50 protein-coding genes are annotated in these 57,671 nt (G+C 35.4%); 36 read left to right on the top strand and 14 right to left on the bottom strand.

Annotated features, from left to right (window positions below; genetic code table 11):
- Positions 1 to 516: 516 nt before the first annotated feature.
- The gene (locus SP041_RS15775; protein WP_137297924.1) at positions 517 to 3,876 is read left to right on the top strand and encodes a mechanosensitive ion channel domain-containing protein; all 3,360 of its coding nucleotides are present in this window, start codon (positions 517 to 519) and stop codon (positions 3,874 to 3,876) included.
- A 544-nt stretch (positions 3,877 to 4,420) separates the two neighbouring features.
- Here the strand turns inward: SP041_RS15775 and SP041_RS15770 are convergent.
- Positions 4,421 to 5,158: an NYN domain-containing protein gene (locus tag SP041_RS15770; RefSeq protein ID WP_137297923.1), complete on the bottom strand. Its 738-nt coding sequence runs from the start codon at positions 5,156 to 5,158 to the stop codon at positions 4,421 to 4,423.
- Between the two features lie 250 nt (positions 5,159 to 5,408).
- On the opposite strand from SP041_RS15770, the gene SP041_RS15765 reads away from it, so the two are divergent.
- From SP041_RS15765 to SP041_RS15750, 4 genes are all read left to right on the top strand, one after another.
- On the top strand, positions 5,409 to 7,238 hold the full coding sequence (locus tag SP041_RS15765; protein WP_137297922.1) for an AAA family ATPase: 1,830 nt from the start codon (positions 5,409 to 5,411) through the stop codon (positions 7,236 to 7,238).
- Complete coding sequence (locus SP041_RS15760; protein WP_170968564.1) at positions 7,225 to 9,300, top strand: UvrD-helicase domain-containing protein; 2,076 nt, start codon at positions 7,225 to 7,227, stop codon at positions 9,298 to 9,300. Before SP041_RS15765 ends, SP041_RS15760 begins: the two co-directional genes overlap by 14 nt.
- A 180-nt stretch (positions 9,301 to 9,480) precedes the next feature.
- Positions 9,481 to 9,750 (top strand): DUF1778 domain-containing protein, encoded by a 270-nt coding sequence (locus SP041_RS15755; RefSeq protein ID WP_137297920.1) that lies wholly within the window; start codon positions 9,481 to 9,483, stop codon positions 9,748 to 9,750.
- Positions 9,747 to 10,280, top strand: coding sequence for a GNAT family N-acetyltransferase (locus SP041_RS15750; RefSeq protein WP_137297919.1), 534 nt, complete (start codon positions 9,747 to 9,749; stop codon positions 10,278 to 10,280). Before SP041_RS15755 ends, SP041_RS15750 begins: the two co-directional genes overlap by 4 nt.
- A gap of 198 nt (positions 10,281 to 10,478) precedes the next feature.
- Here the strand turns inward: SP041_RS15750 and purU are convergent, their stop codons facing one another.
- The 3 genes from purU to gcvH form a co-directional block, all read right to left on the bottom strand.
- On the bottom strand, positions 10,479 to 11,357 hold the full coding sequence (gene purU / locus SP041_RS15745) for a formyltetrahydrofolate deformylase (RefSeq protein WP_137297918.1): 879 nt from the start codon (positions 11,355 to 11,357) through the stop codon (positions 10,479 to 10,481).
- 379 nt (positions 11,358 to 11,736) lie between these two features.
- Positions 11,737 to 14,649, bottom strand: a complete 2,913-nt coding sequence (gcvP, locus tag SP041_RS15740; RefSeq protein ID WP_025563430.1) for an aminomethyl-transferring glycine dehydrogenase — start codon at positions 14,647 to 14,649, stop codon at positions 11,737 to 11,739.
- A gap of 187 nt (positions 14,650 to 14,836) precedes the next feature.
- Positions 14,837 to 15,214, bottom strand: a complete 378-nt coding sequence (gene gcvH, locus SP041_RS15735) for a glycine cleavage system protein GcvH (protein WP_025563429.1) — start codon at positions 15,212 to 15,214, stop codon at positions 14,837 to 14,839.
- 386 nt (positions 15,215 to 15,600) lie between these two features.
- Between gcvH and SP041_RS15730 the strand changes: the two genes are divergently transcribed.
- From SP041_RS15730 to SP041_RS15720, 3 genes are all read left to right on the top strand, one after another.
- A complete protein-coding gene (locus tag SP041_RS15730; RefSeq protein WP_025563428.1) occupies positions 15,601 to 16,227 on the top strand; it encodes an XRE family transcriptional regulator in 627 nt (208 codons plus the stop codon).
- A gap of 128 nt (positions 16,228 to 16,355) precedes the next feature.
- Positions 16,356 to 17,474 (top strand): glycine cleavage system aminomethyltransferase GcvT, encoded by a 1,119-nt coding sequence (gcvT, locus tag SP041_RS15725; RefSeq protein WP_025563427.1) that lies wholly within the window; start codon positions 16,356 to 16,358, stop codon positions 17,472 to 17,474.
- A 556-nt stretch (positions 17,475 to 18,030) separates the two neighbouring features.
- The gene (locus SP041_RS15720) at positions 18,031 to 18,882 is read left to right on the top strand and encodes a PhzF family phenazine biosynthesis protein (RefSeq protein ID WP_025563426.1); all 852 of its coding nucleotides are present in this window, start codon (positions 18,031 to 18,033) and stop codon (positions 18,880 to 18,882) included.
- Positions 18,883 to 19,011: 129 nt separating this feature from the next.
- On the opposite strand, the gene SP041_RS20895 is transcribed toward SP041_RS15720, so the two are convergent.
- Positions 19,012 to 19,176, bottom strand: coding sequence for a hypothetical protein (locus SP041_RS20895; protein WP_170968563.1), 165 nt, complete (start codon positions 19,174 to 19,176; stop codon positions 19,012 to 19,014).
- A gap of 27 nt (positions 19,177 to 19,203) precedes the next feature.
- Between SP041_RS20895 and SP041_RS15715 the strand changes: the two genes are divergently transcribed.
- The gene (locus tag SP041_RS15715) at positions 19,204 to 19,989 is read left to right on the top strand and encodes a pseudouridine synthase (protein ID WP_025563425.1); all 786 of its coding nucleotides are present in this window, start codon (positions 19,204 to 19,206) and stop codon (positions 19,987 to 19,989) included.
- Positions 19,990 to 20,070: 81 nt separating this feature from the next.
- Here the strand turns inward: SP041_RS15715 and SP041_RS15710 are convergent, their stop codons facing one another.
- Complete coding sequence (locus tag SP041_RS15710) at positions 20,071 to 21,012, bottom strand: M14 family metallocarboxypeptidase (protein WP_025563424.1); 942 nt, start codon at positions 21,010 to 21,012, stop codon at positions 20,071 to 20,073.
- A gap of 99 nt (positions 21,013 to 21,111) precedes the next feature.
- Between SP041_RS15710 and SP041_RS15705 the strand changes: the two genes are divergently transcribed.
- Positions 21,112 to 21,738 carry a hemolysin III family protein gene (locus tag SP041_RS15705; RefSeq protein WP_025563423.1) on the top strand — a complete coding sequence of 209 codons (627 nt, stop codon included), beginning with the start codon at positions 21,112 to 21,114 and terminating at the stop codon, positions 21,736 to 21,738.
- 282 nt (positions 21,739 to 22,020) lie between these two features.
- Here SP041_RS15705 and SP041_RS15700 read toward each other — a convergent pair whose 3' ends face one another.
- The 4 genes from SP041_RS15700 to SP041_RS15685 all read right to left on the bottom strand — a co-directional run bounded on the left by SP041_RS15700 (position 22,021) and on the right by SP041_RS15685 (position 26,437).
- A complete protein-coding gene (locus tag SP041_RS15700; RefSeq protein ID WP_025563422.1) occupies positions 22,021 to 22,857 on the bottom strand; it encodes an ABC transporter ATP-binding protein in 837 nt (278 codons plus the stop codon).
- Positions 22,858 to 22,969: 112 nt separating this feature from the next.
- Positions 22,970 to 23,965, bottom strand: coding sequence for an ABC transporter permease (locus SP041_RS15695; RefSeq protein WP_025563421.1), 996 nt, complete (start codon positions 23,963 to 23,965; stop codon positions 22,970 to 22,972).
- Positions 23,966 to 24,091: 126 nt separating this feature from the next.
- A complete protein-coding gene (locus SP041_RS15690) occupies positions 24,092 to 25,477 on the bottom strand; it encodes a CmpA/NrtA family ABC transporter substrate-binding protein (protein WP_025563420.1) in 1,386 nt (461 codons plus the stop codon).
- A gap of 267 nt (positions 25,478 to 25,744) precedes the next feature.
- Entirely contained in the window at positions 25,745 to 26,437 is a 693-nt protein-coding gene (locus SP041_RS15685; protein ID WP_025563419.1) for an ANTAR domain-containing protein, read from the bottom strand.
- Positions 26,438 to 26,801: 364 nt separating this feature from the next.
- Between SP041_RS15685 and SP041_RS15680 the strand changes: the two genes are divergently transcribed.
- The 5 genes from SP041_RS15680 (at position 26,802) to SP041_RS15660 (ending at position 32,762) form a co-directional block, all read left to right on the top strand.
- Positions 26,802 to 28,115, top strand: coding sequence for an Hsp70 family protein (locus tag SP041_RS15680; protein ID WP_025563418.1), 1,314 nt, complete (start codon positions 26,802 to 26,804; stop codon positions 28,113 to 28,115).
- 203 nt (positions 28,116 to 28,318) lie between these two features.
- A complete protein-coding gene (locus tag SP041_RS15675; protein WP_025563417.1) occupies positions 28,319 to 29,035 on the top strand; it encodes a PEP-CTERM sorting domain-containing protein in 717 nt (238 codons plus the stop codon).
- A gap of 511 nt (positions 29,036 to 29,546) precedes the next feature.
- Positions 29,547 to 30,545: a TRAP transporter substrate-binding protein gene (locus SP041_RS15670; protein WP_025563416.1), complete on the top strand. Its 999-nt coding sequence runs from the start codon at positions 29,547 to 29,549 to the stop codon at positions 30,543 to 30,545.
- Between the two features lie 100 nt (positions 30,546 to 30,645).
- Positions 30,646 to 31,389 carry a TRAP transporter small permease gene (locus SP041_RS15665; RefSeq protein ID WP_025563415.1) on the top strand — a complete coding sequence of 248 codons (744 nt, stop codon included), beginning with the start codon at positions 30,646 to 30,648 and terminating at the stop codon, positions 31,387 to 31,389.
- On the top strand, positions 31,389 to 32,762 hold the full coding sequence (locus SP041_RS15660; RefSeq protein ID WP_025563414.1) for a TRAP transporter large permease: 1,374 nt from the start codon (positions 31,389 to 31,391) through the stop codon (positions 32,760 to 32,762). Before SP041_RS15665 ends, SP041_RS15660 begins: the two co-directional genes overlap by 1 nt.
- A 159-nt stretch (positions 32,763 to 32,921) precedes the next feature.
- Here the strand turns inward: SP041_RS15660 and SP041_RS15655 are convergent, their stop codons facing one another.
- Positions 32,922 to 34,271, bottom strand: a complete 1,350-nt coding sequence (locus tag SP041_RS15655) for a sigma-54 dependent transcriptional regulator (RefSeq protein ID WP_025563413.1) — start codon at positions 34,269 to 34,271, stop codon at positions 32,922 to 32,924.
- Positions 34,272 to 34,344: 73 nt separating this feature from the next.
- Positions 34,345 to 36,225, bottom strand: coding sequence for an ATP-binding protein (locus SP041_RS15650; RefSeq protein WP_240791483.1), 1,881 nt, complete (start codon positions 36,223 to 36,225; stop codon positions 34,345 to 34,347).
- 276 nt (positions 36,226 to 36,501) lie between these two features.
- Here SP041_RS15650 and SP041_RS15645 point away from each other — a divergent pair, with 276 nt between their 5' ends.
- The 8 genes from SP041_RS15645 (at position 36,502) to SP041_RS15610 (ending at position 43,820) form a co-directional block, all read left to right on the top strand.
- Complete coding sequence (locus tag SP041_RS15645) at positions 36,502 to 37,770, top strand: DUF711 family protein (protein ID WP_025563411.1); 1,269 nt, start codon at positions 36,502 to 36,504, stop codon at positions 37,768 to 37,770.
- Between the two features lie 14 nt (positions 37,771 to 37,784).
- A complete protein-coding gene (locus tag SP041_RS15640) occupies positions 37,785 to 38,381 on the top strand; it encodes a glutathione S-transferase family protein (RefSeq protein ID WP_025563410.1) in 597 nt (198 codons plus the stop codon).
- Between the two features lie 475 nt (positions 38,382 to 38,856).
- Positions 38,857 to 39,615, top strand: coding sequence for an amino acid ABC transporter substrate-binding protein (locus SP041_RS15635; protein ID WP_025563409.1), 759 nt, complete (start codon positions 38,857 to 38,859; stop codon positions 39,613 to 39,615).
- Positions 39,616 to 39,640: 25 nt separating this feature from the next.
- A complete protein-coding gene (locus SP041_RS15630) occupies positions 39,641 to 40,312 on the top strand; it encodes an amino acid ABC transporter permease (RefSeq protein ID WP_025563408.1) in 672 nt (223 codons plus the stop codon).
- Positions 40,313 to 40,314: 2 nt separating this feature from the next.
- On the top strand, positions 40,315 to 41,055 hold the full coding sequence (locus SP041_RS15625) for an amino acid ABC transporter ATP-binding protein (protein WP_025563407.1): 741 nt from the start codon (positions 40,315 to 40,317) through the stop codon (positions 41,053 to 41,055).
- 144 nt (positions 41,056 to 41,199) lie between these two features.
- Entirely contained in the window at positions 41,200 to 41,811 is a 612-nt protein-coding gene (locus tag SP041_RS15620; protein WP_025563406.1) for a hypothetical protein, read from the top strand.
- Positions 41,812 to 42,043: 232 nt separating this feature from the next.
- A complete protein-coding gene (locus SP041_RS15615) occupies positions 42,044 to 42,604 on the top strand; it encodes a heme-binding beta-barrel domain-containing protein (protein WP_025563405.1) in 561 nt (186 codons plus the stop codon).
- Positions 42,605 to 42,842: 238 nt separating this feature from the next.
- Positions 42,843 to 43,820: a collagen-binding domain-containing protein gene (locus SP041_RS15610; RefSeq protein WP_025563404.1), complete on the top strand. Its 978-nt coding sequence runs from the start codon at positions 42,843 to 42,845 to the stop codon at positions 43,818 to 43,820.
- 681 nt (positions 43,821 to 44,501) lie between these two features.
- On the opposite strand, the gene hisIE is transcribed toward SP041_RS15610, so the two are convergent.
- Positions 44,502 to 45,140 (bottom strand): bifunctional phosphoribosyl-AMP cyclohydrolase/phosphoribosyl-ATP diphosphatase HisIE, encoded by a 639-nt coding sequence (gene hisIE / locus SP041_RS15605; RefSeq protein WP_025565566.1) that lies wholly within the window; start codon positions 45,138 to 45,140, stop codon positions 44,502 to 44,504.
- Positions 45,137 to 45,910 (bottom strand): imidazole glycerol phosphate synthase subunit HisF, encoded by a 774-nt coding sequence (hisF, locus tag SP041_RS15600; RefSeq protein ID WP_025565565.1) that lies wholly within the window; start codon positions 45,908 to 45,910, stop codon positions 45,137 to 45,139. Before hisF ends, hisIE begins: the two co-directional genes overlap by 4 nt.
- A gap of 412 nt (positions 45,911 to 46,322) precedes the next feature.
- Between hisF and SP041_RS15595 the strand changes: the two genes are divergently transcribed.
- The 13 genes from SP041_RS15595 to SP041_RS15535 all read left to right on the top strand — a co-directional run bounded on the left by SP041_RS15595 (position 46,323) and on the right by SP041_RS15535 (position 57,408).
- Positions 46,323 to 46,817 carry a DUF2878 domain-containing protein gene (locus tag SP041_RS15595; RefSeq protein WP_025565564.1) on the top strand — a complete coding sequence of 165 codons (495 nt, stop codon included), beginning with the start codon at positions 46,323 to 46,325 and terminating at the stop codon, positions 46,815 to 46,817.
- On the top strand, positions 46,810 to 47,427 hold the full coding sequence (locus tag SP041_RS15590; RefSeq protein ID WP_025565563.1) for a chalcone isomerase family protein: 618 nt from the start codon (positions 46,810 to 46,812) through the stop codon (positions 47,425 to 47,427). Before SP041_RS15595 ends, SP041_RS15590 begins: the two co-directional genes overlap by 8 nt.
- Positions 47,428 to 47,516: 89 nt before the next feature.
- Positions 47,517 to 48,077, top strand: a complete 561-nt coding sequence (locus tag SP041_RS15585) for a DUF3833 domain-containing protein (protein WP_025565562.1) — start codon at positions 47,517 to 47,519, stop codon at positions 48,075 to 48,077.
- A gap of 236 nt (positions 48,078 to 48,313) precedes the next feature.
- Positions 48,314 to 48,886 (top strand): LON peptidase substrate-binding domain-containing protein, encoded by a 573-nt coding sequence (locus SP041_RS15580; RefSeq protein ID WP_025565561.1) that lies wholly within the window; start codon positions 48,314 to 48,316, stop codon positions 48,884 to 48,886.
- 96 nt (positions 48,887 to 48,982) lie between these two features.
- Positions 48,983 to 49,609, top strand: coding sequence for a sigma-70 family RNA polymerase sigma factor (locus SP041_RS15575; RefSeq protein ID WP_240791482.1), 627 nt, complete (start codon positions 48,983 to 48,985; stop codon positions 49,607 to 49,609).
- Entirely contained in the window at positions 49,602 to 50,303 is a 702-nt protein-coding gene (locus tag SP041_RS15570) for a ChrR family anti-sigma-E factor (RefSeq protein WP_025565558.1), read from the top strand. Before SP041_RS15575 ends, SP041_RS15570 begins: the two co-directional genes overlap by 8 nt.
- Before the next feature lie 57 nt (positions 50,304 to 50,360).
- Positions 50,361 to 51,320 carry a DUF523 and DUF1722 domain-containing protein gene (locus tag SP041_RS15565; RefSeq protein ID WP_025565557.1) on the top strand — a complete coding sequence of 320 codons (960 nt, stop codon included), beginning with the start codon at positions 50,361 to 50,363 and terminating at the stop codon, positions 51,318 to 51,320.
- An 88-nt stretch (positions 51,321 to 51,408) separates the two neighbouring features.
- Complete coding sequence (gene phrB, locus SP041_RS15560; protein ID WP_025565556.1) at positions 51,409 to 52,797, top strand: deoxyribodipyrimidine photo-lyase; 1,389 nt, start codon at positions 51,409 to 51,411, stop codon at positions 52,795 to 52,797.
- 90 nt (positions 52,798 to 52,887) lie between these two features.
- Positions 52,888 to 53,340, top strand: a complete 453-nt coding sequence (locus tag SP041_RS15555) for a nuclear transport factor 2 family protein (RefSeq protein ID WP_025565555.1) — start codon at positions 52,888 to 52,890, stop codon at positions 53,338 to 53,340.
- Positions 53,340 to 54,056, top strand: a complete 717-nt coding sequence (locus tag SP041_RS15550; protein ID WP_037049942.1) for an SDR family NAD(P)-dependent oxidoreductase — start codon at positions 53,340 to 53,342, stop codon at positions 54,054 to 54,056. The genes SP041_RS15555 and SP041_RS15550 overlap by 1 nt, the downstream gene beginning before the upstream one ends.
- 5 nt (positions 54,057 to 54,061) lie before the next feature.
- Positions 54,062 to 55,336, top strand: a complete 1,275-nt coding sequence (locus SP041_RS15545; RefSeq protein WP_025565552.1) for an FAD-dependent oxidoreductase — start codon at positions 54,062 to 54,064, stop codon at positions 55,334 to 55,336.
- 5 nt (positions 55,337 to 55,341) lie between these two features.
- The gene (locus tag SP041_RS15540; protein ID WP_025565550.1) at positions 55,342 to 56,136 is read left to right on the top strand and encodes a DUF1365 domain-containing protein; all 795 of its coding nucleotides are present in this window, start codon (positions 55,342 to 55,344) and stop codon (positions 56,134 to 56,136) included.
- Positions 56,137 to 56,169: 33 nt separating this feature from the next.
- Positions 56,170 to 57,408, top strand: a complete 1,239-nt coding sequence (locus tag SP041_RS15535) for a cyclopropane-fatty-acyl-phospholipid synthase family protein (RefSeq protein ID WP_025565549.1) — start codon at positions 56,170 to 56,172, stop codon at positions 57,406 to 57,408.
- Positions 57,409 to 57,671 lie beyond the last annotated feature (263 nt).

Here is a 57,671-nt window from a genome sequence, read left to right as displayed (position 1 = left end):
CGAACAGGTTTTCCAATATTTGAAGCTAAGGTAAAAAAATGTTGGAGATCCAGTGACTTTAGATCCTAATAGATTGATTTTTTACGATCAACTATTGGCTGTCCACAACTTTATTTCTAAATGGAACAGAAATATAAGATTGTTTATTTGTTCAAGTAGATAAAGGAAGTGACGGGTATATTAGTTAACGGTTACTTCAATTTTAATTGGATTGCTTAGATATCGCTCTGTTAGATGTTATCGAGTTAACAGCCCATTACAACTTAGAACCCTGTAAGTTATTGGACGATATGATTCATCCATTACAAAAAAATGATGTGGTGAGTATGGTTTGATAGGTTTGTGATGATCAATTTTTGAAATACAAGGTAGGATAGGGGGGGGGTTACTATCTTCGAATCGTCTATAGATTTAACAAAAACGTTTTTAAATATCCATTGCGATAGTAATACGTAAATTATAGTCTTTAAACCTAATCAAATGAATGCATTGAAAACATAAAACAGGTTGTGAATAATGAAGTTTTTTATACTCGTACTCGTACTCGTTACACTTAACTTATTAATTTCACTTGCATTCGCGCAAGAAAATACCCTAGAAAAACAAGTAGTGGATGCAATAGATAGTGTTGAGCAAAACACAGAATTAGTTGAGGAACAAAAACAACAAGTTCTCATAACTCTTAAAGATGCACAAAAATCACTTATTAATGCAAATGAGCAAGTCAAACTAGCTGAAAATTTTGATGAAATAGCCACTTCCACACCACAACAAATATTAACTATTCAAAATGAAAATGAGCGTTTAAAAAATAGAACAATTGAAATTGATTCATCGTTGCCTGTTAATCAATTACAAAATCAGCTTTTACTAGAGCTTGCAGATCAAGAAAACCGTTTGAACAGTTTAAAAGATAAGCAAAAAGAACAAAGTGATTTAAGTGTCCGTGGGAGTGCAGTTGCCAATGAGCTGAGCGAAGCATTAGCAAATAAAAAAATAATTAGTGAGGCGGTTAGTAAACAATCAAGTCAAAATACCAACCCCATTGAATTAGCAAATTTCTTAAAACAAAGTGCAAATGTAGATAAATATACTGCAACAATAAATAAACTAGAGCGCGAACTCGATACTATATCGACAAGGCAAACTTTAGTGAATGCACAACTTATCCAGTTGCGAATGCAAAGCGAATTTTATGAAAAAAAAATTACGGCACTTAGTGATTATTTATCGCAGACTCGTAATATGGAAGTACAAGAGACGGTTAACAAAAACAAAGAAACGCGTGCCGAATTTGAGCCACAATCTCCACTTTATACTATTGCCAGTGAAAATATTTCACTGGCCGAATTGCTCATAAAAATGCAAGCCGACTCAACCAAAAACAAAGAAAATATTAGTACGCTAAGGAGCCAAAAGCTTGAAGTGCAACAATCATCAGAAACAGTTGAGCGTGTACTGGCAACTGGAAGAGTAACAGATGAATTAGGTGAATTATTACGTAAGTTGAGAACGTCTTTACCCAATGATAGTTTGATTGAGCAACGCAAATATACCATTGAGGAAGATGCAATTCGAAATCAACTTGATGTGATATTGTGGCAGGAAAGAGTACGTAATATCTCTGACGTTTCGGTTACTGCTAGACAGTTTCTGGAAGATGCAATGAAAAATAATCAGGAGAGTTTAGTCAAGCAACAAAGTGATAATAGCACGTTGTTTACCTACTCTGATATCGAATCTGCGCAAAAACTGGTTGAAACACGCCGTGAGTTATTAAGTTTATTAATTGAAGCATCAAATGAAAAGTCTGATGGTATCAATGAAGAAAAGTTACTTATTAATCAGCTTTTATTATCAAGCGCAGAATTAAGAGAACTCTTAGATCGTAGACTTATTTGGTTACCTTCAAACTCAGGAAATATGAGTAATCTTGTCAATAATTTTATTAACAATATTAAATGGTATGTTTCGCCAGATTCATGGTTAAACTCATTTAATCTTTTATATTCAGGCATGTTAAAAACGCCGACTTTGTTTTTAATCTCACTTATCATCCCAATTACTATTTTAGCCTTAAAATCTAAAATTATTCATGTTTTACAATCATTAGTTAATCAAGTTGGTAAAGTAGGAAAGGATACCTATTTTACAACGCCACTTGCTCTATTGTTAACGTTTGTTTTAGCGTTGCCTGTTCCCCTTGCTTTATGCGCTCTAGCAGGTTTTATTTTAAATAATGCTGAATCTAGCAGCTTTTCAGCTGCGATTGCTACAGGCTTAGCATTAGCTTCTTCAGTCAGTTTGATTTTACTTTTCTTTCGGTCAATGAGTCGCCAAGATGGTATATTTGATAAACATTTTGGATGGAGTGATATTGCACGAAATAAACTCAGAAAGATGTTAACGTGGTTTGTGCCGACACAATCCTTAGTCACTTTTGTATTTGCAAGTGCAATTGCGAGTGGTGAGCCTGAATTGCGTTATGGCATAGCTATTATTGCTTTTATTACTGGGTCGCTCTTTATTACCATATTTACCTACCAATTTTTTCAACCTAATAATGGTGTAGCAAATAGTGTCGAAGGCGATTCATCTGCCAGTACATTTATGTATTTATCATTTCCTTTTATTGTTATTTCTCCATTTATTATAGGTTTACTTCCGTTATTTGGTTTTTTTGATACTGCAGTCGAATTACAATCAAAGATCTTCCTATCAGGTATATTATTGGTATTAGTAGCAGTTGTTTATGGCATTATGTTACGTATCTTTTTAGTTACTTTTCGTCGCCACATAATGAAAAAGAAACGCTTAGAAGCGAAGCTTCAACAAGAGGAACTTTTAGCACAAAGTCATGATGAATCAAATCCACCTCAAACTATAAACAATGAGATAAATAATGAGGTAAACAATGATGAAGTAATAAGACAAAGTCGATCAATCATACTTTGGATCTCTCGATTATTATTTATAGCTTGTCTTTGGTTTGTCTGGAAACCTTTATTACCTGCACTAGGTATTGTTGATGATATTGTTCTTTGGCAAGAAGTGACTGTAGTAGGTGGTGTAGAGTTAGCTAGCGATGTGACATTGTTGCAAATTATTCTAGGCATCAGTTTTATAACAGGTGGGGTGGTTGCGGCTAAAAATATTCGTGGTGTTATTGAAATTGGATTTTTTGAACGATTCAAAATGGATAACGGGGCTCGTTATGCTTTAATTACTATTTTAGGTTACATCTTAGTAGGCACCGGTTGTGTTGTTGGTCTATCTCTATTGGGTATAGATTGGTCAAAATTACAGTGGATTGTTGCGGCTTTAGGTGTCGGATTAGGATTTGGCTTACAAGAAATTGTTGCTAACTTTGTGTCGGGTATTATTATCTTGTTTGAAAGGCCAATTCGGGTAGGGGATTTAGTCACTATTGGCGACCAATCGGGTACCGTGACTAATATTTCAATTCGAGCGACTACGGTTACAGATTTTGACAATCGAGAGGTTCTGCTTCCAAATAAATCGATTATTACTGAAAATGTAACGAACTGGACTTTAAACGATGCAGTGACTAGGGTTGTTATTAAAATTGGAGTCGCTTATGGCTCTGATGTGGAACAAGTTCGTGATTTATTAATACAAGAGCTTAAAAATAAAACAGATATATTAACTCAACCAGGACCACAAGTTTTCTTTTTAGAGCACGGTGATAGCTCACTTAACTTTGAAGCCCGTGTCTATGTAGAAAAAACTGAATATCGTCTTCCTGTTACACATGCGATTAATAGTAGTTTTAACCGGACTCTTGCAGAACATAATATCTCGATACCTTTTCCGCAAAGAGACTTGCATATTGTTTCTAATCAACTGGTCCCGTAATTGTGGTTACCTAGTGTTAAGAATATCAAACGTTGGTTACATATTGCTTCTAAGGCTTGCAACGTTAGATTCTATGCATTATAAATTTATCAAAGTGAGTTGGGTTAATGAGAAATATGGATTATAAAAATATTAAAAAGTGCTGGACAGCCAGTGACTTTAGATCGTAATAGATTGAATTTGTTGCGATCAACTAATGGCTTTCCACAATTTTCTGCTTTGACGTGTTCTTGTTGTCTTTTAAAGTCAAAAAACTATTTAACCACGAAGGCACGAAGGGTGAAGAAGGTTAATTCAAAATATTTATTGTAAAGGTTTTCTTCGTGTCCTTCGTGCAGCGAAGCGGCTTCGTGGTTGCTTGTTGACTTTTAAAATCAAAAACCGATTGAACCACGAAGGTTTGAAGGATGGAGAAGGTTAGGTCAAAAACAGTATTATCAAAGAATATTGCGATTCTTATTCGTATGATAACATCATGATTTTATTGAAGTCTAAGTTCATCGGAAACAAGGTTAAAGTAGCAATATCGCACCATATCAACAAATCAATTTTTTTTAGCTTTCTTTTTGTCTCTTATCCAAAGTACTGAACCATGCGTTTTCTTTATTTCAAAAAGATCTATTGCACCAAATAAATCACCTAATTTGGCAAAACCATAATTTCGCTGATCAAAGGATGTGTGATTAGATATATGTGTACCTATATGGCCGAGCATTGCCCAACCATCGTCATCCTCAACAGCCTCTATAGCTTGCCTAAGCAAATTAATTAACTTTGTATCTCGATTTAAAGTCTTTACTAGCTTCGTTGAAGTAATAGATATTTCTTTAATATCAGAATCGACTTTCTTTTTGTCATTATCAAAATATAGGAACTTAGAGCAACTATTTACAAAAGCGATCGGTGCTTTACGTTCGCCAAAACCAATCACTAATTTACCATCAGCTAGAGTACGGGTAACAAGGGGGGTAAAATCACAATCGGAAGAAACTAAACAGATTACATCAATATCTTTTGTATAAAGAATATCCATTGCATCTATGATGAGAGCCATATCACTGGCATTTTTTCCTTTTGTTAAATCAAATTGTTGAATAGGCTGAATTGCATATTCGTGTAAAACATCTTCCCATCTTTTTAAGCGAGAGGATTTCCAGTTTCCATATGCTTTTCTGATCGTAACTACACCAAATTTGGCTAGCTCAGATAATACAACGTCAATTTTTACAGCTGGGGCGTTATCAGCATCTATAAATAACGCAATCTTCTCTTTATCTTTCAATATTAAACTCCATTTCTACAAACAATAAAGTATTTTTCTGACCAAAAGAAGTAGAAAGGAATCTTATTGTCAACGTACTTTTATGATAGATATTTATCTATAATTAACTTTAAAATCAGTATTGTAGTATGTATTTTTATTAGATCAAACAACATGAGCCTCTTCAAAATAAAAATACTTACTTTGACTTATAATCCAAAGGTAATATCTGTCTCAACAGGTTCTAAAGTTTCACAAGGAAGAAACTATTATGTTTTTAGCAAATATTAAAATATGGAATTTTAGAAAGTATGGCTCTTCAAGTAAAATAGACTTAAGCAATCCTAATTTAGATTTGAACTTTACAAAAGGTCTAAATGTTCTTATCGGTGAGAATGACTCCGGTAAAACTGCGATAGTTGATGCTATTAAATTAGTTTTGAAGACCCACAGTTATGAATGGATTAAATTAGATGACAATGATTTTTTTGACTCATCTAATAGATTTAGAATTGAGCTTCGTTTTGAGGATATGGAAAAAGAAGCTTTTCACTTTACAGAGTGGCTTGGATTTGAGGGGCAAGGCGACGAAGCAAAGCCATATTTAAGAATAATTTATGATGTGTCGAGAACTGATCACCGCATATTACCTACCGATATATGTGCCGGAGTTGACATTCAAGGTACACCACTAAAAGCTGCTGCTCGTGAATATCTAAAAGCTACGTACTTAAAGCCACTTCGCGATGCTAATCTCGACTTAACCCCTAAGAAAAATTCCAGGCTATCAAATATCCTTCAAACACATGAAGCTTTTGAAAATAAAGATGAACATAGATTAGTTTTTCTTTTTCAGGAGTTTAATGAAAATGTCGCTGCATATTTTAAGGGCTTAGATGCCGATGGTGCCTCTCTAAAAGATGATATAAAAGGCAAAGAATTAAAGGATAAAATTGATACGTTCGTTAAATTATTTATTGATGAAAATCATGCGACTAATTTTGATGTAACTAACGCGAATTTAAAATCGATTTTAGAAAAGTTAGAATTACAAATTCTAGATCAGATAAACCCTGGCCTTGGCACGATGAATAAGCTTTTTATGGCGACGGAATTACTACATCTAGAGAAAGATAATTGGACAGGTTTAAGATTAGGCTTGATAGAAGAGTTAGAGGCACATTTGCACCCTCAAGCTCAGATGAAGGTAATTGAAGCATTACAAAATAAGCAAAATATACAGCTAATATTAACTACACATAGCCCAAACTTAGTATCGAAAGTTAAACTAGAAAACATTATTATTTGCCATAATAAAAATGCTTATCCCTTGAACAATAAGCACACATTATTAGATCCTGATGATTATAAACATTTAGAGCGATTTTTAGACACAACTAAAGCAAACTTGTTTTTTGCGAAAGGTGTGATTATGGTAGAAGGTTGGTCTGAAGAAATACTCATTCCCGCCCTTGCTAGAAAAATGAAAAAAGATGGTTTAATTACCAAAGATTTAACAGAAGCAGGCGTTTCTATTGTAAATGTTGCTAGTGCTGAGTTTATAAAATTTGCCAAAATATTTTTAAGACAAAGAAAACCTTGTCTAAATTTACCTGTAGCTATCATCACCGATGTTGATGTACCTGCTTATGAAAAAGAGTTAGCTATAGACAGCGAAGGCAAAGCCATTAAAAAAGGTAAAAACAATACATATAACTACCTCAAGTGTTGTGAAATTGAAGTTACTAAACAATCGTTACTAGAAAAAGAAAAAATAAAAGAAGAGTTTGATAAGCAATCTACTCGTGTATTTGTAACAGAAAGCTGGACTCTGGAATATAGTTTACTTATTTCTAGTACTTTAGGGGAACATGTAGAATCTGTTCTATTAGATATGTTTCCTAAAATAGATACCTCAAATTACGGAAGCGAATTAGCCAAAAAACTGTTAGGGAAAGACATTAAAAAAACTGAATTTTCTTACCAACTTGCAAATTTAATAGACCCAAATTCAGATGGTTATGATGATTCAATAAAACTAGATGAAACAGATCAGCCAATTGCTTCTCTTATGGGAGCAATTAAATATGTCTGTAATTAGTATTACTGATGAGGATATTGAATATGCTGAATCTATTTTATTAAAAGCTGAGCAAAAATTCGATGATGAACGAATTGAGTTCTTAAAAGACTTAAACACGCTTGATTTACAGGCCGTCCCTGGCAGTGGAAAAACAACTGTACTATTAGCAAAGTTATTGATTTTAGAGCGCTATATGCCTTTCAAAAATGGCTCGGGGATATTAGTAATATCTCATACAAATGCGGCAATTGATGAGATAAAAAGCCGTATTGGTGCTTATTGCCCAAAACTATTCTCTCATCCAAATTTTGTTGGAACAATACAGGGCTTTGTTAATGAATTTTTGGCTAAACCTTATTTTAAGCAAAGCTTTGGAAATGACATTACTAGAATATGTGACCAAGCATATGCTCAGCAAATAAAAAATAAATTAACTTTCGATTTACTTAGTCAAAGAGAGACTTTCAGAAAAGTTAAGTATATTTTTTCCTGTAATGAATCAAAAATATTTAATTATCGTTTTTCACAGGAACCCAATAGTACAAACTTAGTCAGTACAATAAATGGTTCTGATTTAGAAATAAGTAAACCAAAGCCGAAATCGAAAAACTATCAAGATTATTCAGATGAAGAAAAATCAGATATTTTAGATTATTTATTCAAATTAAAGAGGAAAGTTCTTGAGGAAGGCTATTTACACTTTGATGATGCTTATGCTTTAGCTTATAAATATTTATTCGCTAAGCCACAGATAATCAATATTATTCAACGCCGTTTTTCTTATGTGTTTGTTGATGAAATGCAAGATATGGATAAGCATCAATATCAAATTTTGGAAATGTTATTTTTTGATGGTGGTCGTTCTAAATCTGTATATCAACGTATTGGAGATAAAAATCAAGCAATTTTTAATGGAGAGGTTAAATTAGATGAAATTTGGATAGACAGAGAAACAGTAAAAGAAATCACAGGTAGTCATCGTCTATCTCCTCTAAATGCTAGCCTTACAAATATATTTAGTTTAACAAAATCAAATATCGTAGGTTTAAATTCTGATAGTCAAATCAAGCCTATCTTATTTGTTTATACCCTTGCTAATAAAGAACGGTTAATAGAGTGCTACACATTAATAATTAATAAGTTAACAGAAGGTGGTTTACTTCCAAATACCTCTTCAGAAGTGCTCTCCGTTGTAGCATGGGTTACAACAAAAAAAGACGACGCAACAAAAGTCACGCTACCTAGTTACTATCCAAATTATAGCCGTGAGCAAACAAAGCCCAAAAACGAATATGACTGTTTGGCTCAATATTTAATTTGCTTTGAACAGACGAATGACAGTTTAAAGCCAATTGCTTCCAATATTAAAAATGCAATTCTTAAATCGCTTAGAGTGACAAATGTTAAAGATGATGACGAAAAATTTTTCAAAGAATCTACGTTTAAAAAACTACTGCTAGAAAAATCAACTTTAGATGAAAAAGTAGTTTTTTTTGAAAAGAATATTTATTTATGGTCAATCAATGTAATGAGAGGTAACCACAAGCATGTATTAGGTGAATTACAAGCTTATATAATTTCAATCTTTAGGGCGTTTTTTCCAGGGTGTACAGCTAATAGAGCTTTTATCTATGATGTTTATGCGATAAATGATGTTTCAGCTCATCCTGAAAAAGAAGACTGTAATTTAATGTTTAGCACTGTACATGGTGTAAAAGGTCAAACACATTTAGCGACACTATATTTAGAATCCTTTTATTATAGCGAGTATGAATCTACCCAAATGAGTGAAGTATTTAATGGTTCAAGTAGTTTGGAGTTAATTAAAAATATAGGGAATAAAATTAACCAGCTAAGACTAGAAATAATGACATTAAATGAAAAAGGAAAACAAGGAGCTATTACGCGAGAAAAAGAAATTAAAAAGTTAAATACAAAAATAGATAACATAAAAAAATATTCTAAAATGCTTTACGTCGGCTTTTCTAGGCCAACTCATTTATTAGCCTTTGCTGTAGAAGAAAATAGATTTAATGAATTAACTATCAATACAGACCTTTGGGATGTGGTTTATATCTAAAGGAGACTAGATTTTGGTTTTTTTAACTATTAATCAGAAGTAATGGGTGAGCCTATTCATATAAAAACCCACGAAAATAAATAAAAATCCGTCATATATCCGTACAGTTGCCATTAGTTTTTTTTAGGCTTATACTTTATTAATTACGGAAATGTTCCGTACAATAAATGGGAGCAAGTTATGGCTACTGCACGCTTAGATATTCGATTGGATAAAGACATAAAAGTAAAAGCTGAAAAAGCTTCTGCTCTTTTAGGCTTAAAAAGTTTAACTGAGTATGTAGTTCGTTTAATGGATGAAGATGCATCGAATGTTATTGCTGAACATGAAATGATGGTTGTGGAGGGTAATGTTTTTGATCAGTTCGTCGAAGCTTGTGACAAAGCTAATAACCCTAATGCCGCATTATTAGCCGCTGCTGCATTTACGAAAGAAAGTCACGTTGAATGAGTTGGTCTAAAACCTTTGAAGAATTAGATAAGTCAGTTCATGATCGTAACTCATTCGATTGTGGTGAACTTGAGTTAAATGTGTTTATAAAAACACAAGCCGCTAAACACATGCAAGCAGGTATTAGTAGAACAATGGTATTACCCTCTAACATACCATTGTTAAATAATAAGTTTTCAATCTGCGCGTTTTACAGCGTTGCACCAAGTTCAATTTCTAGGGAAACATTACCCGCCAAACTTGCCAAAAAGTTACCTCAGTATCCAATCCCTGTTTTTTTACTGGCTCAATTAGCCGTTCATAATGAATTCCATGGACATGGATTAGGAAAAATCAGTCTCATTAAAGCGTTGAAGTATTTGTGGGAAGTTAATCATCACATGCGCGCTTATGCGATTATTGTCGATTGCTTGACTGACTCAGCCCAACAATTTTACGTTAAATATGGTTTTGAAGTATTGTGCGAATATCGTGGACGTACACGTTTATTTTTACCAATGAAAACGGTTGAGCAATTATTTAATCAATAATGAATGTATATCAAAAAGCGGGTCATTTCGACCCTGTAAATAATTCTGAAAAGGAACCGATCCGCTTTATATTTTCCAACACTTAGCCATTTAGCTGACTTAGCTAAGCTTTATTTACCGCTTCAACATCGATTCAAATCCAGATAACTTACTAATAGGGCTCTTCCATCGCATCGATGTTTAATAGGAACACTTGTACTACTTACCAAACACAACAGTTTTATTGCCATGAAGAAATATTCTATTTTCAATATGGTAACGCACAGCACGAGATAGGGTTAAGCATTCTATATGTCGTCCTTTGGCTGCTAGGTCTTCTGGGTAATAACTGTGATCAACCGTGTCTACGCTTTGCGTGATAATGGGACCTTCATCTAAATCGTCACTGACATAATGCGCCGTTGCGCCGACTAACTTTATACCGCGATCGTATGCCTGATAATAAGGTTTTGCACCTTTAAAGCCCGGTAATAAGGAATGATGTATATTAATTGCTCGACCAGATAATTTTTTAGACATGTCACTTGAAAGTACTTGCATGTAACGTGCTAGTACGACTAAATCAGATTTACTTTCTTCGATTATTTTATAAACTTCTGCTTCCTGTTCTGGTTTAGTTTCTTTTGTGATCGGGAGGTGGTAATAAGGGATGCCATGCCACTTTGCTAATTCCTCTAAATCAGGATGATTTGAAATGATCGCCGGTATCTCGATATTAAGATCACCCGTACGGTAACGATATAAAAGGTCATTTAAACAATGGTCATGTTTTGACACCATAATAACGACTTTTGATTTATAAGGTCTTGGCGCTAGTTGCCATTTCATTTCAAACTGACTCGCACGTTGCTCAAACTGCTCTGTGAAGCCATCTTGGTTAAATATTGCATCTGAATCGAGTCTGAATTCCACACGAATAAAAAATCTATTTTCCGTGGTGTCTACAAAAGAATGAATTTCGTTAATGTAACATTGCTGTTCAAATAAAAAGCGAGTCACCACATCAACGGTACCCGTTCGACTTGGGCAATCTGCAGTGATGATGTAGGTTTGTGCTGCTGATTCAATATCCTTCATTTTAAATCCTTTTGGTATTTCAACAAAATTTGATGATTAAAGAGTGTCTTTCTATGTATTTAAATTGTGTGTGGAGACTGTTTCTTGTCGTAAATGATGGTTAATAGTAATTTTTGAACGAATGAATCCCTTACCCTTAAAAAGGGGGAATTTTTTAAGATACTTGATGATATTTAAACGAACTGTTTATAAAGTGGTTTTTCAAAAAATAACTTTTAAAATAGTAACTTTTTAGAAAGTAAAAGCAGAGCTACATTATATTCAATGAATAAGATGTAGCTCTTTGGTATGTATGTTGATCATGGAAAGTATCAAAATAACGAATTTAAAGGCTAAAAATATTGATGATTAGCGACATAAACTCGTTTTTAATACCATCCTAATCTTCCATATAGCTTTCAATACTTGGGCATGAACAAATCAAGTTGCGATCCCCAAAAACATTATCTACACGGTTTACGGTTGGCCAGTATTTAGCGCCTTTACTGAATTCAGTTGGGAAACAAGCGAGTTCGCGAGAGTAAGCGTGTGTCCATTGTGCATCCATTAGGTCGACTTGAGTATGTGGTGCGTTTACTAATGGGTTATCTTCTAGTGTCCATTCACCTGATTCAACTTTGCTTGCTTCATGACGAATAGCAATCATTGCATCACAGAATCTATCTAACTCAGTTAAGTTTTCAGATTCAGTTGGTTCAATCATGAGTGTGCCCGCTACTGGGAATGACATGGTTGGTGCATGGAAACCGTAATCCATTAAACGTTTAGCAATATCTTCGCCTGAAATGCCAGAAGCAGCTTCAATAGGGCGGATATCGATAATACATTCATGCGCTACTCGGCCACCTTTACCACGGAATAAAATAGGGTAGTGTGGACGTAAACGTTCCATTACGTAGTTGGCATTTAAGATAGCCAGTTTAGTCGCTTCAGTTAACCCTTGCTCACCCATCATCGCAATGTACGCGTATGAAATAGGAAGAATTGACGCTGAACCTAACTCGGCTGCTGATACTGCGTAATGTTTGTTGTCTGCAGATTCAGTGACTTCGATGTGTCCTGGTAGGAACGGAATTAAATGTGCTTTAACACCGATTGGTCCCATACCTGGGCCGCCGCCGCCATGTGGAATACAGAATGTTTTGTGTAAGTTAAGATGTGATACATCAGAGCCGATAAAGCCCGGTGTAGTTAAACCAACTTGTGCATTCATGTTTGCGCCATCTAGGTAAACTTGACCACCAGCTTCATGTACCCATTCACACACTTCTTGAATTGACTCTTCATATACGCCGTGTGTAGACGGGTAGGTGATCATGATACAAGATAGGTTTTCACGGTGTTTTTCGATTTTAGCTTTAAGATCAGCGTGGTCGATATTACCTTCAGCATCACAACCGACAACAACTACTTTCATTGAAACCATGGCAGCAGAGGCTGGGTTAGTACCGTGTGCTGAGCTTGGAATTAAACACACATTACGGTGCGCATCGCCATTGTGTTGATGGTAGCGTTGAATCGCGATTAAACCTGCGTATTCACCTTGTGCACCTGAGTTAGGCTGTAGTGACATTCCGTCGTAACCCGTGATCTCACATAACATAGTAGATAGTTTTTCAGCGAGTTCTTGATAACCAAAGCTTTGCTCTGTTGGTGCAAACGGGTGCATTTGACCAAATTCAGGCCATGTCACAGGTAACATTTCAGCGGCTGCGTTTAACTTCATGGTACAGCTGCCTAATGGGATCATACCGTGTGTTAATGAGTAATCTTTGTTTTCTAGTTTTTTCATGTAACGCATCATTTGTGTTTCACTGTGATGCGCTGAAAATACTGGGTGTGTTAGGTATTGACTCGTACGACGACATGCTTCTGGAATCGCTGCAAATTCATCTTTTGCAATGGTGTCACTGAATTCACTAACTTGAAGTGCTTTGCCTGTGATCGCTAGTAATAGATCTTCAACATCTTTTGCAGTGGTTGTTTCATCTAAGCTGATGCCTAATTGCACGGGTGCATTGTCTGTTGTTGCATCTAATGATGGGAACTTACGTAGGTTCATACCTTCTGCTAATGCACGGTGGTAAATTGCTTTACTCTGTTCATTGGTATTAATGGTGATGGTATCAAAGAAAGCTGTATTTTCTAATTCAATACCTTCACTTTGCAAACCCGCCGCTAAAATAGCCGTGTAATGATGTACACGACGACCAATTTTCAATAGACCTTCAGGTCCGTGGTATAACGCGTAGAATGCAGCCATATTGGCGAGTAATGCTTGAGCAGTACAAATGTTTGACGTGGCTTTTTCACGGCGAATATGTTGCTCACGCGTTTGCATTGCCATACGTAATGCTTGCTTGCCTTTACTGTCTTTTGACACACCAATAACACGACCTGGCATAGTACGTTTAAACTTATCACGTGTTGCCATGAAGCCGGCATGTGGACCACCAAAGCCCATTGGTACACCAAAACGCTGTGCGCTACCAATCACTACGTCTGCGCCCATTTCGCCGGGTGCTTTTATTACGGTTAATGCTAATAGGTCTGATGCAACGGTGACTAATGTCTTTTTAGCATGTGCTTGTGCAATCACGTCTGTTAGGTCTGTGACATTACCGGTTGTGCTTGGGTATTGTAGAATTGCACCAAATACGTCGTGGTTATCTAGCTCTTCACTTGAACCAGTAATTATTTCATAACCAATGTATTCAGCACGCGTGCGGATAACGTCTACAGTTTGTGGATGTAGTTCATTACTGACGAAGAAAGCGTTACTTTTGCTTTTACTTGCGCGCTTACATAATGTCATTGATTCTGCGGCTGCTGTTGCTTCATCTAATAAAGAAGCATTCGCTAAGTCCATTGCCGTTAGATCCATTACTGCTTGTTGGTAGTTTAATAATGACTCTAAACGACCTTGTGAAATTTCTGGTTGGTAAGGCGTGTAAGCCGTGTACCAGCCTGGATTTTCTAAAACGTTACGTAGGATAACGTTAGGCGTTAGGGTGTTGTAATAACCTTGACCTATAAAACTACGATTAACGACATTTTTTTGTGCAATGGTTTTTAATGATGCCAACATAGCCGATTCACTTTGTGGCTCTGCTAGGTTCATTTTCTCTGGTAGACGGATTGCCGCAGGTACGGTTTGGTCTATCAGTTGATCTAAACTAGTTGCACCAATCGTCTCTAACATTACTTGCTGTTGAGCTGAGTCGGGGCCATTGTGGCGAGTTGCAAATTCTTGTTGGTCACTTAATAAATCGAGTAATGTTTTGGCAGTCATATTAATCCTAAACAGTTGCAGTTATAGAAAGGTTGTTTTCTTCTTTATATAAGCAATTACTAAGCATGCACGAAGCAAATAGTAATTAAATGCTTTATAAAAAAAAGGCGAATTCAAATGAAGTCGCCTTAATAAAGTTAATGGTTCTTTTTACTGTTGATGCAATGTGTTGAGAAAAGCAAAATGCTTATTCCTCGTTCGCTGCATGGTAGTCTTCGCTTGATAGCAAGTTATCTAACTCGCCAGCGTCTGCTAGTTTGATTTTAACAATCCAACCTGCAGAATATGGTGATTCGTTGATTAGCTCTGGGCTACCTTCAAGTTCTTCATTAATCTCAATGATTTCACCTGTTACTGGTGCATAAAGATCTGATGCTGCTTTAACTGATTCTACTAACGAGAATGCTTCACCTGCTTCTGCTTCATCACCTACGTCTGGTAAGTCTACAAATACTACATCACCTAGTAATTTTTGAGCTTGGTTCGAAATGCCCATAGTGATGGTACCGTCGCCGTTGTCTAGTACCCACTCATGTGATTCTGTGAACTTTAATGCACTTTCCATAGTTAAATCCTTAGCTAGTAAATGGTGTTTAGAATAAATGTTGTGCAATGAAGCATAACACTCACTTAATAAATTTAATGAGTCATTAAGATACCGTTAAATAAACTTGTTTCCAATAGTGGAATTAGTTTTCTTGCATAATTAAATTGAGAAATTAATGTTTAACATCTCACTAACAAGCTTAAATAATAGGCTTAATGCACGTTTGTCTACAATATATAACAAAGCAATAACAATTGGCGAGCATTATATGGTCTAATTTTAGTTAAATTAAGCAAAAGTTTCCAAAAGGAAACTTTATTTCTCGAATGTGATCTAGATCGTTATTTTAAGGTGCGCTTTTATTTTTGCAGGTTAATATAGAGAACATTAACAGGAGAGCAGTAATGACTGATCAGCAACACCAAGATATTTATCCATCAATGACCATTTCTACCGATCAGCAAACACAAAAGATTGCGCCTATTAAGCTAGGTGAGCGTTTAAAAGAGATACGTACTTCGTTAGGGTTAACCTTAGAAGAAGCAAGCCAGAAGACAGGCTTAGCGCGATCTACTTTGTCTAAAATAGAAAACGAGCAAATATCTCCTACGTTTCAAGCAATGCAAAAACTGACCAATGGATTGCAGATTAATATTCCACAATTATTTGCTGCACCTAAGCAAGTGAATACAACTGGTCGTCGTGACATTACGCGTAAAGAGGAGGGCAAAGCTCACCCTACATCAACTTATGAACATGAATTATTGGCTACTCAGCTCACTAATAAAAAGATGATGCCGTTTAAATCATTAATTCGAGCTCGTGATTTTGATGCTTATGCGGATTGGATACGTCATGATGGTGAAGAGTTTTTATTAGTGCTCAGTGGCGAGCTTACTTTTTTCTCTGAATATTATGAACCAGTGAATTTAAAGGAAGGTGATTCTGTTTATTACGATGCCAATATGGGACACATGCTTGTTTCAGTGAGTGAGGAAGATGCCTCAATTATATGGGTAACGGCTTCTTAGTTGCTTCACGTTTCACTTTTAACAGTAAATATTTTAACCATTAACACTTTATGAAAAACAATATAAACCTTATTAATGACTAAACGTTAGATGACGTTTAAACCTTACAGCCTTTGGAGTACAACCTGATGTCAGAACAATTATTAGTTACACCTCTTCATGCTTTACACATTGAAATGGGCGCGAAAATGGTGCCTTTTGCTGGTTATGATATGCCAGTTCAATATGCATTAGGTGTAAAAAAAGAACATTTACATTGTCGCCAATCGGCAGGGTTATTTGATGTGTCGCACATGGGGCAACTTCGTTTAAAAGGCGAAGGTGCAGCCAAAGCATTAGAAAAATTAGTGCCTGTTGATATTATTGATTTACCAGCGGGTAAACAACGTTATGCCTTTTTTACTAACGAACAAGGTGGCATTAGTGACGATTTGATGGTGACTAATTTTGGCAACCATTTATTTGTGGTGGTTAATGCGGCTTGCAAAACACAAGATATCGCACACTTAAAAACTAACTTACCAGCAGATGTTGAAATAGAGGTTATTGAAGATCGTGCTTTGTTAGCGCTTCAAGGTCCTAAAGCGGTTGATATGTTAGCGAAGCTAAACCCAAGTGTTAGCAATATGGTGTTCATGGATGCCGAGAAAGTAGAGCTTGTTGGTGTTGAATGTTACGTCAGTCGTTCTGGTTATACCGGTGAAGATGGTTTTGAAATATCAGTACCTGCTGAACAAGCTGAGCAATTAGCTCGTGAGCTATTAGCTAACGATGAAGTTGAATGGATTGGCTTAGGTGCACGTGATTCTTTACGTTTAGAGTGTGGTTTATGTTTATACGGCCATGACTTAGATGAAACAACCACACCTGTTGAAGCGAGCCTTTTATGGGGTATCAGCAAAGTACGCCGTGAAGATGGTTTACGTGCTGGTGGTTTTATTGGTAGTGAGTTAATCCTAGAGCAAATTAAAACTAAAAATATTTCACGTAAACGTGTTGGTTTAATTGGTAAAACTAAAGCGCCTGTTCGTGAAGGTGCAGTATTATTTGATGCCAACGACAATCAAATTGGCGTGGTTACAAGCGGTACATTTGGTCCGTCAAAAGGTATGCCGGTTGCAATGGGTTATATCTATACGGCATTCACTGCTATCGGTACTGAAATTTTTGCTGAAGTACGTGGCAAAAAACTAGCCATGACAGTAGAAAAAATGCCTTTTGTTGCGCAAAGTTACTACCGAGGCTAAACCTTTTATTAAAAACCTTAATGAAAGTTAATATTTTATGGAGCAGGCTATTGCCTGCTTTTTTTATGCTTATTTGTGGTGATAATGTCACATTTAAAATTTAACTGTATAAATAACCAGTATATTGTTATTCGCAGACTGAACCAAAAACCAGACATATATGCTTGTATTGCTCGATTAATAACCATCCCTCCTTATTTTAAACGTATTCATGGTAATTTCTTTTTAATATTCAATGACTACTGTATGTAAATACAGCTATGATTTTTAAGTGTGAATTTTTAAGTATGAGTTTTTAAGCATTGTTAATTTGTAAGGTCTGAGATTTTGTAAAATAAGCATTTCAATTGAAAAGAATTAAATATCCCAACAATTTAAGCTTGAATAAAAATGGAACGCTTACTGTTCATGATGAGGTTAATTTGGTTTTATGCCAATGACATTAAACGACATTAGAAAATATTAACATAAGATTACCCCAACTCTATCTTGTATCTTTGTCACTCACCCCTGATACTAACCATTCAATATTGGTAAAGTTAACGGAGCAAAAATAATGGAACTCGCAATATATGTGGTAGATGCGTTCACCGAGCAGCAATTTAAAGGCAATTCTGCTGCTGTTGTACCGTTGACTGAATGGATCGCTGATGAGTTAATGCAAAATATTGCCATTGAAAATAACTTATCTGAAACCGCTTTTATTAAAAAGATTACGCCTAATCGTTACGAAATACGTTGGTTTTCTCCGTTAACTGAAATTGATTTTTGCGGACATGCTACGTTAGCGTCTTCATTTATCTTGTTTAATCAGTTTGATGTTCAAGGTGAAATTGATTTTGTGACGCTGGAAGTAGGGACTTTATCGGTTCAGCAGTTAGATAATGGACGTATTCAAATGAGTTTTCCTAATCAAATGCCTGAGATCGTGAAAGATATTCCACCAGCGGTACTCGATGGCTTATCTATAAAACCGTTAGTAGTAATGAAGAATAGACAAGCTTATTTTGCTGTTCTAGCCTCGGCAAACGATGTATTAAACGTTGAATATAACGCAGAGTTGCTTAAGTTGTTAGCGCCGTATGACTTAGTGGTGACATCAAGTTGCAACGTTGATTCTAATTTAAGTATCAATGAAGGTAATGTTAGCAAAAGTAAGGGTGCAGGTATAAACCCTGATTTTATTTCTCGATACTTTTGGCCTGCTAGCGGAGGAGATGAAGACCCAGTTACTGGCTCTATCCATGCAGGGTTAGCTCCGTACTGGTCAACGCGACTGAATAAAAATAGGTTAACCGCTTACCAAGCTTCAAAACGTGGTGGCATTCTCTATTGTGAAATGGAAAACGATCGAGTGTTAGTGTCTGGTTCTGCGGTTTTATATCTTCAAGGTAAAATACTTGTGTAAACAGTTGAACTTGATTCAAATGGTTAGTTAACATGCTTCACTGAAGTAGTTAGTTGGAATGGTTAGCTTAAATGGGTCGTTAAAATGGCTAGTTAAAGTCGTTAATGGAATGGTTTACCACGTTATTGGTTAGGTGACGTTACTCATGGTTATTAACACCAGAACTATGCTAACAATATTATTAACGGCAACATAACTAATAGCAGTATTAGCATTCACTACAATCACTATTTTACTATCAGCGATAACAACGATAAAAATAACTAGCAGAGTAATATCGATTGTTAATTGCATCACCGTTTACAAGGTACGTTTTATATTATGCGTCTAGATAAATTCATTTGTAAGAGTACTGCCTTAACTAAAGCGCAAGCCGTTGAAAGGCTTCTTAACAACCAAGTGGCGGTTAATAAGGCGATTGTTAGCGATGCAGCTTTTCAAGTACATGAAAATAATCACGTAACACTCGATGGTCAATTGTTAGTTTGTCGTCCATTCCGCTATTTGTTAATGAATAAACCTGCTAATACCATTTGTTCTAATGTCGATGAAGTTTACCCTTCTGTATTAAATCGTTTAACTGATTTAGATAATGAAGCGGGTAGCTGTGATGTGAATGAATCTGGCATCGATACACCCGATATAGATATAACCGAAATAGATACAACCGATACACCAAAAATATTCGAAACTACTGAGTTACACATAGCAGGGCGCTTAGATGCGGATACGACTGGGCTCATTTTAATTACTGACGACGGCCGTTGGACATTTAACATTACTTTACCGACGAACGATTGTAAGAAAGTATATCGAGTGGGTTTATCAAAGCCTTTACAAGCGCATCTTATTGAACAATTTAATCAAGGTATTCAATTACAAGGAGAAGCTAAGTTAACTTTACCTGCAACGCTTGTTCAACTAGCTGAAAAAGAAGTGTTATTAACCATTACTGAAGGTAAATTCCATCAAGTTAAGCGTATGTTTGCGGCTGTTGGTAACCGGGTGATTAAATTGCATCGAGAACAAATTGGAGACGTGAAACTCGATGTTGAATTAGGAAAGTGGCGTTATTTAACACCACTTGAAGTTGCTTCTTTTGTCTAATCTTTCATCTTTAACTTTTAATCTAGTTTTTATCTTTTATAAAGAAGCAACTAACATGTGGCTAAACGCTTAGCTATTTAGCTATTTAGCTATTTCAGGCAAATGGATTTGTATTAGGTAATCTAAGGCAGATTCAATCGCGGCAACTTGTGCATTATTGCAGTCTTCAGGTGTCGCACTGTCACTATCGGGATAAACTTCCGTCGTTGTTGTGAACTTAGCATCCGTCATACCCGCACATAAGCCTAATGCTTTTACTGGATAATATATAACGCCTTCATATTCCGCTGTAGAGCCAATGATTTTACCATTGTTATCAGCAGGCGCTATATGAGTCACTTGCTTAACCGCTTTAATGATAGTGTTCTGGAAATCAACGCACTTATTCTCTGAGTCGCCGACTAAGTAGAAACCATCTGGAATAGTATCTGCCATATACTGTTCGCCGTCTCTGGCTGCTAATGCGGGTCTAAATTCACTTTCATCGGTATCGGTAGTTTCATGTAAATCGATGTGTAAAAGCAGTTCTCCCTCTAAATCATTAACGAAATTGATTGCGTGTACGGCTTCTTGGCTTTGACTATCGGTAGTAAATGAACGGTTAGGATCAACTGCATAAGGATTCCAACGTGCTATATGTTCATATCCCCAAGGACTAATGCAAGGTAAAACAACAAGGTTAAACTGAGAGAGGTAATCTTGAGCTGAAGTATGTAAAAACTGAATTGCGCCCTGTACACCACTTGTTTCATAACCGTGGACACCGCCAGTGACTAATATTACTGGTTTATTTATATCCCAATTTCTACTTTGTAGTGCGAACAATGGGTAACTATTCGTGTCAATACTTAGCGTACCGTATTGTAATAGGTTAAAACCATGGGATGAAAGTGATTTAAGTTTCGTTATCACTTCATCCGGGTAAGATCGAGATTTAACAGCTGCATCATGCCATTGCTTTTTTTGGTCATCAGACCAAGGAGTGCCTGGCGTACCAATAGGGTAAAATGTATTCTCTGACATAATGTTTTCCTTAATAATTATTTATTTTAAGTGTGAGATACGCCATTTAAGTCATACTATGGATGAGCTTAATATCCTACCATTAATAGAAAGGTTTTTATGTATTACGGCGAAAAACTCAATAGTATTACCCATCTTATTGGTGCCATCTTAGCTTTAATTGGCTTTGGCACATTATTAACGATTGCTTTTCAAGAATATAATTGGCGAATTATCGTTAGTTTTATTGTGTTTGGAACTACCTTGATCATGCTTTATACGATGTCGACTTTATATCATAGTTTCCATCCACCTAAACTTAAAAAAATTTTTCAACAGTTAGATCATGTTTCAATTTATCTATTGATTGCAGGCACTTATACACCTTACATGCTGCTTACACTACAAGGTGATGATGGACTGTTGATGCTTGGCTTAGTGTGGGGATTAGCGGTGATTGGCTTAGTGATTGATTTACTTGTGGTTAAACGTATCGAGTGGTTACAAATCATTATTTATTTAGCGATGGGTTGGATATGTGTTTTTAAATATTCTGCGTTACAACTAGCAATTCCGGGCCCTGGTATTAGTTGGTTAACTATTGGCGGCATTACTTATACCGTTGGTATTATCTTTTATGTGTTAGATGATCTAACTAAAATGAAGCATGCACATGGTATTTGGCATCTGTTTGTTTTAATGGGGTCAATAAGTCACTTTATCTCAATTGCATTTTATGTGCGGTAGGATTTTTTCTTTCGATTGTTTTATTTTGCTTGTTTTCTTTTGATTACTTTCATTTACTAATTTTTTTACTTATTAAAATATTTTTAATTGTGGCTTAAAGGTGATTTTTGAGATTCTTAAAAAAATGCTTTGATTTCACGATTGACGATAAGTTAAAGAGGGGATTTACATCCCCGTATTATTGTCAATTCTCGCCTTTTTATTAGTGTTAGGGTTAGTTTTTGTGTTAACCCTTGTTCTCTTAGTATCTCTTTATTTATTAACGCTATAGTCGACATAAGCCTAGGCCGTTTTTATAGAAGCGTTGGTTGAAATCGTTTTACCCTTAATATTTTCAACTTTACGTTGTTTTTCATATAAGAAGGTTAACACATCAGATCTTAAGCGATTGTAATGTGCATCCTTAGATAAACTTAATCGGTCACGTGGACGTTCTAAATCGACATCTAGAATTTCACCGACTGTCGCACTTGGACCATTCGTCATCATGACAATTCGGTCTGATAACAATACAGCTTCATCAACATCATGGGTGATCATGATAACGGTATTATTCAACTCATTTTGAATCTCCATTAATGAATCCTGCATGTGTGCTCTTGTTAACGCATCTAGTGCTCCAAAAGGCTCATCCATTAATAAAACTTCTGGTTGCATTGCTAATGCACGCGCAATGCCTACACGTTGTTTCATTCCGCCCGATATTTCATTAGGACGTTTGTACATTGCATGGTCCATGTGAACCAATTTTAGATTATGTTCAATCCAATCTTTCTTAGCGGGTTTACTCATTGTTTTACCAAAGACTTGTTCAACCGCCAACTCTACATTTTGATAAGCTGTTAACCAAGGTAACAACGAATGATTTTGAAAAACAACGGCGCGTTCAGGACCCGGTTCAGTGACTTCTTTACCGCTTAGAATCACGCCGCCTTTGGTTGCTTGATATAAACCAGCAACCACATTCAATACCGTTGATTTACCACAACCTGAATGGCCAATCAGTGAAACAAACTCGCCTTTTTTTATTTTTAAATCAACATCTTTAAGTGCTGTAAAACTACCCGTAGGGGTTGGGAATTCCATATCTATATGGCTTATATCAAGTAAAACATTCATGTTTTTTTCCTTAATTGCTTATTGTTCGTTAATTAATTAGTTATTAGCTGTACTGTTAAATGAGTCTTTTAAATTAGCGCTACACCTAAGTCAGTCGCGCTAATTGCTTTATTTAAACCGTTGTTGCTGATTTATCCCAAGATGCCATGCGTTGAAGTTGCAACATGCCTCTATCAAGTACGAATCCGATAAAACCAATCACAATAACTGCCGCCATGATGCGTGCTAAAGAATCAGAACTCCCATTTTGAAATTCATCCCATACAAATTTTCCCAGTCCAGGATTTTGTGCCAACATTTCTGCGGCAATTAATACCATCCATGCGACGCCAAAAGATAAACGCATACCAGTGAATATCATCGGTACAGAGGCAGGTAGTACAATTTTTTTAATGTGTGTGAACAGCGGTAAACGTAACACGCGGCTGACATTTTTTAAGTCTTGTTCTAGCGATGAAACACCAATTGAGGTGTTGATGACCATTGGCCATAAACTACAAAGTGTCACTGTTAATAATGAGTTAACAAATGATTTAGAGACTAAAGGATCGTCAGAAACATAAAGTGCACTCACTACCATTGTCACTAAAGGTAACCATGCCAATGGTGAAACAGGTTTGAATATCTGAATAATTGGATTGACGGCTGAGTTGAGGTTTTTACTTAACCCCATTGCAATCCCTAATGGAATCGCGATGATCGCCGCTAATAAAAAACCACTGGTAACAGTGATTAAGCTCGTGACAATTTGGTCTAGAAAGGTTTCTTTACCGGTATAGTTTCTGATTTTTACAACATAAGTAGGATCGGCAGCTAATCGCGCTTCATTACGTATGTCTTGACGTTGATAGAATTTTTCAGCTTTTGCTCTTTCTGCTGTATGTTCATCATAAAGAGAATCAAACTGTTGGAATACAGCATTCGGCCCTGGAAAATCACCTAAAGACGTATGGATATTTTTAGCGGCAACACTCCATAAGAACAGAAAGATCATGATGCCTATTAAAGGCAATACCAATAATTTACTGATTGATTTAAACCAGCCTTGTAGCTTTTGGCTGGTTATTGCTGAAAGTTCTAATTTATTGATAAGTGAGCTGGTTGTCATTGTGACTGTTCCTTTTTGAACGCTGTTTTGATACCCGACCCAAACGTAGGAGCGGGTATCAATTGCTTTTTAAAGACTAAATTTAAATTTTATTTATGTACTTTTTTTAGTAACGGTTAAATAACCTTAAATTTTGTCATCTTTTTTAAGTCCAATTTTGAAAGAGTCTATGTAAGCGTTTGGTGTGTTACCGTCATAAACTAAGTCATCAATAAAGTGCGTTTGTGGTGCTCTAAAGCCTTTTTCAGTCGAAAAGTCTGGGAAGTCTTTAGCATCAGCTAGTTTTTCATCAATTAATGATTGAGCCGCCATTTGGTAAATGTCTGGACGGTAAACTTTCTTCGCTAAGTCTTTGTACCATTCATCTGATTTAGCTTCTGAAATTTGACCCCAACGACGCATTTGCGTTAAATACCAAATGGCATCTGAGTAGTATGGGTAAGTTGCGTTGTGTCTAAAGAATACATTGAAATCAGGGACATCTCGTTTGTCGCCTTTTTCGTATTCAAATGTTCCCGTCATACTGTTTGCAATGACTTCATAATCGGCACCAACGTAGTTAGATTGCGATAAAATCTTCACTGCAGCAGGGCGGTTTGCATTATCTTTTTCGTCTAACCACATAGCGGCACGAATTAATGCGCGTGTTAAACGAATAGTTGTGTTCGGGTATTTTTCAGCAAATTCAGCAGTTAAACCAAATACTTTCTCTGGATTGTTTTTCCATATTTCGTAATCAGTCACAACAGGTACACCGATGCCTTTAAATACAGCTTGTTGGTTCCATGGTTCACCTACGGAATAACCGTAGATAGTGCCTGCTTCTAATGTTGATGGCATTTGCGGTGGAGGCGTAACAGATAAGATAGCATCGCCATCGATATGACCGCTCGTATCACCTTTATGTGGTGCGTAAAATCCTGGGTGAATGTCACCAGCTGCTAACCAATAACGTAATTCATAGTTATGTGTTGATACAGGGAATACCATGCCTAGATTGAATGGTTTACCTTGTGCTTTATAAGACTCGACAACAGGCTTTAACGCATCCGCTTTGATTGGATGTACTGGCCATCCATCTGCTTGTTTAGGAATATTAGGTTTCATCTGTTTCCAAATTTCATTAGAAACAGTAATCGCATTACCATTTAAATCCATTGAAAAAGGCGTAATGATATGGGCTTTTGTACCAAAGCCCATTGTTGCTGCAATCGGTTGTCCCGCTAACATGTGTGCACCATCTAGCGTGCCATCAATTAAACCATTGAGTAACACTTTCCAGTTAGCTTGTGCTTCAATCGTGACGTATAAACCTTCGTCTTCAAAATAACCATTTTCATAAGCGATGGCGATCGGTGCCATATCGGTTAATTTAATAAAGCCAAATTTTAATTCTTCTTTTTCTGGATAGCCTAACTTTTCGGCTTGTGCAAAAGAGATCACGGTTGCTGATATTGCGATGCTTAGTGCCAGTTTTTTAGCGACAAATTTGACTGGTTTAATCCAACTCATTATATAAATCCTTTTATTTTGGTTATTTTGATGCAAAAAAAAAGCGCTCATTAACGTCCTTATTACAAGGAGGTTAATGAGCGCCATTGCTCTTTTAAACTGCTTAAACGCCATTGTTTAAGCTTAATTAATTTTTATTTTATTATCGCCGTTGATAATAAAACTTTTTATTTCTACTTCTTATTTTTTATCTGTTTTCTTTTATGCGTTTAACGACTCTATTAACTGATGCTTATTGGTTTTGATAATTCGCTTTGATATTGTCTTTTAATGAGTAAAAACAGTGATGATATTATTTGAAACCTCGGCTAATGTTTGCCCATTATTCATCGCCATTTTTCTTAGTAAGGTGAAGGCTTCTTGTTCGGTCATTTTTCGTTGTTGCATGATATAACCTTTTGCTCTTTCAACAATTTTACGATCTGCCAATTGATTTTTTGTGCGTTGTAATTCTTGAACTAATAATTGATGTTCTTTAAATCGCTCACAAGCAACCGTGATCAAACTATTTAAACGGCTAGGTTGAATATCATTAACAATATAGGCGCTTACACCCGCTTGGATTGATGATTTAATTAAAGAGGGTGTTTCTTGTGTTGCAAACACTAAAACAGGTAAAGGCGTTAATTTATTAATGTTGCTTATTTCTTTCAATATTTCAGCAGAAGGCTCATTTGTATTGATGATTAAAATGTCTGGAAGATGCTGTAAACATTGTTTAGATAATAAAGCAGAATTACTGACACAATGAATGACGTTATAGTTAAGATCGATAAGAGATTGTTTTAATGAGGTGTTTTGATACTGATTGTTGTCTTTTTTACCATCAATGATAAATTCAATCGTCTTTACCTCTTCAACAAGTAATACAGAGTTCTTCTGTTTACTTTTAAATTGCTCATCTTGTATTACACCCACTATGGTGACTCCTTGCTCAATTAACGATTGATCAACATCCATTTAACATCAATTTGGTAACCTATTTCTTTAACGCTCTATTTACTTATAGCACATTGAATGCCATGTTTATTTATTCAATTAAAATCAATGTGTTAAGGGTTTTTTAGTTGGGCTTAAGTGAGTTTTTGGATACATATATTGCACCAATGCTGTAAATCAATGGCGATGACGCACTGAACAGGTGCAATATTGATGAGTATTTTAAATACTCATTTGAGCGATGAGTTAAACGATTACATCAGTGTGATTTTAAAATTAATTGTTATTTATTTCTCAATGTGACTGAATTACCTTAATCCATATTTATATTTGTGACTTGATAAGGTAATATCTCGCCCCTTAATTTTTTCCATTAGGTATTCCTATGACAACTGATTTTATTGGCATTGATTTTGGTACGAGTAATTGTGCTGTAGCAGCGCTTGTTAATGACTTACCAACACTGATTGTTGTAGATGAGAACAGCGAAAACCCTTATAAAATACGCTCTGCTATTTACTTGGCTCATGACGAGTCAGGTGACGATAGCCATGATGCTAAAGCAAATGAACAAACTTTAAACGATATGTTAGCAGCGGGTGAGATTTTATTTGGTGAACAAGGCTTTAATGCTTTTTTACAAACACCGCATGAAGGTCGTTATGTTAATAGCCCTAAAAACTTTTTAGGGGCAAAAATTCCTAAACGCTTGTTAGATAGCTTTGAAAAGCTAGTGGTTCGTTTTCTTTCGTATTTAAAGAAATGTGCAGAGAAACAACTTTCTATTGTTATTACTAAAGCGGTGATTGCACGCCCAGTTAACTATCATTCCACTATGGGTGAATTAGGCAATAAACAAGCTGAAGCATTAATGTTGCGTGCCGCTAATAAAGTAGGATTTACTGATGTTGAGTTTATCCATGAGCCGCTTGCCGCAGCCTATCACTTTGAACAGAATATCGAAAAAGCAACCGATGCGATGGTTGTGGATTTAGGTGGCGGTACGTCAGATGTTACTTTCTGTATGTTAAGCCAAGAAAATGCAGAGAAACTTGACCGTACTGCTGATATCTATTCAACAGTAGGGATCCGCCAAGGTGGGATTGTTTGCGATAAGTTATTAGCCAGCGGCATTGTTTCTCCTTTATTTGGAAGAGGTACGCGTACTAACAAGGGAAGAGCGATTCCTAATATGTTGTTTTCTGGTGTTTATGACATTGATAACATTCCATTAATGAGTGATTTTTATTCGCCTGCTCGCAGTAAGTCGATTACCGAATATATTAACGAAAGTGAAAACCCAATACCGTTAATGCGCTTACAACAAGTACAAACGGAAAGGTTAACACACCAGTTAATGCATTCGATTGAGCTCGCTAAAATCAATTTAAGTGACAATGATAAAGCTGAATTGTCTCTATCCTTCGTCGAAAGTGAGCTAGAACTGAATATTCAACGTCCACAAGTATCTGAAACAATGGTGAATTGGTTAGATAAAATGTTTGTGATGATTGATGATGCAATTGAGCAGGCACAGAGAATTCCTGAAATCATTTATTTAACGGGAGGGATGGGATTATCTCCATTGGTGCAACAAGCTTTAAGTGATCGTTACCCTTCAGTGTCAATCACCGTTGCAGACGCATTTAGCTCTGTTGTCTTTGGGGCATTACTCAAAGCGAAACGTTTGTATACTTAATGAGTAGATAGTTCAGAAAGGTTTACGAAATATGCTTTAATGACTTATATTTGACTAGATAAATAGATGATATAATGTGTGTTATCAACGATTAAGCTGATGTTTGGTCATTTTTATTTTTTATTATTCGTTGTAATTATATGCTCTTTATTAACCATTCACTTTCCGTGAGCTAAGTTAATATTATAAATTAAGGAACAATTATGAAATTAAAACACTGGATTGTATTAGCTGCCTCAACAGCAATGGTGCCATTAGCATCTGCTACTACCATTTCTTTTGACGGTTTAGATAACGGAACGATTGTCGATGACGAGTACTTTGCTGATTATGGCATTACTTTTAATGGTACTAATGCTTTTCAAAATGAAAGCAATCTAGCTGTTGTTTTTGACAGTAGCCTAACGAATACTCAAGATAGTGATTTAGAATCGCCTTTTACGAATATTAATAATCCAAGTTTGGGCACTTCAAATCCAGGTAATATTTTAGTTATCCATGAAAACCCTACTACTTGTGATGCATTAACTTGTACAAATCCAGATGACGAAGGTAATCGTCCTGCGGGATATTTTACAATTGACTTTTCTGAAGCTATTACGTTAAACAGTATTGATTTCTTTGATATTGAGTCTGAAGAAGCAACTGATCATAATGAGATTAATTTATACGATGTAAATGGCGATGAAATTAGTGCAGGTACTTTTTTCACTCCGGGTACTGGCGGTAATAATACTTGGGATCGTTTATTGTTTGATGTAGCAGGTGTTTACTCGTTAGAAATAAACCTTAATGGTTCAGGTGCTATCAGTAATTTAAATTTTGATTATGCAACCGTTTCTGTTCCTGAGCCTTCAACACTAGCTGTTTTTGGTTTAGCGTTGTTAGGTTTTGCTGGGGCGTCTCGTCGTAAGGCTTAAGTTCACTGACAGATACAAATAGGCTTAGTGTTAAGCGCTATGGTTAGAAAGGTCACTTCGGTGGCCTTTTTTGTATCTATTAAAAAACCTTCCGTTTAAAATCCTATGATCTTCGAAAATAATTGCTACAGCTCTATTTAAATCGCTGTCTAAATCTTTTATGCACTTATGTGTCTATTTACCTATTTATCTTATATCTATCTACCTCCATACTTTTGTAATCTTTAAATAATTGATCAGAATAATAATGGCGGCTTTTGACTCATTGCTCATTTTAGATGGGTAGGTTTCCCCCCATAGCGTTAACAACCTATTTTCTATTTCCCTAATAATTTCTCTATAAACCCTGCTATGACTGCATTGTTAACATTAATTTAACATTGGCGCGCTGCTTGCTATATCAGTTCATACGATAGAACGTTTTCGTTATTAATATTTACATCATTTTATTAAAGTCAGTTTTATACACATACGCAATCAATGCGTACCAATATGGATATAGGAGCTCAACATGTTTAAAAAATTAACGGTTATGTCTTTATGTAGTGCAGCACTTTTAAGTGGCGCTAATGCTTATGCTAATTGTGATCCAGGTGAAATGGTGATCAAGTTCAGTCATGTTACTAATTCTGATAAACACCCTAAGGGAGTTGCTGCATCATTATTAGAAGAACGTGTGAATACTGAAATGAACGGTAAAGCGTGTATGCAGGTTTTTCCAAACTCAACTTTATATGATGACAACCAAGTATTAGAAGCACTGTTAAATGGTGACGTGCAACTAGCGGCTCCTTCTTTATCTAAGTTTGAAAAAATCACTAAAAAATACCGACTTTTTGATTTGCCATTTTTATTCGATGATGTTGCTGCTGTTGATAGATTTCAGAACTCTGAAGCGGGCGATAAGTTAAAAAATGCAATGAATCGTCGTGGTCTAAAAGGATTAGAGTTTTGGCATAACGGCATGAAACAAATGTCAGCTAATAAGCCTTTGTTATTACCAAGTGATGCTAAAGGGCTTAAGTTCCGTGTACAAGCTTCTGACGTGTTAGTGGCACAATTTGAACAACTAGGTGCGAATCCTCAGAAAATGTCATTTAAAGAAGTTTACGGCGGCTTACAAACTAAAGTTATCGATGGTCAGGAAAATACTTGGTCAAATACTTACGGTAAAAAATTCTTCGAAGTTCAAGATGGCGTAACAGAAACGAATCACGGTATTTTAGATTACTTAGTCGTGACGTCTGGCGATTGGTGGGACAACTTACCTGATGATATTCGCAATCAATTAGGCACTATCTTGAAAGAAGTAACTGAAGTTCGAAATGCTGAATCAACGGTTGTGAATGAAGCGAACAAGCAAAACATTATCAAAGCGGGTGGTGTTGTTCGTACTTTAACAGCAGAGCAACGTGAAGCTTGGGTTACTGCACTTAAACCAGTATGGAAAAAGTATGAAAAAGATATTGGTAGTGACTTACTTGAAGCTGCACAAGCGTCTAACCAGTAACTATTAGTTTCAGTCATTGCCTTAAAATCGACATAATGGTTTTAAGGTGATGGCGTTATTTAATAGCGTAAAAGATAGTGAATAAGAAAGGGATACACAAATGAAAAGCGGAATTTTTGCCCGAATAGGGAAAATCACCGACTATGCCGAAGAAACATTAATTGCCGGATTTTTAGGGTTAATGACGTTATTAACCTTTGCCAATGTAGTGGTGCGTTATGTCTTTAATGACAATATATTATGGGCATTAGAACTCACGGTATTTATGTTTGCATGGATGGTGTTAGTAGGCGCTTCTTATGGCGTTAAAAAGCATTTTCACATTGGTGTGGATGTTGTTATTAATATTGCACCCAAAGGCTTAAGAAAGACCTTTGCTTTGGTCGCAGTCTTCTTTTGTTTATTCTTTTCTGTTTCATTATTAATAGGCTCTTGGAATTATTGGGTGCCTTTTATTACTGACCGAGCTTGGTATGAGACGGAAGACATTCCAATGCCTGACATCTTACAGTTCCTTTCTGGTTGGTTTAATGAAGGGGAACGATACGAAAGATTACCTCGTTTTATTCCTTACTTTGCATTGCCACTTGGTATGGCAATGATGACGTTTAGATTTTTACAAATAGCTTGGTTAATCATGACCAATAAATTAGACCGCATGATTGCTAGCCATGAAGCTGAAGAACAGCTTGATGAGCTTCATCAAGAACAGGGCAATAGCGAACTCAATGAGATCAAGCAAAGCTTCGGCAATAAAAGTCATGATCATAAAAATGATGCTCAAATAAATAGTGATCAAAAAATGAAAGCTGAACAAGCGAATGTTAAAAAGGAGGATAACTAATGGCGATGTTAATGCTTTTTCTTATGGTGATTGCTTTGATGATCATCGGTGTGCCTATTGCGATTTCGCTAGGCGCTTCAAGTATTGTCTTTTTAATGGTGCATTCTGATGCGTCGTTAGCGTCTATTGCACAAACGCTACTTAATGCATTTACTGGTCATTATACTTTATTGGCGATTCCCTTCTTTATTCTTGCTTCTAGCTTTATGGCAACAGGTGGTGTGGCAAAACGTATCATTCGCTTTGCAATTGCATTGGTTGGGTCACTACGAGGTGGTTTAGCGATGGCATCGGTTGTGGCTTGTATGATGTTTGCTGCTCTGTCTGGCTCATCGCCTGCAACGGTTGTTGCTATTGGTGGTATCGTTATTGCTGGTATGGTTAAAAATGGTTATACAAAAGAGTTTGCTGCAGGGGTTATTTGTAATGCTGGTACCTTAGGCATTTTGATTCCACCTTCAATTGTCATGGTTGTTTATGCTGCCGCGACGGATGTATCAGTAGGGCGCATGTTCTTAGGGGGCGTTATCCCTGGTTTATTAGCAGGGATCATGTTGATGATCGCCATTTACATTTACGCGCGTTATAAAAACATTCCTGCGCAACCTTTCGTTGGTTGGAGCGAAGTGTTCCGCTCTGCAAGAGATGCTGGTTGGGGATTATTACTGATTGTTATTATCCTTGGTGGTATTTATGGTGGTGTCTTTACGCCGACTGAAGCTGCTGCTGTTGCCGCTGTGTATGCCTTTATTATTTCAAACTTTGTTTATAAAGATATGGGGCCATTATCAGATAAGGAACCTGCAGAGAAAAAGGCCAAAGCTTATTGGTTTAAAGCGATGCATGTGTTCTGCCATGAAGATACGCGTAAGACATTATATGATGCGGGTAAGTTAACGATCATGTTGATGTTCATTGTTGCTAATGCGCTAATCCTTAAGCATGTATTAACTGAAGAACGTATTCCACAAATGATAACAGAGTCAATGTTGTCGGCTGGCTTAGGTCCAATAGAGTTTTTAATTGTCGTTAATCTATTATTATTGATTGGTGGGCAATTTATGGAACCGTCTGGTTTGCTGATTATTGTGGCACCTTTGGTATTTCCAATTGCGATTGCTTTAGGCATTGATCCTATTCACTTGGGTATTATGATGGTGGTGAATATGGAGATAGGGATGATCACGCCACCCGTTGGTTTAAATCTCTTTGTCACCGCGGGGGTCGCCAAACTCTCGATGATGAAAGTGGTCAAAGCGTCATTACCGTTAGTCGGGGTGATGTTCTTGTTCTTGATGATTGTGACTTATGTACCTGCGGTATCTACGTGGTTACCGAACATGATGATGGGACCTGAGGTGATTACTAAGTAGTTAATCTTCATATTATGAACTTATTGCTGGTGGACTAACCCGCCAGCAATTATTCAACTCATTTATTTTCTTTTTCCTTAGTACCTTAGTCCTTTAATTCTTTAATTCTTTAATTCTTTAATTCAACTATTCTTCTCTTTCTATATATTCCTTTCTCACTTATTCCATTAGCTCATTATGCTCTGCTTTAAAACTTTGTTTTTCGATACCGTGCTTTTGCATTTTATCGTATAAGGTTTTACGTGGGAGGTTAAGCGCTTGCATCGCATTTTTGATGCTGCCATTAGTTAAGCTTAAGGCTTGTTCTATTAAGGTCTTTTCAAAAGCATCAACTTGCTCAGATAAACTTAAACCTGCGTTAACATCGTTCTCTGCATCGTTCAGGTCAGAGAGCGAACCTAATAAAATAAAGCGTTCTGCGGCATTCCTTAATTCTCTCACATTACCAGGCCAATCATGGCTCAATAGTGCTTGTAATGAATGAGCGGGTAATGCCGGTGCGGCTTTGCCATATCGAGCAGCTGCGACTAATAAAAAATGGTGGAATAACTTAGGGATATCTTCTTTGCGATGACGTAAAGGTGGTAAATCTAGCGTGACCATATTTAACCTGTAATACAGGTCTTGTCTGAAATCCGGTGCTTCTTTTAAGTCGACTTTAGTGGCAGCAATAATTCTGATGTCTAAGTCAATGGCCTTGTTAGAACCAACTCGCTCTAAACTTCTTTCCTGTAATACTCTTAATAAACGTACTTGCGCTTGCATCGGCATCGATTCGATTTCATCAAGAAATAGGGTGCCTCCTTGAGCATATTCGAATTTCCCGATACGTTGCGAGTCAGCCCCTGTAAAAGCACCTTTTTCATGGCCGTATAACTCACTTTCAATGAGGTTCTCTGGTACAGCGCCACAGTTAACGGCGACAAAGTTGTTCGAACTACGTTGGCTTTGTTCATGTAAGGAGCGTGCAACTAACTCTTTACCCGTGCCTGTTTCTCCATACAGTAGTATGTCTGCATGGCTATCTGCAACGCGGCATACCATTTGTTTTAATGAAACAATACTCGGTGTGTTGCCGATAATTCTTGGGCCTAATGTTTCTTTACTTTGTAATGCTTTCTTTAGCTCTCTGTTCTCAAGCGTAAGCTTTCTTTTTTCAATCGCTTTACGCGTCACTTCTATCAACCTGTCTGACGAAAAGGGCTTTTCAATAAAATCATAAGCCCCATTTCTTATTGCTTCAACCGCCATTGAGATATCACCATGCCCGGTGATCAGAATAATAGGCAGGTCAGCATCTTGCTGTTGTAAGGTGTTTAACAACTGTTGCCCTGTGATACCAGGTAATCTAATATCAGAGATCACCACTAGGGGTAATGATTGTTTTGCGGCTATTAGCGCAGATTCTGCGTCTTCAAAGAATGCCGCATCAATATCAGATAATGCAAAGGTTTGTTCGTTTGATAAACGCATATCGTATTCATCATCAATAAAAAATACCAAGCTCATTATTACTCCCTGATCTTATTTCGATTCTAATTATTTGATTCATTGTCAAACATATTTCTTACACAAACCATGCTTAACGTGATGACTCGTCTTCTGATCTGTTGTTATCTTTAATAGTCTTTGATTCACTGAATACGTTGTTAATGACTAATGGTAAGGTAATCGTAAACTCAGCACCTGCTTCTGGCCTATTTTGCGCAGATAAAGACCCTTTCATATTACTGATAATTTGTTGTGAAATAGATAGACCTAAGCCCAGCCCTGTTTCTTTGGTGGTAAAGAAGGGTTCAAATAAATGCGGTAGATGTTCTTTATCGATACCTGTTCCTTTATCCAGTACTTTAATGATAGCCAATGGTCCTTTACTATCCTGCTTATTTTCTAGTTGAACGGCTAGTTTAATAATGATTTGTTTGTCGTCACTGTGTTGCATTGATTGCAGAGCGTTAGATAGCAGGTTAACAATAATTTGTTCTAATTGGATAGGTTCAGCTTTTACGTTAACAGGTGTGTCAGGTAATGCGATTGTTAAGTTAGCTTTGTTAGCTTTTAATTGTGGTTTAAGTAATTCATGCGCAGCGAAGATAACGGGTTGTAATGCGATGATTTGTAATTCGCCATTAGGCTTGCGTGCAAATGATTTAAGTTGTGAACTGATTTTTGCCATGCGTTCAGTTAATAACCCAATGCGAGTTAAGTTATTGCTAACATGTTCTAATTGGTTTCTTTCAAGAAATAATACTGCATTTTCTGCGTAAGTGCGTATCGCTGATAAAGGATTATTGAGTTCATGGCTGATACTGGCAGATAGTTGTCCTAATACAGCTAATTTAGCAGATTGAATTAATTCTTTCTGTGTAGAGCGAAGTGCCGCTTCTGCTTTGTGCCTTTCTTCTACTTCAGCTTGTAAGGCTGATGTTCTTTGCATCACGGTATATTCAAGTTCTCGTTTGGATTTTATTGCTAATAAAGCTTGCTCTTGAAATCTATTTCTTTTCTGTTTGATTAAAATAAAGGTTAAATAGAGTAGTAAGTAGAGCAATGTAATGAAGGTAAATAGAATTAAAATATCGATAATGATCGGGGCTATTGGTGCAAAGACTCTAACGTTCCAATTTTTGCTTTCAGCAACACTTAAGAGTGACAAATAATAATTTGAAAAAGGTTTTTTATTTACAGTTGTTAAGATGCTGGCATTTTGTTGTAGATCACCATTGATAGAAACAGACCCTATTGTTTTTTCTAGATATCGACGACTGTTTAATATTGTTTGTTTTTGGTTATCAGATAAGGGAGATAAACTCTTAAAAAGCCATTTTTCTTCAGAGGATATAAAGACAATATTATTCATATCAGAGACTAAAAAGTGCTGTTCTTTGCCTATCCAATCTTTTTCGATTAACGACAGATCCATCTTGACTACGACAACTCCAATCACTTCAGCGGCATACTTAACAGGGTATGAGAAATAATAACCTCTTCTACCCGATGTTGAGCCTAATGCAAAATATTGTCCTTGCTCACCGCGCATTGCATCGTGATAGTAAGGGCGGAATGCATAATTATCACCTACAAAAGAGGCTTCTTTTAACCAGTTACTCGCTGCGATGGTATTCGCTTTTGCATCTAATAAATAGGTATCAGATGCGCCGACTATATTATTGATTGATCTTAAATGGCGATTGGTTAAATCAAGTTGCGCGGTATTATGGGGAGACATTAACGCGTCGATTATTATACCTTGTCGAGACAGCAGCTGTGGAATGAACGCAAAGTGTCCTAATTGGCTCTCTAGATGGCGACTAAAACGATCAAGTTGTTGTTGATTACTGGTTTGTAATTGTTGAAAACTGTGCTGCCATAAGAGGTTAATACTTACAATCAAGGTTAAGCAATATATGAAGAGATAAACGGCTGTTATGTGTTTACTCAGTTTCGCCATGATTAACTGCATTGTGACTGTTCCTTATCCATTTTCTTATTCACTTCCTTATTTATTTTCTTATTCATTTAAGGTATAGCGAACTCTGTTTATTGAAACATGCCTATTATACTGAACCAATTTACCTTAACTTGAGTATTTAAGTTGTATGATTGCGCATGATTCTATGTTTAATACCTTCAGAATGAGCATTATACATTAAAGAAGTGACTGATAATAAAGCTGAAAATGACTAATTGTTACTATATATGCTATGTTATTAATACATTTTATTTTATGACATGACTTATGAAGCTACCTGAACTGATATTAGATAAAGCACTTTGCAAAGTCCGAACCATTACGACCTTTATTCATTTAGATTTTGATCAAAGCCAATGGCCTTCATTAATTAAAAATGCGAATGATTTTTGTCAATCGTTAGCAGATGATTTCAAAGAAAAGGGCTATACAGTCCAGTCTATTCGGATTGTGACCAATGCTTTTGCTGAATATATCGACACAACTAACTTACAAACAGCTCAACAAGATTTACGAACGTTAAATACGTTACTCAATAATAGCCAACAATCAGGTTTAAGACTTCGATTTGCTATTGGTGAAGCGACTACTGCACATCAACTCAGTCTCATTCCTGAATTAATTCAAGAATTCGGTGATTTATGCAATGTTTGTGTGAATATTCCAATAGATGAACACTTTCTATTGGATAATCAGTTAATTCAAAGTGCAACGAAAGCGGTTAATCGAATTAGTCAAATTACTCCACGTGGAGAAGGTAACTTTAATTTTACGGTTAATTTTAACTGTAAGCCGTTAATTCCTTATTTCCCTGCGAGCTATTCTGATAAAACCACTAATAATCATTTTGTCATAGGGTTGGAAACACCAGACTTATTAGTCGCCACATTAAAAGCATTTAATGAGCAAAATTCAATCTTAGATCATCAGCAAGCTTTTGATGGTTATTACCAATCTTTAACTCAACAAATACAACATCACGTTGATCAATTAAAAATAATTATTGAAGATCGCCGCCTTAACCAACACGTTAATACAGGTTTTAAAAAAGATTTTAAATTTGCAGGTATCGATAGCTCAGCGGCTCCCTCAAAAAATTGTGCGAGTATGACAGATGTCTATGAATTAATGGGTGTTGAGTACTTTGGTGCCTCAGGAACCGTTGAAGTTTCTTCATTATTAACACGGGTATTCAAATCAATAAAAAATATGCCGCTGGTGGGATTTTCAGGGTTAATGTTAGCATTAACTGAAGACAGAGGACTTGCAGCTGGTAGCCAACAAGCACATTTCGATATTCGTGCTTTATTAACCTATAGCTCAGTATGTGGAATCGGTTTAGATACTGTACCTATTCCCGGTGATACACCGATTGATAAAATTTCAGCTTTAATGCGTGATACAGGTACGATGGCATTTAGATTAAACAAACCATTAACGGTACGCGTATTTCCAATACCTGGTTTAAAAGCAGGCGATTCAACGTCATTTGAAAGTGACGACTTATGTAACTGTACTGTATTAGCAGTACCTTAAGGAAAAATATGTCGATAATAATTTATGGCGATAGCTTGTCAGGAAACTGTTATAAAATTAAATTGTTATGTTCATTATTACAAATTGAACATCAATGGATTGAAGTGAATATTTTAGAAGGAGAAACTCGCTCTAGTGAGTTTTTGGCAATGAACCCGAATGCTAAAATTCCACTGTTAGTGACAGAAGATAAACAGTTCATTGCTGAATCTAATGCTATTTTGTATTACCTCTCTCAGCAAACCTCATTTTTCCCCACTGATCTATTACAACAATCGATTTGTTTGCAATGGATGTTCTTTGAGCAATATAGCCACGAACCTTATATTGCTGTCGCTCGTTTCATCAATAAATACCTTGGTAGTCCAGCCGACAGACTGGCAGAATTAGAAAGTAAACAAGAAGGCGGGCTTAAAGCATTAGCAGTAATGGAAATTCAATTACAAAAAACAGCTTATTTATTAGGTGATACGATCAGTATTGCTGACCTTTGTTTATTTGCTTATACCCATGTCGCTTATGAAGGTGGATTTGATTTGAATAACTTCCCAGCTATTTTGACATGGATTTCCCGTGTTGAACAACAACCAAACTTTATTCATATTGGATAGATATTAAGCAAATTAATTAAAAATCAATCAGAATATGAAAGTTTGTTTGTTATGGCACTAATATATAACGTTATGTTATAAATTCATTGAGGACAGACGCACAGCTTAATGTTCTAATGCGCCTTATAGGGTGCTGAATCATTTAGTATAAAGACAATAAAATCAGTGATTTTAGATTATTTAATCATTTATTTTCATGTAGAATTCAGCTGTTCTCCTGATAGAAAACAATTTAATTAAATATTAGTGTTGTTGTGTTTATTACGATGTTGAATGTGAAGCTTAATGAGCTATCTTTTTAATAGCGAAAAACCTCATTTTAATGATCATCAAACCAATTTATGGCACTAACGTTAAATAATTTAGACATTATTTGAACATAACAAACTCATCACCAAGTATTTATGCCTCGGTATATTTAAGCGTACTTAGATGACCATTTAATGACACGTTAAACAATTAATATAGGAATAATATGAAAATTTTTTTTAAAAAAGCATTAATTGCATTAGTTGCAGTGAGTAGTTTATTAACTGTACCTGCATTTGCTCAACAAACCGTTAAAGTCGGCATGTCTGGTCGTTACTTTCCATTCACGTTTTCTAAAAGAGATGTGCTACAAGGTTTTGAAGTCGATGTTTGGAATGAAATAGCAAAGCGTTCTGATTACAAAGTTGAATATGTAACATCAAGTTTTTCTGGTTTATTTGGCATGTTAGAAGCGGGACACATTGATACGATTGCTAACCAAATTACAATCACTGAAGCGCGTACTGCTAAATATGCATTCTCAGTACCGTATGTTATTGATGGTGTCCAAATCACCGTTCGTAAAGGACGTGATGATATTCAAGGCCTTGACGATTTAAAAGGTAAAAAAGTCGCGGTAAACTTAGGCAGTAATTTTGAACAAGTGTTAAGAAAGCATGATGTGAATAATGAAATTAACATTGTTACTTATGATACAGGTATTGAGCAAGATGTTGCTTTAGGACGTGCAGATGCATTTATCATGGATCGCGTTTCATCTGTGCAATTAATCAAAGAAGCAGGTTTACCGTTACAACTGGCTGGCCACCCATTTGAAGAAATTCAAAATGCGATGCCATTCTTAAACAAACCATCTCAATTGGTTATTCGTGATCAAGTTAATACTGCATTAGCAGCAATGCGTGCCGATGGTAAATTAGCTGAAATTTCTAACAAGTGGTTTGATACTGACATCACTCAATAATATTAATCCTTAAAGAGTCATTTTTATGCAAAGTTCTTTTGATCTTCAATACATTATTGAATTAATGCCCATTTTATTTAAATATCTTGGGGTGACAATGGAAATGGCACTTTGGGGGTTCTTATTTGCATTAATACTCGCGCTTGGTTTAGCGTTAGTGCGAGTATTTAAAATTGCTTTTATACAACACCTTGCGTCACTTTATATTTCATTTTTTCGTGGTACACCGTTATTAGTACAATTATTTTTATTGTATTACGGATTCCCACAATTTATGCCTATTTTTATAGGAATGGATGCATTTACTGCCGCTATTATTGGCCTTTCATTACATTTCTCAGCGTATATGGCGGAAAGTATTCGAGCAGCGATTCTAGGAATAGATAAGTCTCAAATGGAAGCATGTTTAAGCTTAGGTATGACGCGTTTACAAGCAATGAAGCGTGTTATTTTACCGCAAGCATCTCGTGTGGCAACGCCATCATTGATGAATTATTTTATCGATATGATTAAAAGTACTTCACTAGCCTTTACATTGGGTGTTGCTGAAATCATGGCAAAAGCGCAAATGGAAGCGGCTTCTAGCTTTAAATTCTTTGAAAGCTTCCTCGCTGTTGCAGTTATTTATTGGGTGGTTGTTATTTTCTTTACTCGCATTCAACACCTTTTAGAAAAAAGATTGAATAAGGCATATTAATCATGATCAAAGTATCCAATTTAAGTAAGAAATTTGGTGATTTAGCTGTACTGAAAGATATTAGTTTTGAAGTCGCTAAAGGTGAAATTGTTGTGATTATTGGCCCATCTGGCACAGGTAAGTCAACGTTATTACGTTGTTTAAATTACCTTGAGACGCCTACAACAGGTCAAATTCATATTGGTAATGCGACGATTGATGCAGTGTCACATAAAGTAAAAGAAGTGACGGCATTACGTCAGCAAAGTAGTTTTGTTTTTCAGAATTACTCTTTATTTGCTAATAAAACCGCCTTACAAAATGTAGCAGAAAGTCTCATTACAGTATGGAAAATACCAACACAAGAAGCGTTAGCAACAGCAAAAGCTATTTTGATCAAAGTGGGGTTAAAAGATAAACTTGATGTTTACCCTTCGCAACTTTCTGGTGGTCAACAACAACGCGTTGGTATTGCTAGAGCAATGGCAGCTAAAGGTGAGGTAATTTTATTTGATGAGCCCACTTCTGCATTAGATCCTGAATGGGTCGATGAAGTGTTAGCGGTAATGAAACAACTTGCTATTGAAAAGCAAACAATGATTGTTGTTACTCATGAAATGCAATTTGCTAAAGAAGTCGCTGACCGAGTGATCTTCATGGAAGATGGTTTCATCGTTGAACAAGGTTCTCCAAAAGAAGTGTTTGATAACCCTAAACACGAACGAACTAAAGCGTTTGTAAAAAGGGCGCTTAAACAGCATTAATATGAACATCACTCATTAATCTATAAAGCTATCTTATTCTGAGATAGCTTATTTAATCTATTTACATTCTATTTTTTATTATTTTAATTATTATTTTAATTATTATTCTATTTATTAATTTACTCACCATATAAAGGTTTTCTTATGTTTATTTTTCGTGCATTCATTTATTTAATTGCTCTGGCTGGCGTTGCTTACTTAATCGGTTTAGAAGGATATGATTTAAAAACGCTTGCTCATTACGACGAGAATACCTTAACCGAACACATGCAAGATATTTTAACACTTTCGAGTAGTCTGCTATTTTTATACGCAGCTCGCCTTGACGATAAATTAAAAGTAGCGAGTACTTTACTTGCTGCTTTATTAGCCATGATGTTTGTAAGGGAGTCTGATTCTCTATTAGACCAAAACGTATATGATGGTGCCTGGGAAACATTGGTTCTCTGTATCGGTATTGTCTTAGCTTTTTTCTTACGAGGTAAATTTTCAACGATTTATTCCTCTTTGAAAGCTTATTCTGAAACAGCTTGTTATGGCACTTTTTTAGCAGGTTTAGTGGTACTGCTTGCTTTTTCAAGAGTGATGGGAAGAGGAACTTTTTGGACATCTGTCATGGGTGAAAATTATATGCGCATTGTGAAAAATATAGTTGAAGAGGGGACAGAAACGTTAGGCTACACTTTAATTTTTATCTCCGCTATTGAGTTAGTCTTAATTTGTCGAAAGCGTCGACATACGTTAACTAACGTTTAATGAACTTATTTTTGACACTGAAGTTATTGTAAATAAACACACAATAAAGATTAAGCTTTGTTAACACTCCGCTTAATCTTTTATTGTCTAATAAATTACTTTATAAAAAATCACCCAATAACAATTTTTTATATTAATTGAACACGCTAAAAACTACTATAATCAGTCTGATTTTTATATAATAAGCCCCGTTATAAGTTTACAAAATCCCCCCAATTTTAAAGGAACTAAAATGCAAACATTAAACTCAATCGATTATGGCCCATTAGCAGGTTTAATAGGTGTTTGGTCGGGTAATAAAGGAAAAGATCTTTCTCCTGAAGCCGATGGTACAACTGAACTTAATGAGTATTATGAAACGATTGTTTTTACAGAAGCTGGTGAAACATCTAATGCTGAAGAAGAAGTATTGAGTGCAGTACAGTACACTCAAAAAGTGCAAAGAATCAGTAGCGACAAAGTCATACATCAAGAAGTAGGGTATTGGCTTTGGGAGCAAGGTACAGACAATGTAATTCATTCACTTACTATTCCACGTGGATTATGTGTATTAGCTGGCGGTAAGGTAGTGACAAAAAATGCAACAGTATTTGATGTTGAAGCCAGTTTCGATAGCGAGCAGTGGCCAATAACTCAGTCGGTTTTTCTTCAAAAGAAAGCAATGACAAAAACATTTAAACAAAAAATGACGTTATCTGGCGATAAGTTACAGTATTCACAACATATGTTATTAGAGATTTATGGTAATAGCTTTGATCATAACGATAACAGTAGCTTAAGACGTCAACCATAAAAATAAATTCGCTATAAGCGATAGAGTTCAATGTAAAGGTTCATCATAATTGTTGTTGGTCACGAATCATTTTTCTAATTCCTTATAGGTATTTTTAAAATATAGTCGAAATACTTTACGAACCTTAAATTACCTCTAATTATATATTTAAAAATACTAGTACTTACAGTTAGTTACAAAGTTGGTCTAAGAATTGCTAATGTAGTTATAAATAATGAATTTTGAATTAGAGGTATAAATGAAAAAAACACGTATCGTAGTTGCATTATTAGTCGGACTTTATTCTCAATACAGTTTAGCAGGTCCAATTGAAACACTAAGTGAATACAACCTTATTGTTTTAAATGATCTTTCATCAACAAGTGAAGTTGAAGGTAAAACATTGATAGGTGGTGATTTATCAGGAACTTCAAATTATGGCATTCGTTTACAACAAAATGATCCAACAAATGGTGATGCGTTAGTTATTGCTGGGGACTTAGTTTCAGGTTCTACCGTTAACGCTAATGGTCAAAGTGTTGTTATTGCAGGTAATAATAATGGTCAAGTTAATGCTAGCTCAGTATCAAGTGATGCTTCTGAATATGATTTTAATTTAATAAAATCAGAATTTGTTAACTTTTCAGGTTATTTATCTGAATTAGCAGTTAATTCTATATTAACAACGTCTACAAATGGTCAACCTGGACCTGCTTCATTTGAAGTTGGTTCTGATATTGATACTGATGTTGCTGTTTTTAATATTACAGCTGAAGATTTCTTCAGTAATAGTTCAATTCAACAATATGATGTTGACTTAAATGGTCAATCACCTTCAGCGATTGTTATTAACGTTTCAGGTGAAGTTATTGATGATAGTAATTTCAACGGTAATGGAGTGGGTAACATTGTTACTGATGCATTTCGTGAAAATATCATTTGGAACTTTTTTGAAGCAACAGATATCGATCTTATTAAACAATTGAATGGTAGTTTATTAGCACCTTTTGCTGATTTAAGTAATGCAACACCAATTGAAGGTTCTGTTGTAGTTAATAATTTTGATCAAGGCGGTGAAGTTCATGATGCACTTTTCGCAGGAACAATTAATTACGATGCAGCAGATGACTCTCAAGATTCAGTTGTTGATGTGCCAGCACCTTCATCGATGATTATTTTTGCTTCTGCTTTAATAGGTTTAGGTCTATGGAGACGTAAAACTGTTACAGTAAAATAAATTGTTATTTATTTTTTTATGTAATGAAGTGCGTTAATAGAAGGTTACCAAGAGGTAACCTTTTTTGTATCTATTCCAATATAAGTATTATTTGATTTATAACTTTTAATTGAAGTTAGATTATAAAAAGAGAGGTTATTAGCTTTAATTTCTCTAAGCATTAAATTATACCAATCATACTAATTAACTGATCTATTTTACTACATAAGATAATACCAAAAGAATTAATAAGGTGATCATTCTTGCTGGTTAAAATCATCCCTAACTGCGTTGTGAGTTTTGAAGTGAGTACAACTATCTCCTACAACTCACGCCTTATTAGTATTAATTTTTCCTGCGCAATATCTGATCACTTATTTAATTCCATTGGTATAACTTATTTCTTCATTGTAAATTTCGTAAAGAGAATAACCATTAAAGTATTAACATCTTTTAGTTAATTCACCGATAGTCGATTAACGCGTTTAATCTTCTAAAGGCTCAATTTACGCATTGAATTCAACTGTTTTTCCAGCGCAAAATTTAGATAACATATTTAATGTAATCGGTATTACTCGATAGCCTTGAATATGAGCAATAAAAAAGCCGCTAAGTAGGAAACTACTAGCGGCTTTTTATTTTTACTGAACAAATAGTCAGTCTTTAAAGTGTTAATGTCGACTGATTATTAAGTCAGGTAACTTACTTACTATGACGTTCTTTTAGCTTTGCAGCGACGTCTGAAAGTGCAAGACCTTCGTTCTGTAATAAAACAGTTAAGTGATATATTAAATCAGCACTTTCATTGGTTAACTCATCCATATCTTTTGCCATTGCAGCTAAAGCGACTTCAACACCTTCTTCACCTACTTTTTGAGCAATACGTTTAGTACCACGAGCATATAAACTTGCAGTATAACTACTCTTAGGATCCGCACCTTTACGGCTTTTAACTATTTGTTCTAGGTCTGCAATGAAACTCAAAGCAGGATCTTGTGCGCCCTCGAAGCAAGTTTCGTGACCTAAATGACAAGTTGGACCGATAGGATCAACAATGGCCAATAACGTATCGTTATCGCAATCACTAGTGATTTGAACAACATTTAAAAAATGACCTGACTGCTCACCTTTACACCATAAACGCTGTTTAGTACGACTAAAGAAAGTCATTTTACCAGATGTTAATGTTGCAGCTAATGACTCTTCATTAACATAACCTAACATTAACACTTTCCCTGAAGTACGGTTTTGCACAACTACTGGCATTAAATTATCTACTTTTGCCCAATCTAATGATTGTATTTGTTCTTGTTTCATTAAACTCGTCGTTACTAAATTCATAGTCGGATCTCTACCTTTTCTGTTTTAAGGTAAGATTTTAACTCACCAATATTAATTATTTGTTTGTGGAATACACTTGCAGCTAATGCACCGTCAACGTCAGCTTGATTAAAAACATCAGCGAAATGGCTCATTTCACCAGCGCCTCCTGAAGCGATTAATGGAATATTACAAATTGCACGAGCTTGGCTTAATTGTGCTATATCATACCCACAACGAACGCCATCTTGGTTCATTACATTCAAAACAACTTCACCAGCACCGCGTGATTGAACTTCTTTTATCCAATCAAAGGTATTCCATTTAGTGGTTACCGTCGCTTTTTCATTACCGGTGAATTGTTTTACTTGGTGTTGACCCGTTTCTTCATCGAAGTATGAATCAATACCAATAACAATACATTGTGTACCAAATTTTTCTGCTAAGCGATTAATTAAACTTGGATCAGCCAGAGCAGGGCTGTTGATTGACACTTTATCGGCACCAAATTCAAGAATACGTTTGGCATCTTCTTCGGTTTTTATTCCACCTGCAACACAAAATGGAATATCAATAACTTCAGCTACACGACTCACCCAACTTTTATCAACTACGCGATCATCTGAACTGGCAGTAATATCGTAAAATACTAACTCGTCTGCGCCTTCTTCAGCATAACGTTTAGCAAGCGGCACAATATCACCTACGATTTCATGATTGCGAAATTGTACACCTTTTACAACTTGCCCATCTTTTACATCTAAACAAGGGATAATACGTTTTGCTAACATAAAGCCTCGCTATCTTGTGAACTTGTATTTTTAAACATTTCGTAGGCCTTAAAGTTATTTACTGATGCTTTTATAAAATAAGCATAAGTGACTGTAAAGATTATTAATTAATTATAAGCACATTATATATTTAATACGGACCAGTTTGTAGGCTTTAATCTTATAAAAAATAATTTTTTAATCACTCTATATAAAGATTTTAATTAATGATAAATCAACTTAGATAAGCTTTGGTTGGACTTAACCTCGTATTTTTAGTGTTTTAACCTGACTATTATGTAGATATCTAACCTTTAGCAATGAAATGATAGGAATAAAATTATTTATTGATATTCATTTCTATTTACAGATCTAAAAGCAGTTTAAGAACGTATTTATACCTGTACCAATAACCGTCATGGAGAGATATAGAATGTTAATGAATATGTTGGGGTTTAATTTAGCGTGGTTTGGGCTTATTTATTGGGGAAACGCTTTTATCCCTGTTGCTATTTCAATGATCGCTTTTCATCTGATTAAATTATCTCACATAAAAAATGAAGCTCGATTAGTGTTATTGATAACGGTCATCGGAAGTTCAATTGATTCGTTATTACATTTCTTTATGTTTTTTATGTTCCCGGATTCTACATTTATGCCTTTTTGGTTAGTTATCCTATGGGCTTGTTTTGCTTGTACCGTTTGCCACAGTTTAACATTTTTAAGTTCATCCAAGGTGTTACAAATAACAATTGGCGCGATATTCGCTCCTTTAAGCTATATCGCAGGAGAAAGGTTAGAGGCTGTTAGTTTTGGTTATCCATTACTGACGACTTATTTGATTCTTGCTGCCATTTGGGGTGGGTTGTTCATCTTATTTTTCTTTTTAAAGTCAGTAATGACGAAGACAAGGTTAGTGCATGCATAAGTTTATTAAGTATCCAATATATTGGGATCTATCTTCATTAAAAGATTCACTGGTATTGATGACAAAAATCATCCTGCTAGCGCTGCTTTTTACAGTGTTTCTTAAAAACAGTGCATTTGCAGATGAGATGGTCGAATCAGGAAAATGGGGGAATACATTAGATGAAGTTGAGAAAGAACAACCTGTAAAACAAATAGGTAAAGCGGTATTTTCAGTTTTTATTTGGGATGTATATGAAAGTGAGTTGTCAACGTCTTCTGGGCAGTACCCTGAAATATCAAAGAATGGCACATTAATTTATAAAATTAATTATTTAAGAAGCATTTCGTCGAAAGAGTTAATACAACGTACGATAGAGCAGTGGCAACATCTTGGTATTAAAGAAGATGTTTATAATGCTTTCACTCCCAAACTTAAGCAAATTTGGCCTGATGTAAAATCAGGCGATAACTTAACGCTTGTTGTTGAACAAAACAGAAGTGCCTTTTATTTTAATGATCAATTTGCGGGCAGTATCGACGACGCGGATTTTGCGCCTTTGTTTTTAGATATCTGGTTATCAGAAAACACTAGTGAGCCTAAATTAAGAACAACATTATTAGGCAATTAATAACATACATACTGATACCAATCTAAGTAATTATCTAATCATTTATTTATTCAGATTGGTATGATATTGACACATCGTAGGGAATCATCATGATTAAATATAAATACACATCTTTAACAGTCGCCGCATGTTTATTGATATCTAGCTGTTCAGCAAACTTAACTGATTATCAACCACAGGCTAATAATTTTGATATTAAAGAATATTTTAATGGCCCTGTAACCGCGTGGGGAACTATTCAAGATAGTAACAATAAAGTGACAAGACGATTCTGTGTTGAACTTGACGGAAAGTGGGATGGCAATAATGGAGTATTGGCTGAAAAATTTTATTTTAATGACGGTGAAATAAGCTATCGAAATTGGAATCTTGTTAAACAAGAGGATGGAAGTTATAGAGGAACAGCTGAAGATGTTATTGGAACTGCTATTGGTAAGCACCAAGGTTTTTCATTTCAATTTAACTATACATTAAGACTTCTTGTCGACGGCACAACTTATGATGTGAGTATGGATGATTGGATGTATCAAATTGATCAATATCGAGTAATGAATAAAACCGCTATTTCTAAATTTGGATTTAACGTTGCTAACGTTACTTTGTTTTTCGATAAAGAATCGCCTGTTAAAACATGTGTATCCAATATTTAAGTGAATAGCTTTAAGAATACCCGAAGATGAAACAGTTGAAACTGAATTAAAGTCTGCTCGAGCTATTTGAACTTTATTACTCAATGCGACGTATATAACAATGTATATAACGATGACCATACACATACATCACAAACTGAGTATGTATGGTAGACCCTATATAAAAGAAGCGATACCAAGAACAGATATAAAAATAAAGCTGACACTCGACGTAACAAAAAATAAGAGGGGCCATAATGACCAACAAAACTAATAATCTTCCCATATTCCCACTAGATATCTTTTTATTACCAGGTGGTATTACACGCTTAAGGATTTTTGAAGCTAAGTATTTAAAAATGGTTGGTTTATCTTCTACGTTGGGCGGTTTTATTATTTCATCTAATAAAAAAAATCATGGTGATTCATCACGTTGGGGTAGTTGGGTTGAAATAGTTAATTTTGATAACGGCGAAGATGGTGTTTTAGAAATTGATGTTAAATGTAAATCACTAGTTCATTTGTCTATTACTGAATCAGATATAGATAATTTACAGTTTGCAGATGTAAATGAAATAAGCCATTGGTCTGAGAAAAACTCAACTTCAGATCTGATTTTATTATCAGAGTCATTATTATCTGTATTTGAAAATAATGTACTATTAAATAATTTATATCCGAATAAGTTAACAAGTAATCCATATTGGGTCGTATCTAGATGGTTAGAGTTGTTACCAATTCCTTTTGATGTGAAAAATGACTTTGTATTTAATTCTTCTTATATAGAAGCTAAAAAACTTGTTAAGTCAATTATTTCTAAAGAAATATAAAATTATTAAATTATTTTAATAATTATCTATCCATAAGTGATCTCATCAGATTTTGTTTGCGTATTAGTATCCAGAGTCCAAATTTGGGAATAAATTATGGTAGTTATACAAACTGAATTGCCAACACGAGTTAGTCATGCTAAATCTAACAACATGACAGATAAAATAGACCACACTCAACTTAGTGCATGGCTTAAAGAAGTTGCAGATGCAAGATGTAAAATTGCATTCACTCACTTATTTAAGTTCTTTGCCCCAAAAATACAACGTATCGCACGTAGTAAATTTCCCAATGAAGCGCAATCTCATGAGGTCGTTCAAGAGACCATGAGTAACGTATGGCGTAAAGCTCATTTGTTTGATTCAGACAAAGGTGCAGCGACAACATGGGTTTATACCGTAATGCGTAACGTTACCTTTGACATACTACGTAAAATTAAAAGTAATAAAGAAGATAATTTAAGTGATGATATTTGGCCAATTGCAGAGAATGCAGTGTCTGAAGAACAGCCTTATGAAGATCATCTTGAAAATAAACAATTATTACGCGTTATTGATGCGTTACCAGAAACTCAACAAGAAGTTGTAAAAGGCTTTTATCTGATGGAAATGTCACAGGAACAATTGGCTAACCATCTTAATTTACCACTAGGCACAATTAAATCTAGATTACGTTTGGCGTTAGCTAAATTGAAAGTGCACTTAGGAGAAGATAATGATTAAACATCATCCTAAATTTGAGTTAATTGAAGCGTTTGTTAATGGTGATTTACCAGCTTCATTATCTATAGCAATTACAATTCACGCTGAGATGTGCCCACTTTGCCAACAAAAAATTGCACAATTAACAGAACAAGTTGCAGAACAAAGTTTCGAAGAAGATGCGGTTAGTTTAGATGATTTAGTTGACTTTAACTACTCAGAAGCGACTGTCGATGATGGCTTAGATGATGCATTTTTTGACTCAATGATAAGTAATATTACATTCTCTGAAGCGTTAGACGAAGTGGCAAAACCCGTTGATAGAAGCATCACATTTAAAGACAAAACTTATGTACTACCAACTGTTTTAAATAATGTAGGTTTTGGTAAAACGGCAAATGTAGGTAAATTGTCTCGTTCTCGTTTACAGTTGAATGAAGATGAAATTCATTCGAATTTGCTTCACATCAATGCTGGAGGTGGCGTTCCGGCGCACACTCATAAAGGTTTTGAGTTAACGGTGTTATTAGACGGGTCATTTAAAGATCATAAAGGTGAATATCACAAGGGCGATTTCATCATGCTTGATGGCACTTTCACTCACACGCCAATGTCTGAAAAAGGCTGCTTATGCTACACAGTTGCTAATGATGCACTACACTTTACTCAAGGAATTAATAAACTATTAAATCCTATTGGTAATTTTATTTATTAATTGATTAAACGTTTATCTATTGATCGGCAGCTGTTTATTTATTCAAGGGAGCGAATAATGATTTATTCGGTAAAAAAAGAAGATATTAAAATTGGTATTAGTGCTTGTTTAATTGGACAAAAAGTCAGATTTGATTCAAGCAATAAACCTTCTAGATTCTGTATAGATGAATTAGGTGAACATGTTGAGTACGAATCTTTTTGCCCTGAAGTTGCGATAGGTTTACCAATACCCCGTCCAACTATACGCTTAATAAAAAAAGATGACTTAATTACTGTTGCAAGACCTGATGGAAGTGGTGATGTAACAGAAGCCTTACATGCTTATGGTAAAAAAGTAGCAGCAATGACTAAACATTTAAGTGGTTATGTTTTTTGTGCTAAAAGTCCAAGTTGCGGTATGGAACGGGTTAAGGTTTATTCACCTGAGGGTAATTCTTTAACATCAGAAGGAATAGGCGCTTTTGCTAAAGAAATAATGGAAGCTAACCCTTTGTTGCCATGTGAAGAAAATGGACGTCTAAATGATATGCATATTCGTGAAAATTTTGTAGCGCGTATTTATGCTTACAAACATTGGCAAAATATAAGTGAAACTGGTTTAACAAAACATAAACTAACTACCTTTCATAGTCATTATAAATACACGGTAATGAGCCATAATTTAGTTGCTTACAAAAAGTTAGGGCAGTTATTAGCAGATGTTGATTTACCATTAGCAGAAAAAGCATCGCAGTATATTTCTGGTTTAATGGAGGCACTTAAAATTCCGGCTACACGTAAAAACCATGTTAATACGTTAACCCATATTCAAGGGTACTTTTCTAAACATTTGGTTGCAGCTCAGCGTAAAGAGTTGTGTGAGCAAATTGATGGTTATCGTCTTGGGCTATTGCCTTTAATTGCCCCATTGACCTTAATAAATCATTATTTGATGCAGTATCCAAAAGACTACTTAAAAGGACAATCTTACTTATCGCCTTATCCTGATGAGTTAAGACTGAGATATGCTTATTAATACTGATAATTAATACTTAATTTGCAAACGCGACTTAATATTGAGTCGCGTTTGTTTAATAAAAAGCGAAAGGAAATATTTTAACCTTATGACACAATTACTTTGGTTTCGTAATGATTTAAGAACAAACGATAATCCTGCCTTACAATTTTTTATCAATCAATCTACCTCAGAAAAACCGGCTAAAGCTATATTCTTTATATCAGAACCTCAATGGATAGATCATGATTGGTCTGCTATAAAAATAGATTTTGTCAAACGCCATGCTCAAGCTTTGGTCGATGAATTAGCAGCATTAAATATTGAGTTCTCTATTGTCGAGGTCGATGATTTCACCGCGCAAATTGACTATCTAAAATCATATTGTGAACAACATGATATAAGTAGCGTAATAGCAAATAGCGAGCTTGAATATAACGAAGTCCAACGTGATCGTACGTGTCTAGAACAGGGTATTCCTTTAACATTGTTTGAAGCTGATGTGATTGTACCGAAAGGTAAGATAGTTAATCAGTCAGGCAAAATGTATAAGGTATTTACACCTTTTAAGAAAGCTTGGTTAACTTATATTCGTGAATTTGGCTTTAATTATCTGGGTAATATAGAACCAATTAATACCACTACTTCAGATGAGTCAAAGAAAACAACTCAATCAGACTCACTTTCGAGTAAATGGCCTTTAGTTAATGTAGTGATGGATAAAGCAATACCACAATTTTATCGAGATAAAGTCACTCATTATAAAACGGTACGTGATATTCCTTCGATTAAAGGCACCAGTGGCTTTTCTCCTTATCTCGCCGCGGGTGTATTAAGTCCAGGTTATATTTTCAATACGTTACTTAATAAATTTCCCGACATTTTAATCTCTAGTGATAGTGAAGAGTTTTGTTGGTTAAATGAAATTATATGGCGTGAATTTTATCGCCATTTAATGTTCGACCAACCTCGATTATGTAAACATCAATGCTTTAATGAAAAGTATCATCAAGCGATGTGGCCTTATGATGAAAAGCTTTTTACTGCATGGTGTGAAGGCAAGACAGGGTATCCATTAGTAGATGCTGCAATGAGACAACTTAACCTAACTGGATGGATGCATAATCGATTACGTATGGTCGTTGCTAGCTTTTTAACAAAGCATCTTTTAATAGATTGGCGCTTAGGTGAGAAGTATTTTATGCAGCATTTAATTGATGGTGATTTAGCCTCAAATAATGGTGGTTGGCAGTGGGCTTCAAGTACCGGTTGTGATGCTCAACCTTACTTTAGAATCTTTAATCCCATTACCCAGAGCGAAAGATTTGATCCTAAAGGGACTTTTATCCGTAAATATATACCGGAGCTAAGTAAAATATCTGACAAACAAATTCACTTTCCACATAAATATATTAAGCAACAACACTTATCTGTTTATTGGCCTGCGATTGTTGATCACAAAGAAGCCAGATTAAATGCTTTAGCTTTTTATAAATAGGCGTTTGACACTAAAATATTAATTAAGTCCGTTGTTAATGATTATATCGATAGTGTCACTTTTAGTTTCTCACTGTATATGGCAGGCAATATGAATAATGAATCTTTACATGATAAGTCACCTGATTGGTTAAATGAGTTTAATTCGGTATATCAAAAACTCAACATTAATAATTTAGACTTACTAGACTCCATTTATCATCAGGAAGTGACTTTTATTGATCCTATTCATGAAATAAATGGGCTAGCTGACCTGCAACAATACTTTCAAGGTTTGTACCAGAACCTTAATAGTTGTCAGTTTATTATCAGTAATGTTATTGCTCAACCAGATCAAGCGGCCATATATTGGGAGATGATTTATCAGCACCCTAAACTTAATAAAGGTAATGAAGTTTCTGTGTTTGGCAGCTCTCATTTACGCTCTAAAGACGGAAAGGTGATTTATCATCGTGATTTTTTAGATTTAGGCTCTATGCTATATGAGCAACTACCTGTCTTAGGGAAAGTGATTCGTTTAGTTAAAAGTAAGGCGGCTAAATAATGTCTAATAAAACTATTTTAATTACAGGGGCAACGTCTGGTATTGGTTATTCTTTGTTTGAACAGTATAGCGAACAGGGAGAACAAGTCATTGCTTGTGGAAGAAATCAACAACAGCTCTCTTCGATGGGTGATGTCGCTTTTAAAACCTGTTGCTTTGATATTACAGACCAACAAGCCATTGAAGAAGCCTCAAGAACTATAGAATCATTAGATGTGTTAATTTTAAATGCAGGTAACTGCCGGTATATTGATGATGCCAAACATTTTGATGGTGAGCTATTTGCTGATGTTATTCAAACTAATTTAATTTCACTAGGGTGGTTGTTGCAATATCTTTTACCTAAAGTAAAAAAGGGAGGACAAGTCGTGTTTGTTAGTTCAAGCGCAACATTGTTACCTTTTCAAAGAAGTGAAGCCTACGGGGCCTCTAAAGCTGGTGTCGATTATTTAGCAAAAAGTTTAAAATTAGATTTAATAAAAGAAGAAATTGATGTCACATTAATCCATCCTGGATTCATCAAAACACCTCTTACAGACAAAAATGATTTCTCAATGCCATTCTTACTGTCTAGTGATGAAGCTGCTTCTCGTATTATAACGGCCATTGAAAAACGAAAATCATACGCACACTTTCCCAAACGTTTAACCTTACTACTAAAAGCTATCTCATTATTGCCTGATTTTGTTTGGCAGAAAATTATCGTAAAGGATTAACTTTCATGAAAAATATCGCAATTATTGGTTCGGGCATCTCTGGTCTTACATCTGCTTATTTATTATCTAAAAAACATAATGTTACCGTATTCGAAAAGAATAATTATATTGGAGGGCATACTGCCACTGTCGATATAGAAAAAGATGGAATACCTTACGCAATTGATACCGGTTTTATTGTCTTCAATGATAAAACATACCCTAATTACTTAGCATTACTCGATGAAATCGGCATTGGTAAAAAAGCGACTGAGATGAGTTTTTCAGTCCACAATTGCCACACTGGTTTGGAATATAATGGGCATAACCTAAATACATTGTTCGCACAAAGAAGAAACTTACTTAATCCTAAATTTTGGTTATTGGTCAAAGAAATTTTACGATTCAATAAATTGTGTAAAAGTATTTTTGAAGCTAACGTTTATTTACCTGGATTAACGCTAGGTGAGTTTTTAACTGAGCATAAATTCAGTGATTTCTTTGCTGAACATTATATTTTACCAATGGGCGCTGCTATTTGGTCTAGTTCATTAGAGCAGATGGAAGAGTTTGAATTTAGATTTTTTGTTCAATTTTTCCATCATCATGGATTATTGAATATTGCTGATAGGCCTCAATGGTATGTTATCCCAAATGGTTCAAGAAGTTACTTAGCACCATTATGTGAACCCTTTAAAAATAATATTCATCTTAATGCTAATATTTTGGGTATCACGCGAAATGATAATAAAGTCCACATTCATTTTGATAATCCCGATGATAAACAAACATTTGATGAAGTGGTTATTGCCTGTCATTCTGATCAAGCGTTGGCGCTATTAAGTGATGCTACGGAAGATGAAGAGGCGTTGCTTTCAGATATGCCTTATAGTGAGAACTCTGTGATTCTGCATACTGATGTTAGTTTATTGCCAGACAGAGAAACCGCTTGGGCAAGTTGGAATTATCAATTGAGTCAAGATCGCTCTAAACCTGCCAGTGTTACCTACAATATGAATATTCTACAGGGGTTTTATAGCGACCATACTTTTTGCGTTACATTGAATCAGAAGCAAGATATTGATCCAGATAAAATATTGAAAGAATATAATTATCATCATCCAATTTTCTCTTCAGCATCTATCAGAGCACAACAACAACGAGATCTTATTTGCGGAAAACAGCATACACATTTTGCCGGTGCATATTGGCATAGTGGTTTTCATGAGGACGGAGTAAGAAGTGCTGTTGAAGTAGCGCAGCGATTCGATTGTTTTCTTGATGCATTTGCGAGTAAATAGCTGTCATGCCTTCTGTTAAATCAACCACTACAGTATTTGGTCAAAGTAATATTTACGTGGGTAACGTTGTCCATAAACGGTTTTTGCCTAAAACTCATCGCTTTAACACGACTTTATTTATGTTGGCGTTAGATGTTGATGAGGTTGAACAGGCAGATAAGGGACAAGGGGTGTTCGGTTTTTCTTGGTATCACCCATTGCGTTTTGTTGAGAAAGATTACCTAAGAAGTGAACCTAACTCATTATCACAGCGTATAAAAGATAAAGTTAATCTGCTGAATGGTTTTCCTGATATTGAAAGAATATTGATGTTAGTTCAGGTCAGGTGTTTTGGCATTTATTTCAGCCCAGCTAACTTTTATTTTTGTTATGACAAAGATAACAATTGTACGCAAATGTTAGCAGAAGTAAGCAATACACCTTGGAATGAACGTCATTATTATTTAGTCGATTTATTAGAACAAGATAAACCTAAAACAAGTAAGAAGGTTTTTCAGGTATCACCTTTTATGGATCTTGATATGAGCTACATCTGGCATATCAAGGCACCTGAGGTGAATAGCGATAAATTATTAGTGAAAATAGAAAACAAGCGAACTAATGAAGAAGATGGCGAGATTACTAAGCTATTTGAAGCCAGTTTAATCTTAAAGAAAAAAGCATTCAGTAAACGAAATTTATTTCATATTTGGGCTCAAATTCCAATTATGACAGGAAAGATAGTTATCGGTATTTATTGGCAAGCATTAAAGCTATTTATTAAAAAAATACCTTTTATCGGCTATCAAAAAATTAATTAAAGCTTTATAAAGTTTACATTCTAGGAGAATTCAATGGAAGAAATACAAAATGTTACAGCAGTAGAAACAACAACTTGGTTTGACAAACGCTGTCGTTCATTAGTCCATTCTGTATTTTTAAAACTGAGTTATGGCCAGTTAGAGGTTGTTGAAGGTTCTGAGCATCTTTTTTTTCCAGAAAATACATTACAAGATGCAGATGATAGTACGCTCAAGGCAAAAATACATATCCATGATATGAGCCTATATCGTGATTTTGTTAAAGGGGGAAGCATTGGTGTCGCAGAAGCATTCATTGCAGGAAAGTGGAGTAGCCCTAACTTAACACATGTGATCCGAATTTTTGCTAAAGCACAGCAGCAAACGGATAAATTAGATTCAAATAGATCATTACTTAATAAAATTAAGAATGCAATTAGTCACTGGCAGAACCGTAATACACAATCGGGTTCAAAGCGTAATATACTGGCGCATTATGATCTCGGTAATGAACTTTACACTCGATTTCTTGATCCTCAAATGATGTATTCTTCGGCTATCTATCCTTCTGAAACAACGTCGTTAGAATACGCACAGTTATATAAACTTAAAACTATTTGCGACAGATTAGCATTAACAAAAGACGACCACTTATTAGAAATAGGAACAGGTTGGGGTGGCTTAGCTATTTATGCGGCTCAGCATTATGGCTGTAAAGTCACAACCACAACTATCTCTGATGCACAATTCGATTATGCTCAACAACAAGTTAAAGCGTTAAAATTAGAAGAAAATATTACTTTATTGAAAAAAGACTATCGAGATTTAACTGGGACTTTTGACAAAGTCGTCTCAATTGAAATGATTGAAGCCGTTGGGTATGAATTTTTACCAAGCTTTTTTGAACAATGTAATGCACGTTTAAAAGACGGTGGTAAGTTACTTATCCAGTCTATTACTATCGCAGACCAACGCTTTAATCACTATAAAAATAATGTTGATTTTATACAGCGTTATATATTTCCTGGTGGTTTTTTACCGTCGGTAAATATTCTGTCTCAACAGTTAACAACAAGTAGTGACTTAGTGATAGAAGGTTTGCACGATATCGGTTTAGACTACGCTAAGACTTTAGCCGATTGGCGCACTAACTTCCTTGCTTCTTGGAGTGAGTTAACACAACATGGTTACGATGAAGAGTTTAAACGACTTTGGTTATATTACTTCGCTTATTGTGAAGGTGCTTTTTTAGAACGTTCTATAAGTACGGTTCATTTAGTAGCAAGAAAATAACGTTAATTGGGCATAATAAAGTAGCCATAAAAAGCCGAATATTGATTCTAATGCCGATCGGTTAAGGATCTAAGAAGAAAACTTGAACGATCTTGCAGATAGAACATAATCCCCACTCTTATTTAAGGTTGGGGATTTTTTTTTGTTTAATCAAGAAATGGAATTGGTGTATGAATCATTTGAAAATAAAGATGCTTACGACAATGTATTAACAGCGATTGATTCTAAATGGATTGAAGAAGCATTATTTTGTACTCAAAAAG

The sequence above is a fragment of the Psychromonas sp. SP041 genome (assembly GCF_000470315.2).
Lineage (GTDB): Bacteria > Pseudomonadota > Gammaproteobacteria > Enterobacterales > Psychromonadaceae > Psychromonas.
This window is presented reverse-complemented; position numbering and strand designations above follow the sequence as displayed.

Excerpts from the sequence above, each read along its gene's own strand:
- SP041_RS15705 (WP_025563423.1), top strand. The coding sequence starts at position 21,112 with ATGTATTACGGCGAAAAACTCAATAGTATTACCCATCTTATTGGTGCC.
- SP041_RS15540 (WP_025565550.1), top strand. The coding sequence starts at position 55,342 with ATGCCTTCTGTTAAATCAACCACTACAGTATTTGGTCAAAGTAATATT.
- SP041_RS15545 (WP_025565552.1), top strand. The coding sequence starts at position 54,062 with ATGAAAAATATCGCAATTATTGGTTCGGGCATCTCTGGTCTTACATCT.
- purU (WP_137297918.1), bottom strand. The coding sequence starts at position 11,357 with ATGAAGGATATTGAATCAGCAGCACAAACCTACATCATCACTGCAGAT.
- gcvP (WP_025563430.1), bottom strand. The coding sequence starts at position 14,649 with ATGACTGCCAAAACATTACTCGATTTATTAAGTGACCAACAAGAATTT.
- SP041_RS15775 (WP_137297924.1), top strand. The coding sequence starts at position 517 with ATGAAGTTTTTTATACTCGTACTCGTACTCGTTACACTTAACTTATTA.
- SP041_RS15610 (WP_025563404.1), top strand. The coding sequence starts at position 42,843 with ATGAAAAAAACACGTATCGTAGTTGCATTATTAGTCGGACTTTATTCT.
- SP041_RS15645 (WP_025563411.1), top strand. The coding sequence starts at position 36,502 with ATGAAGCTACCTGAACTGATATTAGATAAAGCACTTTGCAAAGTCCGA.
- phrB (WP_025565556.1), top strand. The coding sequence starts at position 51,409 with ATGACACAATTACTTTGGTTTCGTAATGATTTAAGAACAAACGATAAT.
- SP041_RS15710 (WP_025563424.1), bottom strand. The coding sequence starts at position 21,012 with ATGTCAGAGAATACATTTTACCCTATTGGTACGCCAGGCACTCCTTGG.
- SP041_RS15665 (WP_025563415.1), top strand. The coding sequence starts at position 30,646 with ATGAAAAGCGGAATTTTTGCCCGAATAGGGAAAATCACCGACTATGCC.
- SP041_RS15730 (WP_025563428.1), top strand. The coding sequence starts at position 15,601 with ATGACTGATCAGCAACACCAAGATATTTATCCATCAATGACCATTTCT.
- SP041_RS15620 (WP_025563406.1), top strand. The coding sequence starts at position 41,200 with ATGTTTATTTTTCGTGCATTCATTTATTTAATTGCTCTGGCTGGCGTT.
- SP041_RS15750 (WP_137297919.1), top strand. The coding sequence starts at position 9,747 with ATGAGTTGGTCTAAAACCTTTGAAGAATTAGATAAGTCAGTTCATGAT.
- gcvT (WP_025563427.1), top strand. The coding sequence starts at position 16,356 with ATGTCAGAACAATTATTAGTTACACCTCTTCATGCTTTACACATTGAA.
- SP041_RS15765 (WP_137297922.1), top strand. The coding sequence starts at position 5,409 with ATGTTTTTAGCAAATATTAAAATATGGAATTTTAGAAAGTATGGCTCT.
- SP041_RS15575 (WP_240791482.1), top strand. The coding sequence starts at position 48,983 with ATGGTAGTTATACAAACTGAATTGCCAACACGAGTTAGTCATGCTAAA.
- SP041_RS15585 (WP_025565562.1), top strand. The coding sequence starts at position 47,517 with ATGATTAAATATAAATACACATCTTTAACAGTCGCCGCATGTTTATTG.
- SP041_RS15660 (WP_025563414.1), top strand. The coding sequence starts at position 31,389 with ATGGCGATGTTAATGCTTTTTCTTATGGTGATTGCTTTGATGATCATC.
- SP041_RS15555 (WP_025565555.1), top strand. The coding sequence starts at position 52,888 with ATGAATAATGAATCTTTACATGATAAGTCACCTGATTGGTTAAATGAG.
- SP041_RS15655 (WP_025563413.1), bottom strand. The coding sequence starts at position 34,271 with ATGAGCTTGGTATTTTTTATTGATGATGAATACGATATGCGTTTATCA.
- SP041_RS15630 (WP_025563408.1), top strand. The coding sequence starts at position 39,641 with ATGCAAAGTTCTTTTGATCTTCAATACATTATTGAATTAATGCCCATT.
- SP041_RS15570 (WP_025565558.1), top strand. The coding sequence starts at position 49,602 with ATGATTAAACATCATCCTAAATTTGAGTTAATTGAAGCGTTTGTTAAT.
- SP041_RS15635 (WP_025563409.1), top strand. The coding sequence starts at position 38,857 with ATGAAAATTTTTTTTAAAAAAGCATTAATTGCATTAGTTGCAGTGAGT.
- SP041_RS15670 (WP_025563416.1), top strand. The coding sequence starts at position 29,547 with ATGTTTAAAAAATTAACGGTTATGTCTTTATGTAGTGCAGCACTTTTA.
- SP041_RS15625 (WP_025563407.1), top strand. The coding sequence starts at position 40,315 with ATGATCAAAGTATCCAATTTAAGTAAGAAATTTGGTGATTTAGCTGTA.
- hisIE (WP_025565566.1), bottom strand. The coding sequence starts at position 45,140 with ATGAATTTAGTAACGACGAGTTTAATGAAACAAGAACAAATACAATCA.
- SP041_RS15590 (WP_025565563.1), top strand. The coding sequence starts at position 46,810 with ATGCATAAGTTTATTAAGTATCCAATATATTGGGATCTATCTTCATTA.
- SP041_RS15550 (WP_037049942.1), top strand. The coding sequence starts at position 53,340 with ATGTCTAATAAAACTATTTTAATTACAGGGGCAACGTCTGGTATTGGT.
- SP041_RS15720 (WP_025563426.1), top strand. The coding sequence starts at position 18,031 with ATGGAACTCGCAATATATGTGGTAGATGCGTTCACCGAGCAGCAATTT.
- SP041_RS15535 (WP_025565549.1), top strand. The coding sequence starts at position 56,170 with ATGGAAGAAATACAAAATGTTACAGCAGTAGAAACAACAACTTGGTTT.
- SP041_RS15595 (WP_025565564.1), top strand. The coding sequence starts at position 46,323 with ATGTTAATGAATATGTTGGGGTTTAATTTAGCGTGGTTTGGGCTTATT.
- SP041_RS15760 (WP_170968564.1), top strand. The coding sequence starts at position 7,225 with ATGTCTGTAATTAGTATTACTGATGAGGATATTGAATATGCTGAATCT.
- SP041_RS15615 (WP_025563405.1), top strand. The coding sequence starts at position 42,044 with ATGCAAACATTAAACTCAATCGATTATGGCCCATTAGCAGGTTTAATA.
- SP041_RS15580 (WP_025565561.1), top strand. The coding sequence starts at position 48,314 with ATGACCAACAAAACTAATAATCTTCCCATATTCCCACTAGATATCTTT.
- SP041_RS15700 (WP_025563422.1), bottom strand. The coding sequence starts at position 22,857 with ATGAATGTTTTACTTGATATAAGCCATATAGATATGGAATTCCCAACC.
- gcvH (WP_025563429.1), bottom strand. The coding sequence starts at position 15,214 with ATGGAAAGTGCATTAAAGTTCACAGAATCACATGAGTGGGTACTAGAC.
- SP041_RS15565 (WP_025565557.1), top strand. The coding sequence starts at position 50,361 with ATGATTTATTCGGTAAAAAAAGAAGATATTAAAATTGGTATTAGTGCT.
- SP041_RS15755 (WP_137297920.1), top strand. The coding sequence starts at position 9,481 with ATGGCTACTGCACGCTTAGATATTCGATTGGATAAAGACATAAAAGTA.
- SP041_RS15680 (WP_025563418.1), top strand. The coding sequence starts at position 26,802 with ATGACAACTGATTTTATTGGCATTGATTTTGGTACGAGTAATTGTGCT.
- SP041_RS20895 (WP_170968563.1), bottom strand. The coding sequence starts at position 19,176 with ATGCAATTAACAATCGATATTACTCTGCTAGTTATTTTTATCGTTGTT.
- hisF (WP_025565565.1), bottom strand. The coding sequence starts at position 45,910 with ATGTTAGCAAAACGTATTATCCCTTGTTTAGATGTAAAAGATGGGCAA.
- SP041_RS15675 (WP_025563417.1), top strand. The coding sequence starts at position 28,319 with ATGAAATTAAAACACTGGATTGTATTAGCTGCCTCAACAGCAATGGTG.
- SP041_RS15650 (WP_240791483.1), bottom strand. The coding sequence starts at position 36,225 with ATGCAGTTAATCATGGCGAAACTGAGTAAACACATAACAGCCGTTTAT.
- SP041_RS15685 (WP_025563419.1), bottom strand. The coding sequence starts at position 26,437 with ATGGATGTTGATCAATCGTTAATTGAGCAAGGAGTCACCATAGTGGGT.
- SP041_RS15690 (WP_025563420.1), bottom strand. The coding sequence starts at position 25,477 with ATGAGTTGGATTAAACCAGTCAAATTTGTCGCTAAAAAACTGGCACTA.
- SP041_RS15715 (WP_025563425.1), top strand. The coding sequence starts at position 19,204 with ATGCGTCTAGATAAATTCATTTGTAAGAGTACTGCCTTAACTAAAGCG.
- SP041_RS15695 (WP_025563421.1), bottom strand. The coding sequence starts at position 23,965 with ATGACAACCAGCTCACTTATCAATAAATTAGAACTTTCAGCAATAACC.